The 54596-nt window shown below is 73.8% G+C and carries 52 protein-coding genes, 2 tRNA genes and 1 pseudogene (2 of these 55 only partly in view); 31 read left to right on the forward strand and 24 right to left on the reverse strand.

The annotated features are described in order from the left end of the window. Positions 1-520, forward strand: partial view of an FAD-dependent oxidoreductase gene (locus tag ACWDAS_RS01325; RefSeq protein ID WP_450386287.1) — the 3' portion only. 1091 nt of this gene lie to the left of the window's left edge; only the last 520 of its 1611 coding nucleotides appear in the window; the start codon falls outside the window, past its left edge; the stop codon is at positions 518-520. Positions 521-626: 106 nt separating this feature from the next. On the opposite strand, the gene ACWDAS_RS01330 is transcribed toward ACWDAS_RS01325, so the two are convergent. Both ACWDAS_RS01330 and ACWDAS_RS01335 read right to left on the reverse strand, forming a co-directional pair. Further along, positions 627-1448: an isocitrate lyase/PEP mutase family protein gene (locus ACWDAS_RS01330; RefSeq protein WP_450386289.1), complete on the reverse strand. Its 822-nt coding sequence runs from the start codon at positions 1446-1448 to the stop codon at positions 627-629. Beyond that, positions 1445-2170, reverse strand: a complete 726-nt coding sequence (locus ACWDAS_RS01335; RefSeq protein WP_450386290.1) for an ArsR/SmtB family transcription factor — start codon at positions 2168-2170, stop codon at positions 1445-1447. The genes ACWDAS_RS01330 and ACWDAS_RS01335 overlap by 4 nt, the downstream gene beginning before the upstream one ends. A gap of 137 nt (positions 2171-2307) precedes the next feature. On the opposite strand from ACWDAS_RS01335, the gene ACWDAS_RS01340 reads away from it, so the two are divergent. The 8 genes from ACWDAS_RS01340 to ACWDAS_RS01375 all read left to right on the forward strand — a co-directional run bounded on the left by ACWDAS_RS01340 (position 2308) and on the right by ACWDAS_RS01375 (position 8118). Then, positions 2308-2694 carry a GntR family transcriptional regulator gene (locus ACWDAS_RS01340; protein ID WP_450386292.1) on the forward strand — a complete coding sequence of 129 codons (387 nt, stop codon included), beginning with the start codon at positions 2308-2310 and terminating at the stop codon, positions 2692-2694. Continuing rightward, positions 2691-3599, forward strand: coding sequence for an ATP-binding cassette domain-containing protein (locus ACWDAS_RS01345; RefSeq protein WP_450386293.1), 909 nt, complete (start codon positions 2691-2693; stop codon positions 3597-3599). Before ACWDAS_RS01340 ends, ACWDAS_RS01345 begins: the two co-directional genes overlap by 4 nt. After that, the gene (locus ACWDAS_RS01350; protein WP_450386295.1) at positions 3596-4471 is read left to right on the forward strand and encodes a hypothetical protein; all 876 of its coding nucleotides are present in this window, start codon (positions 3596-3598) and stop codon (positions 4469-4471) included. The genes ACWDAS_RS01345 and ACWDAS_RS01350 overlap by 4 nt, the downstream gene beginning before the upstream one ends. 50 nt (positions 4472-4521) lie before the next feature. After that, entirely contained in the window at positions 4522-5289 is a 768-nt protein-coding gene (locus ACWDAS_RS01355; protein ID WP_450386296.1) for a phosphorylase family protein, read from the forward strand. After that, positions 5286-6605 (forward strand): amidohydrolase, encoded by a 1320-nt coding sequence (locus ACWDAS_RS01360; protein WP_450386298.1) that lies wholly within the window; start codon positions 5286-5288, stop codon positions 6603-6605. The genes ACWDAS_RS01355 and ACWDAS_RS01360 overlap by 4 nt, the downstream gene beginning before the upstream one ends. Then, positions 6602-7225, forward strand: coding sequence for a sulfite oxidase-like oxidoreductase (locus ACWDAS_RS01365; RefSeq protein WP_450386300.1), 624 nt, complete (start codon positions 6602-6604; stop codon positions 7223-7225). Before ACWDAS_RS01360 ends, ACWDAS_RS01365 begins: the two co-directional genes overlap by 4 nt. Next, complete coding sequence (locus ACWDAS_RS01370; protein WP_450386302.1) at positions 7218-7979, forward strand: ferredoxin reductase; 762 nt, start codon at positions 7218-7220, stop codon at positions 7977-7979. The genes ACWDAS_RS01365 and ACWDAS_RS01370 overlap by 8 nt, the downstream gene beginning before the upstream one ends. A gap of 65 nt (positions 7980-8044) precedes the next feature. Continuing rightward, a tRNA-Pro gene (locus ACWDAS_RS01375) sits at positions 8045-8118 on the forward strand. A gap of 74 nt (positions 8119-8192) precedes the next feature. Here the strand turns inward: ACWDAS_RS01375 and ACWDAS_RS01380 are convergent. After that, positions 8193-8495 carry a hypothetical protein gene (locus tag ACWDAS_RS01380; RefSeq protein WP_450386304.1) on the reverse strand — a complete coding sequence of 101 codons (303 nt, stop codon included), beginning with the start codon at positions 8493-8495 and terminating at the stop codon, positions 8193-8195. 188 nt (positions 8496-8683) lie between these two features. On the opposite strand from ACWDAS_RS01380, the gene ACWDAS_RS01385 reads away from it, so the two are divergent. The 3 genes from ACWDAS_RS01385 (at position 8684) to ACWDAS_RS01395 (ending at position 11618) form a co-directional block, all read left to right on the forward strand. Further along, a complete protein-coding gene (locus tag ACWDAS_RS01385) occupies positions 8684-9355 on the forward strand; it encodes a FadR/GntR family transcriptional regulator (RefSeq protein WP_450386306.1) in 672 nt (223 codons plus the stop codon). 133 nt (positions 9356-9488) lie between these two features. Then, positions 9489-10529 carry a hypothetical protein gene (locus ACWDAS_RS01390; protein WP_450386308.1) on the forward strand — a complete coding sequence of 347 codons (1041 nt, stop codon included), beginning with the start codon at positions 9489-9491 and terminating at the stop codon, positions 10527-10529. A gap of 150 nt (positions 10530-10679) precedes the next feature. Continuing rightward, on the forward strand, positions 10680-11618 hold the full coding sequence (locus tag ACWDAS_RS01395; RefSeq protein ID WP_450386310.1) for a PAC2 family protein: 939 nt from the start codon (positions 10680-10682) through the stop codon (positions 11616-11618). Positions 11619-11711: 93 nt separating this feature from the next. Here ACWDAS_RS01395 and mshC read toward each other — a convergent pair whose 3' ends face one another. The 4 genes from mshC to ACWDAS_RS01415 form a co-directional block, all read right to left on the reverse strand. Continuing rightward, the gene (mshC, locus tag ACWDAS_RS01400; protein WP_450386312.1) at positions 11712-12941 is read right to left on the reverse strand and encodes a cysteine--1-D-myo-inosityl 2-amino-2-deoxy-alpha-D-glucopyranoside ligase; all 1230 of its coding nucleotides are present in this window, start codon (positions 12939-12941) and stop codon (positions 11712-11714) included. 71 nt (positions 12942-13012) lie between these two features. Beyond that, entirely contained in the window at positions 13013-13849 is an 837-nt protein-coding gene (locus tag ACWDAS_RS01405; protein ID WP_450386313.1) for an SCO1664 family protein, read from the reverse strand. Next, a complete protein-coding gene (locus tag ACWDAS_RS01410; protein WP_450386315.1) occupies positions 13807-14403 on the reverse strand; it encodes a DUF3090 domain-containing protein in 597 nt (198 codons plus the stop codon). The genes ACWDAS_RS01405 and ACWDAS_RS01410 overlap by 43 nt, the downstream gene beginning before the upstream one ends. 58 nt (positions 14404-14461) lie before the next feature. Beyond that, the gene (locus ACWDAS_RS01415) at positions 14462-15160 is read right to left on the reverse strand and encodes a histidine phosphatase family protein (protein WP_450386316.1); all 699 of its coding nucleotides are present in this window, start codon (positions 15158-15160) and stop codon (positions 14462-14464) included. Positions 15161-15224: 64 nt separating this feature from the next. Between ACWDAS_RS01415 and corA the strand changes: the two genes are divergently transcribed. Further along, entirely contained in the window at positions 15225-16226 is a 1002-nt protein-coding gene (corA, locus tag ACWDAS_RS01420) for a magnesium/cobalt transporter CorA (protein WP_450386317.1), read from the forward strand. A gap of 42 nt (positions 16227-16268) precedes the next feature. Here corA and ACWDAS_RS01425 read toward each other — a convergent pair whose 3' ends face one another. Continuing rightward, on the reverse strand, positions 16269-17066 hold the full coding sequence (locus tag ACWDAS_RS01425; protein ID WP_450386319.1) for a ferritin-like domain-containing protein: 798 nt from the start codon (positions 17064-17066) through the stop codon (positions 16269-16271). A gap of 274 nt (positions 17067-17340) precedes the next feature. On the opposite strand from ACWDAS_RS01425, the gene ACWDAS_RS01430 reads away from it, so the two are divergent. Beyond that, on the forward strand, positions 17341-17946 hold the full coding sequence (locus tag ACWDAS_RS01430) for a hypothetical protein (RefSeq protein WP_450386321.1): 606 nt from the start codon (positions 17341-17343) through the stop codon (positions 17944-17946). A 27-nt stretch (positions 17947-17973) separates the two neighbouring features. Here ACWDAS_RS01430 and ACWDAS_RS01435 read toward each other — a convergent pair whose 3' ends face one another. After that, positions 17974-19026, reverse strand: coding sequence for an LLM class F420-dependent oxidoreductase (locus ACWDAS_RS01435; RefSeq protein ID WP_450386322.1), 1053 nt, complete (start codon positions 19024-19026; stop codon positions 17974-17976). Positions 19027-19152: 126 nt separating this feature from the next. Here ACWDAS_RS01435 and ACWDAS_RS01440 point away from each other — a divergent pair, with 126 nt between their 5' ends. Beyond that, positions 19153-20133, forward strand: coding sequence for an aldo/keto reductase (locus ACWDAS_RS01440; RefSeq protein WP_450386324.1), 981 nt, complete (start codon positions 19153-19155; stop codon positions 20131-20133). 40 nt (positions 20134-20173) lie between these two features. Continuing rightward, a complete protein-coding gene (locus tag ACWDAS_RS01445) occupies positions 20174-22198 on the forward strand; it encodes a helix-hairpin-helix domain-containing protein (RefSeq protein WP_450386326.1) in 2025 nt (674 codons plus the stop codon). Between the two features lie 43 nt (positions 22199-22241). Here ACWDAS_RS01445 and ACWDAS_RS01450 read toward each other — a convergent pair whose 3' ends face one another. Then, entirely contained in the window at positions 22242-22856 is a 615-nt protein-coding gene (locus ACWDAS_RS01450) for a hypothetical protein (RefSeq protein ID WP_450386328.1), read from the reverse strand. 47 nt (positions 22857-22903) lie between these two features. Between ACWDAS_RS01450 and ACWDAS_RS01455 the strand changes: the two genes are divergently transcribed. Next, entirely contained in the window at positions 22904-23092 is a 189-nt protein-coding gene (locus ACWDAS_RS01455; protein WP_319133625.1) for a DUF5703 family protein, read from the forward strand. Positions 23093-23161: 69 nt separating this feature from the next. Here the strand turns inward: ACWDAS_RS01455 and ACWDAS_RS01460 are convergent, their stop codons facing one another. From ACWDAS_RS01460 to ACWDAS_RS01470, 3 genes are all read right to left on the reverse strand, one after another. After that, positions 23162-24091 carry a chaplin gene (locus ACWDAS_RS01460; RefSeq protein WP_450386329.1) on the reverse strand — a complete coding sequence of 310 codons (930 nt, stop codon included), beginning with the start codon at positions 24089-24091 and terminating at the stop codon, positions 23162-23164. 188 nt (positions 24092-24279) lie between these two features. Continuing rightward, the gene (locus ACWDAS_RS01465) at positions 24280-24513 is read right to left on the reverse strand and encodes a chaplin (RefSeq protein WP_450386331.1); all 234 of its coding nucleotides are present in this window, start codon (positions 24511-24513) and stop codon (positions 24280-24282) included. Positions 24514-24654: 141 nt separating this feature from the next. Next, positions 24655-25983 carry a M20/M25/M40 family metallo-hydrolase gene (locus ACWDAS_RS01470; protein WP_450386333.1) on the reverse strand — a complete coding sequence of 443 codons (1329 nt, stop codon included), beginning with the start codon at positions 25981-25983 and terminating at the stop codon, positions 24655-24657. Positions 25984-26155: 172 nt separating this feature from the next. Here ACWDAS_RS01470 and ACWDAS_RS01475 point away from each other — a divergent pair. Beyond that, positions 26156-26243: transfer RNA gene (locus tag ACWDAS_RS01475), tRNA-Leu, on the forward strand. Positions 26244-26326: 83 nt separating this feature from the next. Here ACWDAS_RS01475 and ACWDAS_RS01480 read toward each other — a convergent pair. Further along, positions 26327-26629, reverse strand: coding sequence for an SHOCT domain-containing protein (locus ACWDAS_RS01480; RefSeq protein WP_450386335.1), 303 nt, complete (start codon positions 26627-26629; stop codon positions 26327-26329). Between the two features lie 244 nt (positions 26630-26873). Here ACWDAS_RS01480 and ACWDAS_RS01485 point away from each other — a divergent pair, with 244 nt between their 5' ends. The 4 genes from ACWDAS_RS01485 to ACWDAS_RS01500 are packed head-to-tail and all read left to right on the forward strand — an operon-like array spanning position 26874 to position 30703. Then, positions 26874-27713 (forward strand): SDR family oxidoreductase, encoded by an 840-nt coding sequence (locus ACWDAS_RS01485; protein ID WP_450386336.1) that lies wholly within the window; start codon positions 26874-26876, stop codon positions 27711-27713. Between the two features lie 8 nt (positions 27714-27721). Next, a complete protein-coding gene (locus tag ACWDAS_RS01490; protein ID WP_450386337.1) occupies positions 27722-29143 on the forward strand; it encodes a cytochrome ubiquinol oxidase subunit I in 1422 nt (473 codons plus the stop codon). Continuing rightward, positions 29140-30183: a cytochrome d ubiquinol oxidase subunit II gene (locus tag ACWDAS_RS01495; RefSeq protein WP_450386339.1), complete on the forward strand. Its 1044-nt coding sequence runs from the start codon at positions 29140-29142 to the stop codon at positions 30181-30183. The genes ACWDAS_RS01490 and ACWDAS_RS01495 overlap by 4 nt, the downstream gene beginning before the upstream one ends. A 1-nt stretch (position 30184) precedes the next feature. Further along, on the forward strand, positions 30185-30703 hold the full coding sequence (locus ACWDAS_RS01500) for a gluconokinase (RefSeq protein ID WP_450386341.1): 519 nt from the start codon (positions 30185-30187) through the stop codon (positions 30701-30703). A gap of 195 nt (positions 30704-30898) precedes the next feature. Here ACWDAS_RS01500 and ACWDAS_RS01505 read toward each other — a convergent pair whose 3' ends face one another. Beyond that, positions 30899-32650 carry a cation:proton antiporter gene (locus ACWDAS_RS01505; RefSeq protein WP_450386342.1) on the reverse strand — a complete coding sequence of 584 codons (1752 nt, stop codon included), beginning with the start codon at positions 32648-32650 and terminating at the stop codon, positions 30899-30901. Positions 32651-32817: 167 nt separating this feature from the next. Between ACWDAS_RS01505 and ACWDAS_RS01510 the strand changes: the two genes are divergently transcribed. Continuing rightward, complete coding sequence (locus ACWDAS_RS01510) at positions 32818-33171, forward strand: hypothetical protein (protein WP_450386344.1); 354 nt, start codon at positions 32818-32820, stop codon at positions 33169-33171. A 10-nt stretch (positions 33172-33181) separates the two neighbouring features. Here ACWDAS_RS01510 and ACWDAS_RS01515 read toward each other — a convergent pair whose 3' ends face one another. Together ACWDAS_RS01515 and ACWDAS_RS01520 are read right to left on the reverse strand one after the other, a co-directional pair. Further along, on the reverse strand, positions 33182-33625 hold the full coding sequence (locus ACWDAS_RS01515; RefSeq protein WP_450386346.1) for a DUF6325 family protein: 444 nt from the start codon (positions 33623-33625) through the stop codon (positions 33182-33184). Positions 33626-33680: 55 nt separating this feature from the next. Beyond that, the gene (locus ACWDAS_RS01520; RefSeq protein WP_450386348.1) at positions 33681-34637 is read right to left on the reverse strand and encodes a DUF389 domain-containing protein; all 957 of its coding nucleotides are present in this window, start codon (positions 34635-34637) and stop codon (positions 33681-33683) included. 76 nt (positions 34638-34713) lie between these two features. Between ACWDAS_RS01520 and ACWDAS_RS01525 the strand changes: the two genes are divergently transcribed. Continuing rightward, positions 34714-35646: a cyclase family protein gene (locus ACWDAS_RS01525; RefSeq protein WP_450386350.1), complete on the forward strand. Its 933-nt coding sequence runs from the start codon at positions 34714-34716 to the stop codon at positions 35644-35646. 10 nt (positions 35647-35656) lie between these two features. Here the strand turns inward: ACWDAS_RS01525 and ACWDAS_RS01530 are convergent, their stop codons facing one another. Next, positions 35657-36301, reverse strand: a complete 645-nt coding sequence (locus tag ACWDAS_RS01530; RefSeq protein WP_450386351.1) for a GAP family protein — start codon at positions 36299-36301, stop codon at positions 35657-35659. A 202-nt stretch (positions 36302-36503) separates the two neighbouring features. Here ACWDAS_RS01530 and ACWDAS_RS01535 point away from each other — a divergent pair, with 202 nt between their 5' ends. Genes ACWDAS_RS01535 through ACWDAS_RS01545 form a run of 3 tightly spaced genes read left to right on the forward strand, consistent with a single transcriptional unit; the run spans position 36504 to position 41326 of the window. Then, positions 36504-38084, forward strand: coding sequence for a GMC oxidoreductase (locus tag ACWDAS_RS01535; protein ID WP_450386353.1), 1581 nt, complete (start codon positions 36504-36506; stop codon positions 38082-38084). Further along, positions 38081-39481: a DUF2252 domain-containing protein gene (locus tag ACWDAS_RS01540; RefSeq protein ID WP_450386355.1), complete on the forward strand. Its 1401-nt coding sequence runs from the start codon at positions 38081-38083 to the stop codon at positions 39479-39481. Before ACWDAS_RS01535 ends, ACWDAS_RS01540 begins: the two co-directional genes overlap by 4 nt. Before the next feature lie 15 nt (positions 39482-39496). Further along, the gene (locus ACWDAS_RS01545) at positions 39497-41326 is read left to right on the forward strand and encodes a glycoside hydrolase family 15 protein (RefSeq protein WP_450386357.1); all 1830 of its coding nucleotides are present in this window, start codon (positions 39497-39499) and stop codon (positions 41324-41326) included. Here ACWDAS_RS01545 and ACWDAS_RS01550 read toward each other — a convergent pair. Further along, on the reverse strand, positions 41265-42557 hold the full coding sequence (locus tag ACWDAS_RS01550) for a chloride channel protein (protein ID WP_450386359.1): 1293 nt from the start codon (positions 42555-42557) through the stop codon (positions 41265-41267). The genes ACWDAS_RS01545 and ACWDAS_RS01550 overlap by 62 nt on opposite strands. Positions 42558-42787: 230 nt before the next feature. Here ACWDAS_RS01550 and fahA point away from each other — a divergent pair, with 230 nt between their 5' ends. The 3 genes from fahA (at position 42788) to ACWDAS_RS01565 (ending at position 47062) form a co-directional block, all read left to right on the forward strand. After that, positions 42788-44041 (forward strand): fumarylacetoacetase, encoded by a 1254-nt coding sequence (gene fahA, locus ACWDAS_RS01555; RefSeq protein ID WP_450386361.1) that lies wholly within the window; start codon positions 42788-42790, stop codon positions 44039-44041. 134 nt (positions 44042-44175) lie between these two features. Next, complete coding sequence (locus ACWDAS_RS01560) at positions 44176-45594, forward strand: MFS transporter (RefSeq protein ID WP_450386363.1); 1419 nt, start codon at positions 44176-44178, stop codon at positions 45592-45594. Continuing rightward, positions 45584-47062, forward strand: coding sequence for a pyridoxal phosphate-dependent decarboxylase family protein (locus ACWDAS_RS01565; RefSeq protein WP_450386364.1), 1479 nt, complete (start codon positions 45584-45586; stop codon positions 47060-47062). Before ACWDAS_RS01560 ends, ACWDAS_RS01565 begins: the two co-directional genes overlap by 11 nt. Positions 47063-47520: 458 nt before the next feature. On the opposite strand, the gene ACWDAS_RS01570 is transcribed toward ACWDAS_RS01565, so the two are convergent. The 4 genes from ACWDAS_RS01570 to ACWDAS_RS01585 all read right to left on the reverse strand — a co-directional run bounded on the left by ACWDAS_RS01570 (position 47521) and on the right by ACWDAS_RS01585 (position 53279). Beyond that, positions 47521-48489 carry a pirin family protein gene (locus ACWDAS_RS01570; RefSeq protein ID WP_450386365.1) on the reverse strand — a complete coding sequence of 323 codons (969 nt, stop codon included), beginning with the start codon at positions 48487-48489 and terminating at the stop codon, positions 47521-47523. Positions 48490-48496: 7 nt separating this feature from the next. Then, positions 48497-50257, reverse strand: a complete 1761-nt coding sequence (locus ACWDAS_RS01575; protein WP_450386367.1) for an acyclic terpene utilization AtuA family protein — start codon at positions 50255-50257, stop codon at positions 48497-48499. Between the two features lie 91 nt (positions 50258-50348). Beyond that, positions 50349-51710, reverse strand: a complete 1362-nt coding sequence (locus tag ACWDAS_RS01580) for an NAD(P)/FAD-dependent oxidoreductase (RefSeq protein ID WP_450386369.1) — start codon at positions 51708-51710, stop codon at positions 50349-50351. A 192-nt stretch (positions 51711-51902) separates the two neighbouring features. Next, on the reverse strand, positions 51903-53279 hold the full coding sequence (locus ACWDAS_RS01585) for a cytochrome P450 (RefSeq protein WP_450386371.1): 1377 nt from the start codon (positions 53277-53279) through the stop codon (positions 51903-51905). 126 nt (positions 53280-53405) lie between these two features. Here ACWDAS_RS01585 and ACWDAS_RS01590 point away from each other — a divergent pair, with 126 nt between their 5' ends. Continuing rightward, positions 53406-53942: an NUDIX hydrolase gene (locus tag ACWDAS_RS01590; protein WP_450386372.1), complete on the forward strand. Its 537-nt coding sequence runs from the start codon at positions 53406-53408 to the stop codon at positions 53940-53942. Here ACWDAS_RS01590 and ACWDAS_RS01595 read toward each other — a convergent pair. Continuing rightward, positions 53914-54596, reverse strand: a pseudogene (locus ACWDAS_RS01595) (DUF817 domain-containing protein) (its annotated part continues 67 nt past the right edge of the window); the annotation flags it as partial. The gene ACWDAS_RS01590 and the pseudogene ACWDAS_RS01595 overlap by 29 nt on opposite strands.

The following is a 54596-nucleotide window of genomic DNA, read 5'->3' on the forward strand; positions in this document are numbered from 1 at the left end:
GGCCAGGCGCGAGACGGTCGTGACCGAGGGCAGCGGCGGCATGCTGTCGGTCGCGGGCGGCAAGTGGACCACCTACCGGCACATCGGGCGCACCGTCATGGCCAAGCTCGCGAAGCTCCCCGGCGGCCCGCTGAACGAGGACATGGAGCCGCTGGACCACCTGCCCAGGCGGGTCCCGCTGCCCGGCGTCGCCAACCCCAACGCGGTCGCCCACCGGCTGCTGGTGGACCGCGAGCCGGGGCAGCGCCTCGATCCGCTGACGGCCCGTCATCTCGCCACCCACTACGGCGCGCTGTCCTTCGACATCGCCCGGCTGGTCAACGAGGACCCGGCGCTCGGTGAGCGGATCCACCCGGAGGGCCCGGAGATCTGGGCGCAGGTCGTCTACGCCCGCGACCACGAGTGGGCCGAGACCGCGGACGACGTGCTGCGTCGCCGCACGACCCTGACCGTACGCGGGCTGGACACCGCGGACGTCCGGGAGCGGGTCGAGTCGCTGCTGGCCGACCGGCGCGGCTGACACCCCTGACCCGCGGGCCCGGGCGGCCCGGGCGAGCAGACGGACCTCCCTGCTCGCCCGGCCGCCCGGGCCGTCGGCTTCCCGCCCCGCGTACCCACGTCGCCGCCTACGTCGCCGCGGGGGCGTAGGCGTCCGCGAGGCCCTGGGCCTCGGCGTACGAGGGCGGCCCCGCCGGGACCGGTTCGCCGCGGGCGGCGAGTTCGGCGGTCTCCACGGCGGCGCGGAGGGCGGTCCGGAAGAGCAGCGAGCCGGTGCTGACCCGGCGCACTCCGAGCTCGGCGAGACGGGGCAGGCCGGGGCCGCCCGGCGCGAGCAGGACGTTGAGCGGCGCGTCGAGGTCGGCCGCGAGCGCGGCGATGGCGCTCTCCTCCGCCAGGCCGGGCACGAAGATCCCGTCGGCGCCTGCGGCGAGGTAGGCGGCGGCACGGCGGCGGGTCTCCTGCTCCGGGTCCTCCTCCCGGTCCTTCTCGGCAGTGCCGAGCCAGTAGGTGTCGGTGCGGGCGTTGACGAAGAGTCCGGGCGCGGCCCGCTTGATCCCGGCGATGAGTTCGCACTGCGGGGCGCTGTCGGTGAGGCCGGTTCCGCCGGGGCGGCCGTCCTCGATGTTCACGCCCGCGACGCCGGCCCGTTCGAGTTCGGCGGCGAGGTCGGCGACGTCGTCGGGCGTGGAGCCGAAGCCGCCCTCGATGTCGACGCTGACCGGGACGGGCAGCCGGGCGAGGTCGCGGGCGAGCCACAGCGTCGTCTCGCGGGTGGCGCCGGTCGCGTCCGGGAGCCCGGCCGCGGCCGCGACGCCCAGGCTGGTGGTGCCGATCGCGGGGAAGCCGCGGGCGGCGAGGGCGGCCGCCGAGGCGCGGTCCCACGCGGTGGGCAGGAAGAGCGGGCGCTCGGCGTGGTGGAGGGCGCGGAAGGCGTCGGAGCGGTTCATGCGGCGGGTGCCTCCAGTGCGTCGGGCGCGATGGCGAGGTGCGTGTGGAGGGCCTCGCGGCCCCGCGCGGTGAGCTTCAGGGCCCGGCCGCTGCCGATGCGCACGCACCAGCCGGAGTCGAGGGCGTGCCCGCACAGGGCCGCCCCGGCGACGCCCGCCAGATGCGGGCGGCGCTCGGTCCAGTCCAGGCAGGGGCGGGCGAGCGGACGGCGGCCGGTGCGCGCGGCGGCCAGGTCGACGCCGAGGCCGCCGAACCACGCCATGCCCTGATCGGTGAGGGCGAAGCCCGTGGTCTGCCGGAGCAGTCCCCGTGCGGTCATGGCGTCGGTGACGAGGATGCCCAGGCGTCCAGCGAGGTGGTCGTAGCAGGTGCGGGCGCGGGCCATGGCGCTGCCGGCGCTCGCCTCGCGCAGGGTGCGCGGCGCGCCGCGGGGCGGGCCGGTGTGGGCGGCGAGGTCCTCCACGAGCTGCGCGGTGCGCGCGTCCGCCAGGCGTACGTAGCGGTGCCGGCCCTGGCGTTCCTCGGCGAGCAGCCCGCCCGCGACGAGCCGGCCCAGGTGCTCGCTGGCGGTGGAGGGCGCCACGCCCGCGTACCGGGCCAGCTCCCCCGCGGTCCACGCCCGGCCGTCGAGCAGCGCCAGGCAGATCGCGGCCCGGGTCTCGTCCGCGAGCAGGGCCGCGAGGGCGGCCAGAGCCCTTCCCGCGTGATCGGTTCGCACCATGTCCCCAGCATGCGCCACGGACGTTTCGGCGGCCGCCGAAGTGTCGTGCCCCGCTGCCGGGCGGGCCGCGGGACTTGACAGGGACCGCGCCATCCAACACCCTTTCACTACTTGATTAGTGAAAGGGGGGTTGAGGCATGGTCGAGTTCCGTATCGACCGCCGCAGCGGGGTCGCCACCTACCTCCAGATCGTGCAGCAGACCAAACAGGCCCTGCGGCTGGGGCTGCTCCAGCCCGGGGACCGGCTGCCCACCGCCCGGGAGGTCGTCGAGGCGACCGCGGTCAATCCGAACACCGTGCTGAAGGCCTACCGCGAACTGGAGCGCGAGGGCCTGGTCGAGGCACGGCGCGGCCTCGGGACCTTCGTACAGAAGTCGCTCGGCGCCGCCCCGGCCGATTCGCCGCTCGCCGCGGAACTGGGCGACTGGATGCGCCGGGCGCGCGCGGGGGGCCTGGACCGCGATGACGCCACCGCGCTGTTCCACTCCGTACTGGACCAGGAATTCTCCGAGGGGGAGAGATGAACGAGGAAGCGGCCGCCGTCGAGGCGGCCGGACTCGGCATGCGCTACGCGTGGGGCCGGGACCCCGTCCTGCGGGACTGTTCCTTCCGGCTGCCGGCCGGCCGGATCTGCGCGCTCGTCGGGCCCAACGGCGCGGGCAAGTCGACGCTGCTCGCGCTCACCGCGGGACTGCTGCGGCCCACCGAGGGGGAGCTGCTCGTGTGCGGCACGGCTCCCGGTGTGGCCCGCACCCGTCTCGCCTACGTCGCCCAGAACAAGCCGCTCCACCCGCAGCTGACCGTCGCGGCGGCGCTGCGGCTCGGCGCGGAGCTCAACCCCGGCCACTGGGACCGGGAGGCCGCCGAACGCGTCGCGTACGGCAGCGGTCTGGCGCCGGGGGCGCGGATCCGTACCCTCTCCGGCGGCCAGCGCACGCGGGTCGCGCTCGCCCTGGCTCTGGGCAAACGGGCCGAACTGCTGCTGCTGGACGAGCCGATGGCCGACCTCGACCCGCTCGCCCGCCACGAGCTCACCGGCGCCCTCATGGCCTCGGCGGCGGAGCACGGAACCACCATCGTGATGTCCTCGCACGTCGTCGCCGAGCTGGACGGCGTCTGCGACCACCTGCTGCTGCTCGGCGAGGGCCGGGTCCGGCTGGCGGGAGACGTGGACGACCTGCTGGCCGCGCACCGCCGGCTCACCGGCACCGCCGGGGACTTCGGCCCCCACACCGTCGTCGAGGAACACGCCAACGGGCGCGGGCGCACCGCGCTGGTCCGCCCCGGCGGAGCGCTGGACCGCGGCGACTGGCTCGTGGAGGAGCCCACCCTCGAGGAACTGGTCCTCGCCCATCTGCGCAACCCCGGGGTGCCCGCCCTGCTCACCGCCGACGCCACGCCCGTATCCCGCCAGGAGGCCGCAGCATGACCGCCATCGCCCTCTCCCCGCGCCCGCGGCCGCCCCGGCCGCACGGCCTGACCTGGTCGGTGCTGCGCCTGCACCGCACGGCGCTGTGGCTGTGGCTCGCCTTCGTCGCGGCCGGATCCGGCTGGCTCCTTCGCGCCCTGTGGCTGAGCGCGGGGGACGAACGGTACGACCCCGCCTGCGCTCCGCGCTGCATCGACCCGGAGCCCTTCGACGCCTACATCCCCCTCCACCTGCAGGCCCGCGTGATGGCGCTCCTTCCGCTCGCGGTCGCGGTGTTCGCCGGCGGCGCCCTGATCGGTCGCGAACTGGAACAGGGCACCGCAGCGCTCTCCTGGGTCCAGTCGGTCAGCCCCGTCCGCTGGCTCGCCGCCAAGCTCGCCGTCCCGGCCCTGCTGCTGACCGGCGGCACGACCGGCCTGACGCTGCTCTTCCGGTGGGTGTGGAGCACGGGCCACCCCGAGGACCGCCGCGGCTGGTACGAGAACGACATCTTCCTCTCCACCGGCCCGGCCCTGGTCGCGCACGTGCTCCTCGCCCTGGTTCTGGGCGCGCTGGCCGGGATGCTGATGCGGCGCACACTGAGCGGGCTGGGCCTGGCCTTCTTCGGCACCTCCCTCGTGCTCGTCACGGCGGGGCTGTACCGCTCCGCGCTGTGGCCGAAGGTCCGGACCGCCCTCGACGGCGTCGCCCTCTCGGACTGGGAGGTCACGCATGTGGCCAGACCCGGGGCGGCGTCCGGCGAGCCCGACGCGCTGGTCCATCCCGTCGCGCACTACTGGCCGTTGCAGCTCGTCGAGACCGGCATCGTGCTGACCCTCGCCGCCCTCGCCTGCTGGGCCTGCTTCGCGCTGCTCCGGCGTCGGACCGCCTGAGGACGGGCCCTAGTCTGATCCGCACAGTCCTGCCTTGCCCCGGAGGCCCGATGACCACGGATCAGCTGCCCATCTCCCGTATCCCGCGCACCGGTCTGCCGGCGCACGCCGTCGTCGTCGGCGACCCGGCCCGCGCGGCGGAGGTCGCGGCCCTGCTCACGGACCCGCGTGAGGTGTCCCACCACCGCGAGTACCGCACCTTCACCGGTGCCTGGAAGGGGACCCCCGTCGTGGTGTCCTCGCACGGGGTCGGCGGGCCGGGCGCGATGTGCCTGTTCCAGGAGCTGGCGGAGGCGGGGGTCCGGACGATCCTGCGGCTCGGCACGGCGGGCGCCATCCGCGCCGGGATAGGCGACGGCGACCTGGTGATCGCCGAGGCCGCGGTGCGGGACGACGGGGTGACACAGCAGTTGCTGCCGCCGGAGTACCCGGCGTTCGCGACGCCGGAGGCGGTGCTGGCGCTGCAGCGCGCGGCCCGCGCGGCCGGCGCCCCGCACCACCGGGGCGTGGTGTGGACGCGGGCGGCCTTCCAGCCGGGCTTCCTGCCGCTGCCGGGCGCGGCCTACACGGCGGCCGGGATCGCCGCGATCGAGATGGAGCTGTCGGCGCTGCTGGTGCTGGCCTCGACGCGTGGCCTGGTGGCCGGCGGCGCCCTCGTCGTCGACGGCGCCAACGCCGACGACCTGGTCGACGTGGAGGCCACCGGCGGCTACGACCCGCACCGGGTGGTGGTCGCCGAGGGGGTCGCCCGCGGCAGCCGGGTAACGTTGGACGCTCTGCATCTGCTGGCCACCGAGTACGGAAGCGACGAGAAGTGAGCGCTCAGGACGCCGATCTGCTGGTGCACGGCGGCGATGTGCTGACCGTCGACGCGGCGGGCACCGTCGTGCCCGGCGGCGCGGTCGCCGTCCGGGACGGGGAGATCCTCGCCGTCGGCCCCGCCGCCGCGGTGCGCGCCGCGTACCGGGCCGCCGAGGAGATCGACGCCTCGGGCTGCCTGGTGCTCCCGGGGCTGATCAACGCCCACACCCACCTGGCGATGACCCTGCTGCGGGGCTGTGCCGACGACGTCGACCTGCAGGAGTTCCTGGCCCGGGTGATCCCCCGCGAGGCCGAGCTGCTGTCGCCGCGGGCGGTGGCCGCGGGGGTGCGGGTGGCCGTGGCGGAGAGCGTACGGGCCGGGGTCACCACGGGCCTGGACATGTACTGGTTCCACGAGGCGGCCGAGGAGGCCGCCCGCGCGGCGGGCTGGCGGCTGCTGGCCGGTCCGACCTTCATGGACGTGCCCGGGCCGCCGGACGGCCGGCCGTACGGGGATCGCATGGCCTGGGCGGCGGCCGACCTGGCCGCGCGGGCCCGCCGGGCGCCGGGCACCCGCCCGGTGGTCTTCGCGCACAGCGCCTACACCCTCGGCCCCGAGCAGCTCGTCGCGATCACCGCGCTCGCCCGCGAGCACGGCGCGCTGCTGCACATCCACGCGGCGGAGAACGCGGCCGAGGTCGCGATGGTGGCCGGGGCGCACGGCAAGCGGCCGGTCGAGCTGCTGGAGTCCCTCGGTGTCCTCGGGCCCGACGTGCTGCTCGCGCACGCCGTGGACCTGACCGACGACGAGATCGCCGCCCTGGCCAGGACCGGCACGGCCGTCGCGCACTGCCCGGTCTCCAACCTGAAGCTGGGCTGCGGCATCGCCCGGGTGCCCGAGCTGCTGGCCGCCGGGGTCACCGTGGGCCTCGGCACGGACGGAGTGGTGAGCTCCAACACCCTCGACGTGCTGGGCGCGGTGCGGGCCGCCGCGCTCGTGCACAAGGCCGCCGGCGACCCGACCGCCGTCGGCGCGGAACAGGCGGTGCGGATGGCGACGATCGAGGCCGCCCGCGCGCTGGGCCTCGACGACCACCTCGGCTCCCTGGAGCCGGGCAAGCGCGCCGACCTGGCCGTCCTCGACCTCGGAGGGCCGCACCTCACGCCGCGCCACGACCCCTGGTCGATGCTGGCGTACGCGGCCGCGGCGGCGGACGTACGGGACACCGTCGTCGACGGCCGGGTCCTGATGCGCGACCGCGTGCTGCTCACCCTCGACGAGCCGGCCGCGTTGCGTGAGCTGGAGGCACTCGAGCTGGAGCACCCGGCGTGACCTCGGCCGTCGAACCCACCCGCGGCTTCACCGGCCGCAGCCGCGCCGCCGACCGCGACCCACGCCTGCCGCCCGGCCAGTACGACGCCCGCGACACCTGGCCGGTCCTCTCCGCCGAGGTCACGCCCCGGCTGGCGGCCGAGGACTGGACGTTCCGGGTGGACGGGCTGGTCGAACGCCCGCGCACCTGGGACTGGGACGAGGCGCACACGCTGCCGGGCTCCGAGTACCGGGGCGACATCCACTGCGTCACCGGCTGGTCCAAGTTCGGGGTGCGCTTCGGCGGGGTGCCGGTCGACGCCTTCCTCGATGCCGTACGCCCCTCCCCCGCGGCCACCCACGTCGTCGCCTACGCGCACACCGGCTACGCCGCCAACCTGCCGCTCGGGGACGTCACGGGCGGCCGGGCCTGGATCGCCTGGGAGTACGACGGCGCGCCGCTCGCCCCCGAGCACGGCGGGCCGGCCCGGCTGATCGTGCCGCACCTGTACTTCTGGAAGAGCACCAAGTGGATCGCGGGCCTGCGTCTGCTCGACCACGACGAGGCGGGCTTCTGGGAGCAGAACGGCTACCACCACCGCGGCAATCCCTGGCAGGAGCAGCGCTACGCCCATGACTGATCTCGTCGCTCCCGCGCCGCCCCCGGCCTTCGTCCCGCCGGCCCGGTTCGCCGTCCCCGGCCGGATCGCCGTCCCCGAGGCCGCGTCCTCGGTCTGGCGCCGCGCGGTGATCACGGACATCCGCCGTGAGACGCCGCGCGCGTCCACCTTCCGGCTCGCGGTGCCCGGGTGGGCGGGCCATCTGCCCGGCCAGTACCTGACACTGCGCCTCACCGCCCCGGACGGTTACACGGCGCAGCGCAACTACTCCATCGCCTCCGCCCCGGACGATTCCGGCCACATCGAGCTGACCCTCGACCACGTGGCCGGCGGCGAGGTCTCCGGGCACCTCCACACCGTCGCCCGGCCGGGCGACACCGTGGAGGTGCGCGGCCCGCACAGCGGTTTCTTCGCCTGGACCGGCGGCCGTCCCGCGCTGCTGCTGGGCGCCGGCTCGGGTGTCGTCCCGCTGATGTCGATGGTGCGCCACCGCCGGCTGCGCGGCCTGGACGTCCCGCTCCGGCTGATCGTCTCGGCGCGCACCCGTGAGGACCTGATCTACGCCGCCGAGTACGGGGCGGAGACGACCGTGCTGCTCACCCGCGCCGAGGGCCGCCTCACGGCCGCCCATCTGGCCCCGCACCTCGCCGATCCGCCGCCCGGCGGCTGGGAGGCGTACGTGTGCGGCGGCAACGGCTTCGCCGAGCACGCGTCCCGTCTCCTGGCGGACGGCGGACAGCCGCTCGACCGGATCCGTATCGAGCGATTCGGCTGATCAGCGAGGTTCGGGTATCCTCCTCTTACGTGATCTTCCGGGGCGCCGCTCCGGGAGGCAGTCACCGGGACGTGGCGCAGCTTGGTAGCGCACTTGACTGGGGGTCAAGGGGTCGCAGGTTCAAATCCTGTCGTCCCGACGGTGATTTTGCAGGTCAGAGGCCGTTTCTCCGCGAGGGGAAACGGCCTGTGACGTTTGGGGGGCCGGGGGTCCTCAGCCGGCGGACGCGCGGCGCGGCACCACCATCGCGGAGGTGTCGACCAGGGCGAGCCCGGCGAGGCCCAGCACGGGCAGGACCGTCAGCTGCCACAGGCCCGCGCCGGTCGCCCCACGCCCCCGCGATCTTGTTGCCGACGAGGAACCCGAAGAGACGCCCGCTCCGAAGGCGACTCCGACGACCCCGGCGGCGACCGCCCGGCGGTGGAAGAGGAAGGCGCCGACCACCGCGTACCGGGCGGTGGCCGCCCGGACCAGGAAACGCGCTGCTCCCAGGCGAGACGCCGCTGAGACGGGCACCCTGCGCCCGACACCCCGGACACCATTTTCCGGACCGGCGTCCGCACAGCGGACATCAAGGCGACGGGCGTCGCGGCAGGCGCGCCCCGCTCCCGTCCTCCCCGCGCCGCGGGGACAGGGCTCCTGATCGCCCGGGGTTACGGGCATAATGGCCCGATACATCGGATGTCCGGGGAGGCGAGGGGCTCATGGCTGTCACCGACGAGGCGATCGAGAAGATCAAGGGGATGATCGTCTCGGGCGCCCTGCGCCCCGGCGACCGCCTCCCCAAGGAGAGCGAACTCGCCGCGGAACTGGGCCTGTCGCGCAACTCCCTGCGCGAGGCGGTGCGCGCGCTGTCGCTGATCAGGATCCTCGACGTACGCCAGGGCGACGGCACCTACGTCACCAGCCTGGACCCGCAGTTGCTGCTGGAGGCACTGAGCTTCGTGGTGGACTTCCACCGCGACGACACCGTCCTGGAGTTCCTGGCCGTGCGCCGGATCCTGGAGCCGGCGGCGACGGCGATGGCGGCCACGCGCATCCCCGAGTCCCGGCTGGACGCGCTGACGGAGCAGTTGGAGGCGCTGGGGACGCAGCCGTCGGTGGAGGAACTGGTCGCGTGCGACCTGGAGTTCCACCGCGGCATCGTCCAGGCGTCGGGCAACTCGGTGCTCTGCTCGCTGCTGGACGGCCTTTCCGGGCCGACCACGCGGGCCCGCATCTGGCGCGGGCTGACCCAGGAGGACGCGGTGAGCCGCACCCTGCACGAGCACCGCGCGATCCTGGCCGCGCTGCGGGACCGGGACGCCGAGGCGGCGCGGTCCTGGGCGACGGTGCACATCGCGAGCGTGGAGCAGTGGCTGCGGTCCACGCTGTGAGATCCCCGGTGGCGCCGCGATGAGATCCGGTCGAGATCGCGTCGAGATCCGCTGAGATCCCGCTGACGGGCGAACCGGGCCCGGGGCGCGGTGCGTCCGGTCCTGCGTCAGAGTGATCGAAAAGAGGGATCGGATGAATTCACGCCTTCGGCTGCGCCTGCGCCGCCCCTCGCCCCGTGCGCTACGCCGCGGGGCGCTGCTCGTGGCCCTGGCCGTCCTGCTCCCGGTGCTCGCCGCCGGGGCCGCGCTGCGTGTGGAGTACGCCGGCGACCCGTCCGGCGCCGGCGCCGACCGGGACCGCAACGCCGTCTGGCTCGGCCACGCCTGGGTCGACGGCCGCCGGGACGACGCCGACCTGGCGGCGCTGGCCCGGGAGTTGCGCGGCAGCGGCACCCGGGACCTGTATGTGCACACCGGGCCCCTGGAGTTCGACGGCGGCCTCGACACGGCGCTCTACCCGGGGGCGGCGGAGATGATCCGCCGGATCCACGCGGCCCTCCCGGGGGTGCGCGTCCAGGCGTGGCTGGGCCAGGTGCTCTCGCACAACGGCTCCCGGGGGCTCCACCTGGACGACCCGGCGACGCTCGCCCGGATACGGGACAGCGCCGGTCAGGTCCTCGCGGCCGGGTTCGACGGCGTCCACCTGGACCTGGAGCCGATGTACTCCGGCGACCGGGGTTTCCTCACCCTGCTGGACTCCGTCCACCGGCTGACCTCCGCGCACGGCGTGCCGCTGTCGGTCGCCACCCATCAGATCGACCCGCTGCCCTCCCTGCACTCGGTGAGCGGCGCCCTGTTCAACCACCCCAAGTGGTGGTCGCAGCGGTACTTCGCGGAGGTGGCCCGCCGCGTGGACCAGGTCGCGATGATGACGTACGACACCTCCATGCCGCTGGAGAGCCTCTACGGCGGCTACGTGGCCCAGCAGACCGCGCTCGCCCTGGAGGTGACGCCGCCGGGCACCGATCTGCTCATCGGCCTGCCCGGCTACCACACCGACAACCTGGGCCGGCACGCGTGGGCGGAGACGGTCGCCGCCGCCGCGCGCGGCGCCCGGCTCGGCCTCGCCCGGCACGCGCCCGCCCGTGAGCGCTTCGGCCTCGCCCTGTACGTCGACTTCCACGCGACGCCCGGCGACTGGGCCGCGTACCGCTCCGCGTGGAGCGGTGGCTGACCGGACGCGTACGTCCGATGACTCTGGGGATCATCCCCCTACGAAGGCGGCGGCACCTGCCTCGTGAAGCCGTAGGCTGGTGCAGCACGCGAAGGAACGGCAGCCGGCGGGGGTGGCACCATCCCCCTTCCGGCCGGAAGGAGGCGCTGGGTGATCGAGCTCGAGGGGGTTCCCGAGCTGATCGACCCGGTCATGGTGGCCGCGTTCGAGGGCTGGAACGACGCCGGGGACGCCGCCTCCGCCGCGGTCGGGCATCTGGACCGGGAGTTCAAGGGCGAGGTGTTCGCCGCGCTGGACGCCGAGGACTACTACGACTTCCAGGTCAACCGCCCCACGGTGTGGATGGACGGCGGCGTGCGGCGGATCACCTGGCCCACCACGCGGTTGTCCGTCATCCGCATCGAGACCCCCAAACCGCGCGACCTCGTCCTGGTGCGGGGCATCGAGCCCAGCATGCGCTGGCGCTCGTTCTGCAACGAGATCCTGGGCTTCGCCCATGAGCTGGGCATCGAGATGGTGGTGGTGATGGGCGCCCTGCTGGGCGACACCCCGCACACCCGTCCCGTGCCGGTCACGGCCGTCACCTCCGACCCGGACCTGGCGACCGCGCTCAGTCTGGAGGAGTCCCGCTACGAGGGCCCCACCGGCATCGTCGGCATCCTCCAGGAGGCCTGCACGCACGCCGGCATCCCGGCGGTGAGCCTGTGGGCGGCCGTGCCGCACTACGTGTCGCAGCCGCCGAACCCGAAGGCGACGCTGGCCCTGCTGAACCGCCTGGAGGACCTGCTGGACCTGCGGATCCCGCTGGGCGAGCTGCCGGAGGACGCGCGCGCCTGGCAGGTCGGCGTGGACCAGCTCGCGGCCGAGGACAGCGAGGTCGCGGAGTACGTCCAGACCCTGGAGGAGGCCCGCGACACGGCGGAGCTGCCGGAGGCCTCGGGCGAGGCCATCGCCCGCGAGTTCGAGCGCTATCTGCGGCGCCGCGACCCGCAGGCGGGCGAGTCCGACGCGGGGCCGTATCTGCGGGACATGTCGCAGAAGCCCAAGGAGGACCGGGACGAGAAGGAGGACGGCGCCGACGGGGAGTGACCCGCGCGGCACGTCAAGAGGAAAGGCCCGGCCGCCGCCCCGCTCATGGGGCGGCGGCCGGGCCTTTCCCGGTCCGGGGGACCTCCCGGTAGGTCAGAGCGCGACGCCGAGCAGGGCGTCCACCGCGCGGGACACCAGGCCGGGGGCGCCGGTGTCCGTGCCGCCCTCGGCGGCCTGCCGGGCGGCCCAGCGGTCCACGGCGGCGAGCGCCGCGGGAGCGTCCAGGTCGTCGGCGAGCGCCTCGCGGATCTCCTCCAGCAGCGCCTCGGCCGGCGGGCCGTCGGGCCGTGAGACGGCCGCGCGCCAGCGGGCCAGCCGCTCCACCGCGTCGGCCAGCACGGCGTCGGTCCACTCCCAGTCCTCGCGGTAGTGGTGGGCGAGCAGGCTGAGCCGTATCGCCGCCGGGTCGACCCCGTCGCGGCGCAACTGGGAGACGAAGACGAGGTTGCCCTTGGACTTCGACATCTTCTCGCCGTGGAGCGCGACCATGCCGGCGTGCACATAGGCCTTCGCCATGGGGAACTCCCCGGTGAGCACCTGGGCGTGCGAGGCGCCCATCTCGTGGTGCGGGAAGGCCAGGTCCGAGCCGCCGCCCTGTACGTCGAAGCCCATGCCGAGGTGGTCCAGGGCGATGGCGACGCACTCGATGTGCCAGCCGGGGCGTCCGCGGCCGAGGCTGCCGCCGTCCCAGCTGGGCTCGCCCTCGCGAGCGGCCAGCCACAGGATCGGGTCGACCGGGTTCTTCTTGCCCGGGCGGTCCGGGTCGCCGCCGCGCTCGGCGGACAGGATCCGCATGGCGGCCGCGTCGAGACCGGAGACGCTGCCGAAGTGCGGGTCCGAGTCGACGTGGAAGTAGATGTCGCCGTCCAGTTCGTACGCCGCACCGGCCTCGCGCAGCCGCTCGACCAGCGGGACGATCCCGGGGATGGCCTCGACGGCGCCGATGTAGTGGGCGGGCGGCAGCATCCGCAGGGCGGTCATGTCCTCGCGGAAGAGCGTGGTCTCGCGCTCGGCGAGGGCGGTCCAGTCCTCGCCGGTCTTGTCGGCCCGCTCCAGCAGCGGGTCGTCGACGTCGGTGACGTTCTGGACGTACTGGACCTGGCGCTTCGTGTCGAGCCACACGCGCTGGACGAGGTCGAACGCGTTGTAGGTGGCCGCGTGACCCATGTGGGTGGCGTCGTAGGGGGTGATCCCGCACACGTAGATGCGGGCGACCGGACCGGGGCTCAGGGTTACCGGGCCACCGGTCGCGGTGTCGTGAAGGCGGAGGTCGCGCCCGCTGCCCGGGAGGGCAGGGACGTCGGAAGCGGGCCAGGCATACATGTCATGAGATTAACCGCCCGCGTGATCCACAAACGACCGGTGGGTCCTCCCGGGGCCGCCGGACCGTCCGCTCAGATCGGCGGCCAGGGGATGGCGGGCCACTCTCCCGAGGGCTCCGGATGGCGCCCGGTGCGCAGCAGCGCGGCGACCCGGGCCCGCAGGGCGTCGAGTTCGCCGGCCGTGATCAGCTCGGCCAGCCGCGCGCCGAGGCCCCCGTCGGCCAGTTCCGCGGAGAGCTTGCCGAGGACCTCCACGGCCTCGTCCGTGAGGGGCTCCCCGGCCCAGCCCCACAGCAGCGTCCGCAGCTTGTTCTCCGTGTTGAAGGTCACGCCGTGGTCGATGGCGTACAGGTGCCCGTCCGCGGCCGGAAGCAGGTGGCCGCCCTTGCGGTCGGCGTTGTTGATCACGGCGTCCAGGACGGCCAGCTGCCGCAGCCGCGTGTCGTCGGCGTGCACCAGCAGCGCCGTACGGCCCTCCCCCACCTCGGCGAAGCCCACGGCCTTCCAGCCGTCGCCCGGTTCGTCGCCCTCCACGAGGGCGAGCAGCCCCTCGCCGCCATCCTCCGGGGATTCGATCCACAGCTGGACCATGCCCTCGCCGTAGGGCCCGTCCCGCAGCACGGTGGGCGGCACCAGGCCCCAGCCGGTGGCCTCGGAGACCAGGTACGCGGCGACCTCGCGCTGGGCGAGCGTCCCGTCGGGGAAGTCCCACAGCGGCCGCTCGCCGGCGACCGGCTTGTACACGCAGTGGGCGCGCGCGCCCTCGAACTCGATCGCGCAGTAGAGCACCGCGTTGGAGGCGTCGCGCAACCGCCCGCGCACGGTCAGTTCACCGCGCGCGAGCAACTCGGGGCCTATGTCCCCGCTCAGGCCGTCGCCGACCGCCGGTACCCGTTCTGACGCGGGCATACGTGTCCTTCCGGATCCAGGGGCAGGCTGCACAGCGGGCAGGGCGGCCGGCCGGCCGAGACGACGTCGAGGGCGCGCTTGGCGAAGGAGCGGGCCTGGGCGCCGGTGAGGCGCACCCGCAGCAGGGGCGGGCCGTTCTCCTCGTCCTGCAGGAGCATCTCCTCGGCCGCTTCGAGGTCCTCCTCGTCCTCGGCCTCGATCTCCACCAGCGCCTGGGCCTCCAGGATCATGCGTTCCTCGGCGCCGTCCCAGGCCAGGGCCATGGTGCCGACCCGGAACTCCTCCTCGACGGGGACCTCCAGCGGCCCGTTGTCGAGCAGCTCGCTGGGCGCCACGGCGGGCACGGGCGCGGCGCCGCCGGTGCGGCGCACGACCTCGTCCAGCAGCTCGTCGATGCGCTCGGCGAGCGCCTCGACCTGGGTCTTCTCCAGGGCGACGCTGGTGGTCCGGCCGGCGGCGCTCGCCTGCAGGAAGAAGGTGCGTTGGCCCGGTTGGCCTACGGTGCCGGCGACGAAGCGTTCGGGCTTGTCGTAGAGGAACACCTGACGAGGCACGTCCTGCTCCGTTTGCTCGGTGTCTTCGCGGTTCGGTCCACCCTACTGCGGAAGCTGATCACGGTGCGCCCGCACCACCCCCGACCTCCGCGTCGCCCGGGGCGGCGGTGGGCCGCTCCCGCGGGCGCAGCCCGTCCAGGCTGCCGGTGTCGCCCAGCCTCAGGAGGAAGGGGCGCTCCGGGGTGTAGCGGATCGCGGTGACCGAGCACGGGTCGACGGCGATGCGCTGGAAGAGGTCGAGGTGCATGCCGAGGGCGTCGGCGGCGATGGACTTGATGATGTCGCCGTGGGAGCACATCACGTAGAGCGCGTCGGGTCCGTGGGTCTCCTCGATGCGCGCGTTCCACTCGCGCACCGCGTCGACCGCGCGGGCCTGCATGGCGCGTACCGACTCGCCCGCCTCGCCGGGGAAGACGGCGGCCGAGGGATAGCGCTGCACCACGCCCCACAGGGGCTCGTCGGCGAGCTCGGCGATCTTGCGGCCGCTCCAGTCGCCGTAGGCGCACTCCGAGATCCGCTCCTCGATGTGGAGCGGCACGTCGGGCAGCGCGTCCAGGAGCGGCTGCACGGTCTCCCGGCACCGCTGCAGCGGGCTGGTGACGACGGCCGCCGGCGGGAGTCCGGCCAGCCGGGCGGCGAGCGCAGCGGCCTGGTCGCGTCCGGTCTCGTCGAGGGCGACTCCGGGGAGCCGTCCGGCCAGCACTTTCTCCGCGTTGGCGGTGGACCGGCCGTGCCGGACCAGGATCACGGTGGGCATGACCGCCACCATACGACGGGCGAATGCCCGGTGTGGCGTCGGCGTCTCGCGGAAGAAGAGATGTGTGATCGTCGACTGCGCCATTTACCGCGACGGGGAGCGCACCGCGGCCCCCGAGGACCTCTCCGACGCGCTGGAGCAGGCGCGATCGGCGGAGGGGTCGTTCGTGTGGATCGGCCTGTACGAGCCGACGGAGAAGGAGTTCGATCTCGTCAGCCGGGAATTCGGGCTGCACCCGCTGGCCGTGGAGGACGCGCTCTGCGCGCACCAGCGGCCCAAGCTGGAGGTGTACGAGGGCTCGCTGTTCCTGGTGCTCAAGCCCGTCTCGTACGACGACGAACGGGACGCGGTCTCGGCGGGCGAGCTGATGATCTTCGTCGGGGACAGCTTCGTCGTCACCGTGCGCCATGGCGAGGCCATCGCCCCGGGCGAGATCCGGCACCGCCTGGAGGCGGAGCACGAGGTCCTCAAGCACGGGCCCACCGCGGTGATGTACGCGATCAGCGACGCCGTGGTGGACGACTACATGGTGGTCGCGGCCGATCTCCAGGCCGATCTGGAGGACCTGGAGACGGAGGTCTTCGCTCCGGAGACCCGCAGGTCGGTGGCGCGTCGCGGTGCGGAGAGCACCGCCGGCCGGATCTACGGGTTCAAGCGCCAGCTGCTGGAGTTCCGGCGGGCGGCCGCGCCGCTGATGCAGCCGATGATCCGGCTGTCGGCGGGCACGTTGCCCCACGTGGCGCCCAGCACCCAGCCCTTCTTCCGCGACGTGGCCGACCATCTGACCCGGGCCAACGAGCAGGTGGACAGCCTCGACCGGCTGCTCAGCGACGTCCTGAGCTCCCATCTGACCCAGGTCGGGGTGCGGCAGAACGACGACATGCGCAAGATCTCGGCCTGGGCCGCCATGGCGGCGGTACCCACCATGATCGCGGGCATCTACGGGATGAACTTCCAGTACATGCCGGAACTCCACCAGGTGTGGGGGTATCCCGCGGTCCTGGCGGTCATCGCCGTGTCCGAGTTCCTCCTCTACCGGACGTTCAAGCGGCACGGCTGGCTCTGAGCCGTGCCGGACCCCGCGCGGGGGCGGGGCGGGCGGGACGGCTCAGACCGCCGGTTCGGGCGCGGGCTCGGGCTCGGGGCCGCCCCCGAGGGCGTCGCGGCGCTGCGGCATGGAGAGCCTGACCATCCGCCGCCAGCCGCCCAGGCGCTCGTACGCGTACGCCGCGTGGATCCCGGCCCGCAGCACCGCGGCCTTCGCCTTCGACCAGCCGAGGATCCGGCCCATGTGGTCCATGACGGCGAGACTGACATCGCGGTAGATGCGGATCTCGGCGTGGGCGCAGTCGCGCAGGATCCGCTGAATGGCGCGGCCGTGGCCGGCGTAGGCGAAGCGCAGCAGTTCCTCGTGGCAGTAGGCGAGGTGGTTGTCCTCGTCGCCCGAGATCATGCGGACAGCCCGGCCGATGTCCGGGTGGTCCGCGAAGTACCTGGTGAGCAGGGCCATCTGCTCGGAGGCGCGCTGTTCGGTGACACGGCTGTGGGCGAGGTAGGTGACGATGTCCTGGACGGTCAGGGGCCCATCGCGGCGCAGCTTGTCGTGGGCGAGGCCGATGCCGCCGCGTTCGAGCAGCATGGTGTAGTCGGTCTCGGGCGGCACCGGGACGGGTTCGAGGCCGCGCTTGTGCATCAGGGCGTTGAAGATCCGGCCGTGCTTGTCCTCGTCGGCGCCGTGCCGGGCGATCTTGGGGGCCAGTTCACGCTGTGACTCGGGGACCAGGGCGGCGATCCTGCCGTTCTCCCAGCCGCCCTGCGACTCGCCGCTGGCGGCGATCGAGCAGAACAGCCGGAAGGAGTCGTCGTTGTCGAGGATCTCCTGGAACAGACTCCGGGCGGAGAGCATGCCGTACCTCCTGCGCGAATCGGGCATACGCAAAAGAAAAGTCAAGTCGCCCGCAAAGCGGGAGGCAACAGGCCCGCGCGTCAACTCGGCCGAACGGATGAGGGCCGCCCCGCACCCGGCACGTAACCCTTGGCGCTTCCGGGCGTTGTGTTTGGTGACGGCCGTGGCGGGGAAGACCCCCGAGCCCCCACCACGGCCGCGGAAACCGAGGGGCCCTGCCGCCGGCCGAAGTGCCCGTGATTTCATAGCCCCTCGGAGGGGTCACGACCGAGACATGTTCAGCAAGGCGACGCGCAGCCGTACGACGGCACGCCCCGGGGGCCCGGCGGGCTCGGACTGGGCCCCTTACGCGCGCCTTGACGACGCGGCACGCGCCTACTTCCTCCACGCCGACGTTGCTCTCGAGGCGATCGACGGCGTCCTGGGCCGGCGGCGGGTCCGCGGCTTCACCCTGGAGCGCGTCGTCGACCTGACCGAGGCCGGCACCTCGGTGTGGCAGGAGGCCGCGGTCTGCGACGGCCGGCGGCTCATCCTGTGGCACAGCGAGGAGGTCGCCGACGAGGACGCGCCGGGCGGCCGGGTGCTGGACTCCTCCGTGCAGGTGCTGCCCCTGGAGTCGATCGGCCACGTCGGCATGCGCACCCTTGTGGGCCGCGACGAGCAGGGCCGTCGGATCGACCGCGGGGTGTACGTGGTGCTGGCGACCGCGATGCCGCACGAACTGAGCGCGGTGCGCGGCGACGCGGACGGCGCGGTCGCCGCGGCCCGCTTCCGGCCGGAGGCCTTCCGGTTCAGCAAGTCCCTCGACGACGGCGGGGCCGGCCAGATAGCGCGGCTGATCGCCTTCGGGCGGCTGATGGGGCGGCTGGTCCCGGGCTGAGCCGGGACCAGCCGCCCGGCGGCCCCGCTACTCGGCGAGTCCGGCGCGCTCCAGCGCCTCGACGCCCGCGCGCAGCGCCGCGACGCGCTCGTCCAGGGTGAACCCGGCCGGGGCCAGGGTCAGCGTGGTCACACCCGCCGCGGCGTAGGCCTGCATCCGGTCGGCGATCCGCGCCACGGAACCCAGCAGGGTGGTGGAGTCGATGAGTTCGCGCGGGATCGCTGCGGCGGCGCCGTCCTTGTCGCCGGACAGGTACTTGTCCTGGATCTCGGCGGCCTCCTTCTCGTACCCCATGCGCTGCGCGAGCTGGTTGTAGAAGTTCTGCTTGCGGCTGCCCATGCCGCCGACGTACAGCGCGGTGTAGGGGCGGAAGATGTCGGCCAGCGCGTCCACGTCCTCGCCGAGGGCGAGCGGCACGGTCGGGCAGACGTCGAAGCCCTCCATGGTCTTGCCTGCCTTCTCGCGGCCCGCCCGGATGTGGCGGATCGCGGTGTCCTCCAGGTGGCCGGCGGAGGGGAAGATCAGCAGTGCGCCGTCGGCCAGCTCGCCGGTCTGCTCCAGGTTCTTCGGGCCGATGGCGGCGATGTACAGCGGGATGCGCTCGCGCACCGGGTGCACGGTCAGCTTCAGCGCCTTGCCGGGGCCGCCGGGCAGCGGCAGCGTCCAGTGCTCGCCCTCGTGGGTCAGCCGCTCCCGGGACATCGCCTTGCGGACGATCTCGACGTACTCGCGCGTACGGGCCAGCGGCTTGTCGAACTTGACGCCGTACCAGCCCTCGGAGACCTGCGGGCCGGAGACGCCCAGGCCCAGCCGGAAGCGGCCGCCCGACAGGGAGTCGAGGGTGGCCGCCGTCATCGCGGTCATCGCGGGCGTACGGGCCGGGATCTGGAAGATGGCCGAGCCGACGTCGATGCGCTCGGTCTGCGCGGCGACCCAGGACAGCACTGTGGGCGCGTCCGAGCCGTAGGCCTCGGCCGCCCAGCACACGGAGTAGCCGAGGCGGTCCGCCTCCTGGGCGACGGCGAGGTTGTCCGCGTCCATCCCGGCGCCCCAGTAGCCGAGGTTGATCCCGAGCCGCATGGCGATCCCCTTACCGATGAGTAACGTCGTTGTTCCCCGGACCATATCGTCCCGGCGGCGCCCGGGCGCCTGTCGGGTACGTCACTCCTGCCCAAAGCCCCATGTCGACCAGTAATCTCACCCCTCATGGAGCAAAGGCACCTCGGCCGCACAGGACTGCGTGTGTCCCGGCTCGGACTCGGCACACTGACGTGGGGGCGCGACACCGGCGAGCTCGACGCCGCCGACCAGCTCAAGGCCTTCTGGGAGGCCGGGGGCACCCTGGTGGACACCGCCGACGTCTACGGGGACGGCGGCGCCGAATACCTGCTCGGCCGGCTGGTGGAGGACCTGGTGCCGCGCTCGGACCTGGTGATCGCCACGAAGGCCGGCAGCGTGCCCGATCCCTACCGCCGCTTCGACACCTCCCGCGGCCACCTGCTGGCCGCCCTCGACGCCTCCCTGCAGCGCCTCGGCACGGACTACGTGGACCTGTGGCAGGTGCACGCGTACGACGCGGCCACCCCGCTGGACGAGACGCTGCAGGCCCTCGACCTCGCCGTGAGCTCCGGCCGCGCCCGCTACGTCGGCGTCTCCAACTTCTGCGGCTGGCAGCTCGCCAAGGCGGCCACCTGGCAGCGGGCCGTCCCGACGCGCACGCCGCTGGCCAGCACGCAGATGGAGTACTCGCTGCTGCAGCGCGGCATCGAGCGCGAGGTGCTGCCCGCCGCGCTGGACCTGGGGGTCGGACTGCTGCCCTCCTCGCCGCTGGGACGCGGGGTGCTGACGGGCAAGTACCGGCACGGGACCCCGCAGGACTCCCGCGGCGGCTCCGAGGACATGGCGCCCTTCGTCGCCCCCTACCTCGACGAGACGGCCCGGCTGATCGTGGACGCGCTGGCCATAGCGGCCGACGGGCTGGCCGCCAGCCCGCTCCAGGTGGCGCTGGCCTGGGTGCGGGACCGCCCGGGCGTCACCGCGCCGATCGTCGGCGCGCGCAACGCCCAGCAGCTCGCGGCGGCGTTGTCAGTGGAGACCCTTAGTCTTCCGGATGAGATCTGCCAGGCGCTGGACGACGTGTCGGCGCCGGTGCACCGCTATCCGGACCACGACTGGAGCACGCTGTGATCGGGCCCCGAACGTAGTCCGCCGTACAACGGAGGTCACCGTGACCGAGGACCGCGACGACCGCGACCGCGAGGACCGCGCCGAGCCGGAGGGGGCGGCCGGCGAGGAGAGCGCGGCTTCCCGGCGGCCGCGGCCGTCGACCGAGGGCGTCGGTTCACAGCTGCCCGCCGAACTCACGGATCTGGCCGCGGCGGTACGGGCGATCGAGCGCGGCGAGCGCCCGGCCGCGCCCGCCAGGACGGCCGGCGGCCCGGCACGACCGCCGGCGGCACGGCCCACCGCCCCCGCTTCCCCCGCGCCCGCCGCCGCCCCGATGGCCCGGCCCGTTCTGCCCGCGCAGCTCAGCGGGGACGCCCTGGCCGCCGCGCGGACGGTGCTCGCGGCGGGCGGAGCGCCGGAGAGCCTGGCCGAGGCCGCCGTGGCGGCGCTGGGCGAGCGGGCCGGCGAGGCGCTGCGCGAGGACCCGTGGCAGGTGCTGGCGCTCGCCGGGGTGCGGGTGGACCAGGCCGACGGCTTCGCCAAGACGCTGCTCGGCGGCGAGGGCGGCCCCGACGACGAGCGGCGGGTGCGCGCGCTGGTCGTCTGGCTGCTGGAGCGGGCGGCCGAGCTGGGCCACACCGCGCTCGAATGGACCGCCCTGGGCACGGCGCTCGGCCGGCACGGCGTCACCGGCGCCGAGGAGGCCCTGAAGGCCGCCGTCGCGGACGGCCTGGTGCTGGTCTTCCACGTCCCGGACGAGAGCGCCGGTGCCCGCCCGGCGGCGGACGAGGAGGACGAGGAGGCGCCGGTGCGGCTGCTGCTCGGCCTCGACCGGTACGCGCTCGCCGAGGAGAGCCTCGCGGACGGCCTGAGCAGGCTCCTCAACACTTTCGACGCGGACGAGTCGCAGGACTGGGAGGGCTCGGCCGGCGCCGCCCCCTCCCCGTCCGCCGCGGCGCTGATCCGGGCGGTCGCCGGGAGCGGGCTGGTCGCCCACACCGGTGCGGAGGCCGCCCGGGCGGAGCCGGCCGCGCTGGTGGCGGCCGCCCGCTCGCTGGGGCTGCGGGCCTGGGCCGTCGCGGCCACCGAGGACGGCCGGCGGCGGCTGGCCGGGGCCGTGGACGAGGAGGCGACGGCCACGCTCGCCGGACTGCTCGCGGGTCACGAGGGCCCCGGCCGGGACGAGGACGGGGCGCTGGCGCTGGATCTGCTGGCGGTGCTGGACGCGCCGCAGCTCGACGTGGAGACGGCCGCGACCCTGGTCGAGTCCGTGCCCGACGGGGCGCGGCTCGTGCTCTCCGGCGACCCGGCGGTGCTGTGGTCCCCCGGCCCGGGCCGGGTCTTCGCCGACCTTCTGGCTGCGAAGGTGTGTCCGCAGGTCGCCTCGCGCACCCCCGACGACGGGCCGATCGGCGAGCTGCTGTCCGGCATCGGCTTCGGCGAGCTGGCCGAGGTCGACGCCCCGGGGAAGGAGGTCGTGATCGTCCCGGTGCGGGACGCCGGTGAGGCCGTCCACCGCACGGTCCAGCTGGTGGCGGACTCCGTGCCCCGGGCGATCGGCGTGCCCCCGGAGCAGACCCAGGTGATCACCCCGGGCCACGGCGGCGCCGCCGGCACCCGGGCGCTCAACGCCGCGCTCAAGGAGCGCCTCAACCCGGGCCCGGGCCGCTTCGGCGGCTTCGACCCGGGTGACCGGGTCGTCCACGCACCGGTCCCCGGGGCCGCGGTGCCGGGCACCGTCGTCTCCGCCGACGCGGAGGGGCTGCGACTCGACTGCGCGGGCACGCCGGTCGTGGTGGCCCCCGACGCGGTCGCCGCCCAGGTCCGGCACGGCTGGGCGGTCACGGCGCACCAGGCCGCCGGCCGCCGCTGGCCGGCCGCAGTGGTCGTGCTGCCGGGCGACGCCGCCCAGGCCCTGACCCGGGCCTGGGTCTACACCGCCTTCAGCCGCGGGGAACGCCATCTGTCCGTGGTGCACGGCGTCGACCAGGCGCTCCCCCGCGCCGTCGCCGAGGTGCCCGCCCGTGAGCGCACCACACGCCTGCGCGACATCCTGCGCGAGCAGGCGGCCGCCGCCGCGGAGTGAGCGGCCGCGCGGGCCCGGGGGTTTCCCCGGGCCCGCGCCCGGCTCAGGCCAGGCGGTCCAGCTCGTCGACGTCGGCCTCGTCGTCGTACACCGCGCTGACGTCGAAGCGGCAGAGCAGGTGGCGCGGGTCGGCCTGGTCGAAGGGCGCGGAGAGCCACTCGCCCGGCTCGGCGGGCGCGGCCGCGGTGACCCAGACCGTGGAGTCGCCCTCCTCCAGGCCGAACTCCTTGTGGCGCTCGGCGATCTCGTCGGGCTCGTACTCCCCGAAAAGGGCGCCGATCACCGCGCCGATGTCGGCGTCGTCGGCCGCGGCGGAGTCGGAGACCCGTTCCGCCTGGTGGCGCAACCGCTGCGGGTCGGCCACGGTGTAGTCCCGCCGGATGAGGACGCTGATCGCGTCCGGCTCCTCGGGTCCGGCGTACTCGGGCAGGGTGTCCCCGAGCGGCACCTCGAAGGGGGTGACCTCGTCGTAGGTGTCGTAGAGCAGCTCGTCGTAGGCCTCGGCGGCCGAGGCGAGGGCTTCGAAGGCCCGGTAGACCGCCGGATCGTCGTCCCCGGTGCGGTTCTCGATCGCGTCCAGGTGACGGTCCAACGCGGCTTTCACCGCCTCGACGGCGGCTCGTACCTCGGCAACGGTGGGCTGCGCGGCATCAGACATGCAGAAGACGCTATCCGTACCGAGGCGCTCCCCGCACAATAGATGCGATGCCTGAATACGAATTCAGAGATGTGTACGTGCCACGGGGAGTCTCCCGCAAGGAGGCTCATCGCCTGCTGACCGACCACGCCGAGTACGGTCACTGGGAGCTCGACCGGCTCCGCCTCTACCCGGACGGCAGCCGCAGGGTGCGGCTGCGCCGCCGGATCATCCGGCAGATACGCGCCACGTGGTGAGATCCGGCACAAGCGGAACGGGGCCCCGCACACCGCGGGGCCCCGCTCGAGAAGGTCCGGCCGGGACGCTCAGTTCCTGACCGCGCGGGCGCGGCGGAACAGCACCGCGCCGCCGAGCAGCAGACCGGCGCTGGTCAGCAGACCCGTGGCGACGTCACCGGCACCGGTGCGGGCCAGGGACGGACCGCCCTGTTGGCCCATGGACTGGGGCTTGTTGCCGCCCCCGCCACCGCCGCCGCCGCCGTGCTCGTTCTCGTTCTCGCCCTTGGACGGCTTGTGGCGGTTGCCGTGGTGCTCGGGCTTGTGGTGGTGGCCCTTGCCCTCGTGGCGGTAACCGTGGCCACCGCCATTGACGCAGGCGTTCCCGAAGGTGCCGTTGCCCAGGCCGCCGAAGTTCACGGAGTTGCCGCAGGCGTTGATCGGCATGTTGATCGGCGCCTGGATGACGTTCCCGGACAGGACGCCCGGGGAACCGATCGCGGCCCCGTGCGCCGAGGCGCCGCCGTGACCGTAACCGTAGTCGTCGTCACCGTAGCCGTGGCCCTTGCCACCGCCGTAGCCGTGACCCTTGTCGCCACCGCGGTAGCCGTTGCCACCGCCGTAGCCGTTGCCACCGCCCTTGCCGTAACCGCCGTCCTTGTCGCGGTAGCCGCCGCTTTCCTCCTTGCCGTAGCCCTTGCCGTAGCCCTCGCCCTTGTCGTGGCCGTAGCCGTGGCCCTTGGCGTGGCCGTAGCCGTGGCCCTTGGCGTACCCGACGGAGCCGTTGACGCAGGTGTTGCCGAGAGCCGGGTTGAGGATCCCGACGATGTTGACGGTGTTGCCGCAGGCGTTGATCGGAATGTTCACCGGCGCCTGGATGACGTTGCCGGACAGAACGCCCGGAGAACCGGCGGCGACCCCTGACGCGTGGGAGTCCGCGTAGGCCATACCGCCGGTGACGGCGAGCACGCCGCCTGTCGCGACTGCCGTGAGCAGCCCCTTTTTCGCGACTTGTCGCATTGAATGTCCCTGCCTCTTGCTTTTCCGATACGGAAACCGGCGGACAATCGCCCGCCGGGGGAATGAATGACCCCCCGGGCCGGAAATCCGGTGTCCCACCCCTAGCCGTTGCGGCCCCGGAACGCGGAGATGGCGCATCCGGGGCCGCCGGGATCAGGCCTGCAGCAGCAGCGCGGCCCGCCGCGACGTCACTTGTTGAAGCAGGCGTTGCCGAGAGCCGGGTTGAGCAGCGCCACGAAGTTGACCGTGTTGCCGCACAGGTTGACCGGGATGTTGACGGGCACCTGGATCACATTGCCGGAGAGGACCCCCGGGGAACCGACGGCGGCAGCCTGAGCGCCGGAGTCGGCGACGGCCACGCCGGCACCCGCAGCCACGAGTCCACCGGTGACAACGGCAGCAGCGACGACCTTCTTGATCATTTTTCCTCCTTGTTGGCAAAACGGCCCCAACCTCTGACCGCACACGAACCAACGACTCGGAAGAAGGCGCGCTACTGCCGCCGGGATTCATTCACTCTTTTCGGCTAAGCGGCAAGAAATGTCGATAATGTGAGCGTCGTTTCAGCAGTTCGCGAGGAACCGGTCGAGAACACGGACGCCGAACTTCAGTCCGTCGACCGGCACCCGCTCGTCCACGCCGTGGAACATTCCGGCGAAGTCGAGCTCCGGCGGCAGCTGCAGCGGGGCGAATCCGAAGCAGCGGATTCCCAGGTCGTCGAAGGACTTGGCGTCGGTCCCGCCCGAGAGGCAGTAGGGCACCGCGCGGGCGATCGGGTCCTCGGCCTTGAGCGCCGCCTGCATGGCGTCGACGAGGGCACCGTCGAAGCTGGTCTCCAGCGCCTTGTCGGAGTGCACGTCCTCGCGCCTGACCCGGGGCCCGAGGATGCGGTCGACATCGGCCAGGAACTCCTCCTCGAAACCGGGCAGGAAGCGGCCGTCGACGTGCGCGGTGGCCTGACCGGGGATGACGTTCACCTTGTAGCCGGCGCCCAGCATCGTGGGGGCCGCGGTGTTGCGCAGCGTGGCCCCGATGATCTTGGCGATGCCGCCCAGCTTGGCGAGCGTCGTCTCCATGTCCTCCGGGTCGAGCTCGGTACCGAGGACGTCGCCCAGTTCGTCCAGGAACCCGCGCACGGACTTGGTCACCCGCACCGGGAACTGGTGGCGGCCGAGCCGGCCGACCGCCTCGCACAGCTCCGTGATGGCGTTGTCGGTATTGGTCATGGAGCCGTGCCCGGCGGTGCCGTCCACCGTGAGCCGCATCCAGTGCATGCCCTTCTGGGCGGTCTCGATCAGGTACAGGCGGACGTCCTCGCTGACGGTGAACGAGAAGCCGCCGACCTCGCCGATGGCCTCGGTCACGCCCTCGAAGAGCCCGGGGTGGTTGTCGACCAGGTGCCGTGCCCCGTAGACGCCGCCCGCCTCCTCGTCGGCGAGGAAGGCGAGCACGATGTCGCGGGGCGGCCGGCGGCCGCTGCGCAGCATGTCGCGAACGACCGCCAGGGTCATCGCGTCCATGTCCTTCATGTCGACGGCGCCGCGCCCCCACACGCACCCGTCGGCGATCTCGCCGGAGAAGGGATGGTGGGTCCAGTCGTCGGCGTTCGCGGGCACGACGTCGGTGTGGCCGTGGATCAGCAGGGCCGGGCGGGAGGGGTCCTCGCCGGCGATACGGGCCACGGTGGAGGCCCGCCCCTTGTGCGACTCGAAGATCTGCGGCTCCAGGCCGACCTCCGCGAGCTTCTCCGCCACGTACTCGGCGGCGGCCCGCTCACCCGGTCCGGAGTGGTCGCCGTAGTTGCTGGTGTCGATCCGGATCAGGTCCCGGCAGAGGTCGGCGACCTCGTCCTCTCCGGTGATCGTACGGGCGGCCGAGCTCGACTCACTCACGCTGTCTCCTTCGTTCGTCGGTCCCGGCCATCCTCCCGCGCACCCTCCGGGGCCCGCGAGGGGCCCTGCGGCCCGTCACACTCCCGTCACGGAAGCCGTGTGATCGGGGACCTCCGGATGTTTGCTATTGTTTTCCACGTCGCCGGGCCGAGAGCCGGGCGGCGGACACCTTGTCCGGGTGGCGGAATGGCAGACGCGCTAGCTTGAGGTGCTAGTGCCCTTTATCGGGCGTGGGGGTTCAAGTCCCCCCTCGGACACCATGAAGACGCCTGTGCGCGGCACCGCCGGGAGACCGGCGGTGCCGCGCACAGGCGTCTGCGGCGTGCTCCGGCCGCCCGGGCCGTCAGCCTCCGAGAATGGCTCGTTTCTGCGTCTGGAACTCCTCCTCGGTGAGGATTCCCTGTTCCTTCAGCTCGCCGAGCTGCTTGAGCTGGTCCAGCTTGTCCGCCATATCGCCGGCCGGGGCCGCCTGGGGCGGGGCGGCGGCGGGCGGCGGAGCCGCGTAGACCTGCTGCTGGGCCTGCGCCTGCTGGTAGTCCTGCTGGGCCCAGCGGCCCTGCTGCCGTCGTGAGACCCGGTTCGAAACGGCGGTGGCCGTGCCCGCGACGACGGCGGTACGAGCGGCTCCGCGCAGGAGACCCACCATGGTTCGCTCCCCTTCTCCTCGCCCCTCGTCCTCCATTCGACCACCGGCCGCACTCCCCCGCACGCCGGGTCCCGCACCGTCCCTCGTTGCTCCGTTCGGCCCGGCACGTCCGCCCAACGGGCCAACGGGGCGGCCGCCGCCGAGCGGCGCGGCCCGGAGGGCGATTTCGTGGTGGCTGCGGACCGCCCGCGGGCAGCCACGGGCCGTCCGGCTCTGCAGCCGTCAGCGAGACATCGGAGACACCGTGGCAACCAGCGGCAGCAACGGACAACAGCCCCTCGCCTACCCGATCCTCAAGGGGCAGAAGGCCCTGGTGACGGGCGCGAACTCGGGCATCGGCAGGGCCACCGCGGTCGCCCTCGGCCGAGTGGGCGCGGACGTCGTCGTCAACTACGTGGCGGGCAAGGAGGCCGCCGACGAGGTCGTGCGCGAGATCCAGGGCTTCGGCGTGCGGGCCTACGCGCACGAGGCCGACGTCTCCCAGGAGGAGCAGGTCGTCGACATGGTCGGCCGCATGGTCGAGGAGTTCGGGACGATCGACGTCATGGTGGCCAACGCCGGTCTGCAGCGGGACGCGGCGCTCACCGACATGACGGTGGCGCAGTGGCACAAGGTGCTGGACGTGAACCTCACCGGCCAGTTCCTGTGTGCCCGCGAGGCGACCAAGGAGTTCATGCGGCGCGGGGTGGTCCCCGAGGTCTCCCGGGCCGCCGGAAAGATCATCTGCATGAGCTCGGTGCACCAGATCATCCCCTGGTCCGGCCACGCGAACTACGCCTCCTCCAAAGGCGGCGTCCTGATGCTGATGGCGACCCTGGCCCAGGAGCTGGCCCCGCACCGGATCAGGGTGAACGCCGTGGCGCCGGGCGCGATCCGCACCCCCATCAACCGCAGCGCGTGGGACACCCCCGAGGCGGAGGCCGACCTGCTGCGGCTCATCCCGTACCACCGGGTCGGTGATCCCGAGGACATCGCCGGCGCCGTCGCCCTGCTGGCCTCCGACTACATGGACTACGTGGTCGGGTCGACGATCTACGTCGACGGCGGCATGACGCTCTTCCCCGGCTTCGCCACGGGCGGCTGAGGCCGTCCATGACCTTCGCGACCGGCCTCCTCGCGGACGTCCCGGCGCAGTTGCTGCCGGCTCGTGAACTGATGGCCTTCACCCTGGGCACGCACATCCTGCTCGTACCGTTCGGCGTCGCCCTGCCGGCGCTGACCCTGCTGATGCACTACCGCGGGCTGCGCAAGGGCGACGCCGACGCGCTGCGGCTGGCGCGGCGCTGGTCGGCGGTGATGGCCGTGCAGTTCGCGATCGGCATCGTGACGGGGACCGTCCTGTCCTTCGAGTTCGGGCTGCTGTGGCCGGGCATGATGGGCCGCTGGGGTGATGTCTTCGGTCTCGGCTTCGGCATCGAGGCGTGGGCCTTCTTCCTCGAGGCGGTCCTCATCGCGATCTACCTGTACGGCTGGCGCCGGCTCAAGCCGTGGACGCACTTCTGGCTGGCCGTCCCGCTGCCCGCGGCGGCGCTGCTGGGGGCCTTCGGCATCCTCGCCGCGAACTCCTGGATGAACACGCCCCAGGGGTTCACGCTCGACCCGGCCGGTGATCCGGTGGACGTGGACATCCGGCAGGCGATCTTCACGCCGATCTTCGGCCCCGAGTACTGGCACTTCGTGGCGGCCGCCTTCCTGGCCGCCGCGTACGTGGTGGCGGGCGTCTACGCCACGGGGTGGCTGCGCGGGCGCCGCGACCACTACCACCGGCTGGGCTTCGTCCTGCCCTTCACGGTCGCGGCGATCCTGACCCCGGTGCAGTTCGCCCTCGGGGACTCCATCGCCCGCTCGGTCTTCCACAAGCAGCCGGTGAAGTTCGCGGCCACCGAACTGGTGTGGAAGACCGGCACCCACGTGCCGGAGTACATCTTCGGCCGCCTGCACGCCGACGGGTCGGTCTCGGGCGGCATCGCGATCCCGCAGTTGGACTCGATCCTCGCCGGCTTCAGCCCGGACACCCGGGTGACGGGTCTCTCGGCGGTGCCGGCGAGCGACCGACCCAACGCGGTGCAGGCGACGATCGTCCACTGGGCGTTCGACACCATGGTCGGCATCGCGAGTCTGCTGCTCCTGCTCGTGCTCTGGTACGCCTGGTGCTGGTGGCGCCGCCGTGACGTGCCCCGCTCGCCGTGGTTCTTCCGGTGCGCGGCCCTCGCGGGCGCGGCCTGCCTGGTGGCGGTGGAGTGCGGCTGGATCACCACGGAGGTGGGCCGCCAGCCGTGGATCGTCTACATGAACATGCGGGTGTCGGAGGCGGTCACGGACACCGGCGCGGGCGCCCTGTGGACCATGCTCGGCATCGTCGTCGTGGTGTACGTGCTGGTCATGGCCTCGTTCGTGGTGGTGCTGCTGAGGATGCGCGACCGCTGGCGCGAGGCCGACGAGGGCCCCGAGGAGGACCTGCCGTACGGGCCGCGGTCCGCGGCGGCCGCCGCCGCCGGCGGTGAGCGCCGGTGATCGCGGATCTCATCGCCTGGGTGCTGCTGGCAGCGGTGGCCGCGTACGCCTGCGCGGGCGGCACGGACTACGGAGCCGGGTTCTGGGACCTGTTCGCCGGGGGCGCGGCGCGGGGCAGGCGGCCGCGGTGGCTGATCGACCACGCCATGGCGCCGGTGTGGGAGACCAACAACGTCTGGCTGATCTTCGTACTGGTGATCATGTGGACGGGCTTCCCCGTTCTCTTCCAGACCGTCTTCTCGGCCATGTGGCTGCCGTTGGCGCTGGCCGCCGTGGGCCTCGTCCTGCGCGGCGCCGGATTCGGGCTGCGCAAGCCCACCAGACGGCTGGCCGGGCGCCGGGTGTACGGCGCCGCCTTCGCCGTGTCCTCCCTGCTCACCCCCTTCTTCCTGGGAGCCGCGGTGGGCGGGCTGGCCTCGGGCCGGGTGGACCCGGGCATCACCGCGTCCGCGGACGCGTGGGCCAATCCGACGTCCGTCATCGCGGGGCTGCTGACCGTCGCGGCGACGGCCTTCCTGGGCGCGGTCTTCCTCTGCGCCGACGCTCACCGCTACGACGCCCCCGACCTGGTGCGGTACTTCCGGGTCCGGGCGTGGGGCAGCCTGGCGGCGCTGGCCGTGCTGGCGCTGATCGGCCTCTCCGTGACGCGGCACGACGCGCCGTACGTGTACGCCGGGCTGACCGGGGGCGCCGGGCTCGCCCTCGTCCTGCTCGCGGTGGTGGCCGCGCTGGCCACGGCGTGGCTGCTGTGGCACTCCGGCGGCAGATGGGCCAGGTTCACGGCGGTGGGCGCGGTGGCGCTGATCGTCTTCGCGTGGGGGCTGGCGCAGCGCCCGTACATGATCCCCACCTCGCTGACCGTGGCGGAGGCCGCGGGGGCCGACACGTCGCTGCGCTGGCTGGCGCTGGTGACCCTCGTCGCCGTGGTGCTGGTGGGGCCGCCGCTGGTGCTGCTGTACCGGCTGGACACCCGCGGCGCCCTCCAGCCGCTCACCGACGCCGACCTGCGCCAGGCGCCGCCCGGCCGGGACGGCGGGTGACGTGACCGGGCCGCCGCCCCCGCTCGTGGTCGTCCTCGGCGTCTCGGGCGCCGGCAAGAGCACCTTCGGCCGGCTCCTCGCGCGGGAGCTGTCCGTGCCCTTCGTGGACGGCGACGACCTCCACCCGGCCGCCAACATCGCCAAGATGACCGCCGGGCACCCACTGGACGACGCCGACCGCGAGCCCTGGCTGCGGCGCCTCGCCACGGAGATCCGGGCGGCCGGAGCGGGCGGGGAGGGCCTCGTCCTCGCCTGCTCGGCGCTCAAGCGCGCCTACCGCGACGAACTGCGGGCGGCGGACGCCCGCGTCTGGTTTGTGTACCTCGCCCTGGACCGGGACACGGCGCACCGGCGCGTCGCCCACCGGGCGGGGCACTTCATGCCGGCGGCGCTGGTGGCGTCCCAGTTCGCGATCCTCGAACCCCTGGCGGACGACGAGCCGGGCATCGAGGTCGACGCGACGGCGGAGCCGGCCGCCAACGCGGCCCGCGTACGCGCCGCGCTGCGCGCGCAGCCCTGACCCGGGAAGCACGTGCCGCGGCCTGCGGCCGCCTCGCCCGGGACGGCCCCCGCCCGCCCCGACCTGCGGCACGGGTGCCCGGCGCCCGGGCCGACGAGGGAGCGGCGCATCCCAAGCCCGGCCGCGACGCGACCCGCGTACGCGCCCGCACTGCGCGCGGCATCCGGCCCGGGGAGCGCGGCGAGCCGCCCGGGGTCAGGGGGTGAGCAGGACCGCCGTGTCGTCGGGGTGGGGGTGGAGGGGAGCGGCGGTGCGGGTGGCGGGGTGGAGGCGGCCGTCGGCGCGGACGAGGAAGAGGAGCTGTTCGGGGTCGGGGTGGGGGCCGTCGACGCGGCGCGTCACGATGCGGTCGCCGCGGTCGTATCGGCGCTGCACCTCGGGACGGGTCAGCGCGGGCGCGAACAGCACCTCGCCGCCGGTGAAGGGGGCGACGACGCCGTGGCTGTCGGAGGGCGGGGCGAGGCGGTAGACCGGGCCCTCCACACTGCCCTGGAGGTTCGTGGAGGCCAGCGCGTTGAAGTCGTCCTCACCGGTGAGCAGCAGGACCGCGGTGAAGCCCGCCAGTTCCGCGCCGGCCCCCGTCGCGGCCGCGAACAGCTCGCCGGGGGCGACCTCGAGGCCCGCGGCGCGGATGCGTTCGCGTTCCTCCGCGCTGCCGGCCCACATCACCACCTCCAGGCCCGCGGAGCGCAGGGCCCGCCCCAGGTCGATCACCCAGGGGTCGCCGCCGACCAGCAGCGGCCGGGACCGCGCGGGGGCCAGGGCGCCGAACCGTTTCGCCACGGGGGCGGCCGTGAGCCCGTAGAGCGTGACGGTGGCGACGATCACCAGGAAGGTGGCGGGGAGGATCCGCTCGGCGCCCTTCAGGCCGCGTCCCGACAGCTCGGCGGCGAAGGTCGCCGCGGTCGACGCCGCGACGATGCCGCGGGGCGCCATCCAGCCGATGAGGCCCCGCTCCCCCGCGGTGAGCCCGGTTCCCCAGGTCGCCAGCGCCGCGACGAGCGGGCGGACGACGAGGACGAGCGCGGCGACCAGGCCGAGGGCGGGCAGCAGCAGGCCCTGCAGGGAGTGCGGTGTGACGCCGGCGGAGATGGAGACGAAGAGCAGGCCGACGACGAGGACGACCAGGGTCTCGAAGAAGGGCCGCCGGGACGGCGCGGCCGCACCCGGCGCGTTGGCGACGGCCAGGCCCATCAGGACCGCGGCGATGAGCCCGGCGTCGTCCCTGACGATGTCGCAGGCGGCGGCCACGCCGACGACCACGGCGAACTGCACCAGGGAGTCCAGCACCTCCCCCGAACGGAGTTCGCGCAGCGCCGGGACGAGGATCGCGGTCCCCACGGCTCCGCCCACGACCCCGACACTCGTGCTGATCAGGAACTGGGCGAACTGGACGGCGAAGTCACGGTGCGCCTGCGTGGAGACGGCGTGGAAGGTGAGCGCCCCCAGGACCGCGCCGATCGGGTCGATCAGGGTGCCCTCCCACACCAGGATGCGCCGGACCCGTTCGGTGGGCCGTACGAAGGCGAGCAGGGGCGCCACGACGGTCGGCCCGGACACCACGAGGATCGCGCCGAGCATCACGGCCGTTCGGCCCCCCACGTCCAGCAGGGGAACCGCCAGGAAGGCGACCGAGGCCCAGGTGACGAGCACGCCGAGCCAGATGAGGTGGACGACGACGCGCCGGGTGTGGGCCCGGAAGCGTGCGAGGTCGAGCCCGAGCCCCGCGTCGTAAAGAATCACGGCGACGGCGAGCGAGACCAGCGGCGGGAAGGCGCTGCCCAGCAGATCGCCGGGGTGGACGTCGTCGGTGAGCGCGCCGGCCGTGAACCCGGCGGGCAGCAGGACGATGAGGGCCGGGATGCGCAGCCGGCTCGCCAGGACCTGGCACCCGACCGCGAGGACGACGATCAGCCCCACGCCGACCAGTACCTGGTCTTCCGTCACGGTCGGTGAGGCTAGCCCCGGGTGCCTGGACCGGATCCGCACCACGCCCGGGCGGCCGGGGGGGGTGAGCGGGAATTCAGCCGACTGGTCGTGCCCGGCATGACAGCGTCGCCGCCACGCGGAAGCGTTGCCTTCGCACGCTCTCCGCACAGACGAGGACGCTCACCATGGCCGATCTCCGGCGGCACGGCATCCGCGCCGGCGCCCTGTTCCTTCTGCTCGGCGCCGCGGGCTGCTCCGGCCTGACCCCCCAAGCGGTGGGCGCGCTGGTGTACACCACGCCCGACGACAAGCTGGTGCAACTCAACAACCCCTCGGTGGACGGCTGCCACCAACTGGTCCCCACGGGCGCCAAGTCCATCGCGAACAACACGCTCAACGACGTGATCCTGCACACCGGTCCCGGCTGCAAGGACCTGGAGGGCACCGAGAGCTACTACCTGGCGACGAAGACCAGCAACCCCGGCATCCCCGACGCGGAGCCGTGGCTGAGCTTCACCGTGGTCGGCGGCAACGCCTGAGCCGCAGTCATCAGGGTCCGGACTCGGCCTCGTCCAGGGAGGCGAGCACGGCCTGGACGGGGATCCGGCCGCTGGCCACGAGCCTGCCGCCGCCCCGGCGGATCGCGATCGCCAGGGGCGCGGCCCATACGTTCTCGTAGACCAGGACGGCGGCGGCGCTGCCCGGTTCGAGGACGGCGGCGGCGTCCGCCAGGTCGTCCTCGCCGAGCAGACCGGAGGACGCGCCCTGGAACACCTCGAGCTCGCCGAGGCCTTCCGTGGTCAGGTCGGCGATCTCCAGGCCGGAGACGGTGCCGTCCGCGTCCTTGCGGATGAAGGTCAGGTCGAGGATGCGGACGAGCCCGCGGTCCACGAGGTCGAGCAGCAAGGGGAAGGCCTCGCCGGTCATGCGGTTGCCGGGAAACTCGATCACCACGTAGTCGATGGGGCCCATCTCGTCGATTGCGTCGCTCACGGCTCAGCTCCCTTCCCCCGCACGTCCCCCGTGCCATTGGACCACCGGGTGGGGGTCAGCGCACTTCGGCCCGGGCCGAGGCCCGGGCGCTGACACGGCGCCAGAGCGCGCGCTGGCACCTCAGGGTGCCGGTGCCGACGAGGATCAGCACGACGACGTTGAGCAGCAGCTGGAACAGCGAGCCCCGCGCCTCGGCCCAGCTGGCGAAGGCGAGCGACACGCCGAGGTCGGCCGCGGCCGGGATGGTCGTGACGGAGATGAAGACGCCGAGGAGGGCGCTGGTGCGGGCCTCGGTGAGGGACACGATGCCGACGACCCCGGCGAGGACGGCCACGACCAGGGAGAAGAAGTTGGGGGTGTTGATGAGGTGCGAGACCGGACGCACGCCCAGCTGGAAGGCCCGCGGCTGCAGGTCGAATGCGCGTACGACCAGGGCGAAGAGCAGCGTGACGACGATGGCCAGCGTGAAGCCGGCGAGCAGGGCGCGCAGTCCCTCGCGGATCCTGGCGCGGTCGCGGTGGTCGATGCCGAGCGCCACGCTGGTGATGGCCGCGTACTCGGGGCCGACGACCATGGCCCCCACGATGAGGATCTGCGAGTTGCTGAGGATGCCGACCGCGCCGATGACCCCCGCGATGACCAGCAGCAGGTAGAAGCTGGGCGGGTAGCGGCCCTGGGCACGGATGCGGGCCTCGACCTGGTCCCACACCGGGGTGCGCAGCCGTGCGCCGAGCGACGCGGCCCCGGCCTTCTCGGCGGTGTCGGAGAAGACCACGTCGACCGGGTCGAGGACGATGGATCCGCGGCGGTCGAGCCCGAGGCGGCGCAGCCCGCGCAGCACGTCGTTGGCGCCGCCGGTCAGCACGTCGCATTCGATGGCGTCGCCGTCCGGGTGGCGGGCGCCGCCCGGCAGCAGCACGAGGTTGAGCACGCAGGGGTCGTCGCCGAGCACGGTCATCGCCCGCTCCGTGAGATCCGGCGGGCTCACCACCCGCACATGGATCATGTCCACCCCTGCATTAGGCCCGCGGCCGCCGGGGGCGGCAACTCGGCGCGCGGGGCCGCGCCCGGCGGCGGAGGGTGGAGGCATGGACACGTCCGCGGAGCTCACCGAGGAGGACTTCCGCGCCCTGTACGGGAGCCTGCGGGCGCGGGCGGTCGGCACCGGCTCCGGTCGCGGCGCGCTCGCGGCGGTCACCGCCGAACGGATCCTGGCCGCGGCCCGCGAGGTGCGGTCCGGGCGCACGGTGTCGCTCGCGGCACCGGTGAACACGGCCGCCGCACCGGACGACCCGCACCCCGCGCAGCACCGGTTGTTCGCTCCCGAGGGCGGCGCACCGGCGCCGCGCGGAGTGGACTTCGCCCGGGACCGCTTCGCGATGGACGTGCACGGCGATGTGGACAGCCACCTCGACGCGCTGTGCCATGTGATCTGGGACGGCACCCTGTACGGCGGTGTCCCCGCCGCCGGTGCCCTGTCGCCGCGCGGGGCGGACACGCTGTCCGTGGAGGCGGCGCGCGACGGGATCGTGGGCCGTGGAGTCCTGCTCGACATCCCCGCGCTGCGCGGAGTGCCCTGGCTGGAGCCGGGCGAGAGCGTCACGGCGGAGGAACTCGCGGCCGCCGAGGAGCACCAGGGCCTGCGGGTCGGCCGTGGTGACCTGCTGCTGGTGCGGGTCGGGCACCGCCGCCGGCGCGAGGAACTGGGGCCGTGGCCGGCCGACCGGGCGCGGGCCGGACTGCATCCGCGGGCACTGGCCTTCGCCGCCGACCGGCAGGTGGCGCTGCTGGGCGGTGACGGCAACAGCGACACCGCCCCCAGCCCGGTGCGGGGTGTCGGCTTCCCCGTCCACGTGCTGGCCGTGCACGCGCTGGGCCTGCACCTGCTGGACTACCTGGATCTGGACGGGCTGGCGGCGGTCTGCACGCGGGAGCGGCGCTGGTCGTTCCTGTGCGTGGTCGCGCCGCTGCGGCTGCCGGGCGGCACGGGCTCGCCGGTGAACCCGGTCGCCGTGCTGTGAGCCGCCGGGCTCACCCGGTGAGCTGGTAGAGGCTCTTGCTGACCAGCCACAGCCCCACGACGAGGCACAGGCCGATGACCGCCTGGTCCTGGTGGCCGTCGAGCCAGGTCCGCAGCCCCCGCAGCCGGACCCGTGCCGAGTCCGGTGCGAACACCGTGTAGACCTCCATCGCCAGGAGGCTGGAACTGGCGATCAGGCAGTACGCCATCAGCGCCAGGTAGGACTCGATGTGGGACAGGTCGGCCTCGACGACCGTGGCGGCGCCCGCCGCCACCAGTCCCCACGGCTGCAGCAGCACCGCGAGGCCCGCGGCCGACCACGCGGAGACCCGCTCCAGGCGCCTCGCGGTCCCGGACTGCCGGTGGGTGCGTACCGCGCGGCGCCTGCGGTGCTCGGCGTAGCCGACCAGCCCGACGCCGACGGCGAGTTTGCCGGCGAGCGCCGCCGTCGAGGGCGTGGACTTCGGCTCCGGCGGCTTGCCCTGGGTCAGCAGCAGCACCGCCGCGAGGACCGCGACGAGGCAGGCCAGCCAGGCGACGATGAAGGCCAGCCCCTTCCACACCCCGCCGCGGGTGCTCAGCACCAGGACGAACGCCATGAGGGGGAACGGGAACAAGGTGACGGCCAGCCCGATCAGGACGAGGTCAAGGACCATCGCCGCCCCCACGGGGGGTCGGGAGCGCCCGTGGGCGACCGTCCGCGGTCATGGGGTCATGGTCTCCGTGCCCGCCGGACGGCACAAACCCGCGCCCCCGATCCGACTCGCCGGGCCCATGGGCCGGGCTTACTTTTGAGTGAGGTCGGCGCATTCGCTCATTCCCGGCGGGGTCCCTGGGGCCCGGAGGACGGTGACCGCGATGACCGGCGCACAGCACTACGACGTGATCATCATCGGTACCGGCGCGGGCGGCGGAACGCTCGCGCACCGGCTGGCGCCCTCCGGGAAGCGGGTCCTGCTGCTGGAACGGGGCGGTTACCTCCCCCGGGAACGCGACAACTGGGACTCGACCGCCGTCTTCGTCAAGGGCAAGTACCGGGCGCCGGAGCTCTGGTACGACAAGCACGGCAGGACCTTTCCGCCCGAGGTGAACCACTACGTCGGCGGGAACACCAAGTTCTACGGCGCCGCCCTCTTCCGGCTGCGCCCCGAGGACTTCGGCGAGCTGCGGCACCACGACGGCATATCGCCCGCGTGGCCGATCGACTACGCCGACCTGGAGCCGTACTACACCCAGGCCGAGCACCTGTACCTGGTGCACGGCCGGCACGGCGAGGACCCCACCGAGGGCCCGTGGAGCGCGCAGTACGCGTATCCGCCGGTGGCGCACGAGCCGCGGATCCAGCAGCTCAGCGACGACCTGGAGAAGCAGGGGCTGCATCCGTTCCACCTGCCGATCGGGGTCGACCTGACGCAGGACGAGCAGGGCCGGGCGGTGCACGGCAGTGCCTGCATCCGCTGCGACCGCGTGGACGGCTTCCCGTGCCTGCTGGGCGCCAAGTCGGACGCCGAGGTGATCTGCGTCGACCCGGCCCTCACGCACCCCGGCGTCGAGCTGGTCACCCACGCCCACGTGACGCTGCTGCGCACCGACGCGACCGGCCGGACCGTCACGGAGGTCGTCGCCGAGCTGGCCGACGGGTCCACCGCGGTCTTCGCGGCGGACATCGTGGTGGTCGCCTGCGGCGCGGTCAACTCCGCCGCGCTGCTGCTGCGTTCGGCGAACGACCGGCACCCGGACGGGCTCGCCAACAGCTCGGGCGTGGTCGGCCGCCACTACATGCGGCACAACAACGTGGCGCTCATCGCGGTCTCCAAGGAGCCGAACGACACCAAGTTCCAGAAGACGCTCGCGCTGCACGACTGGTACCTGGGGGCGGACGACTGGGAGTACCCGCTCGGCGGCATCCAGATGCTGGGCAAGTCCGACGCGGACCAGATCCACGGGGAGGCGCCGCGCTGGGCGGGCGGTGTCGCGCCCGACATGCCCTTCGAGGTGCTCGCCCACCACGCGGTCGACTTCTGGCTGTGCGGCGAGGACCTCCCCCTCCCCGACAGCCGCGTCACCCTCGGCAAGGACGGCGCAGTCCACCTGTCCCTGGACGAGAGGAACAACCTGTCGGGGGTCACCCGGCTGCGGCACAGACTCCAGGGGATTCTCGGCGCCCTCGGCCTGCACGAGCACCATCTGCTGCCGCGCACGCTGTACCTGCACAAGGGCATGCCCATCGGGGCGACCGCCCACCAGGCCGGCACGGTGCGCTTCGGCCGCGACCCCGCCGCCTCCGCTCTGGACGTCGACTGCAAGGCCCACGACCTGGACAACCTCTACGTCGTCGACACCGGCTTCTTCCCGAGCATCGGGGCGGTGAACCCCTCACTGACCGCCATGGCCAACGCGCTGCGCGTCGGCGACCACCTGCTGGAGCGACTGCGATGACCGTGGACGCCGAGTGGCGTTCCCCCGAGGAGCGGGCCGCGCGCGGCAAGGCGGCCCGGCGGAGCGCCCCGCGCTCCGCCCACGCCGAGTACACGCCCGCACCGCACCGCGCGGACCCGGTGGACATCGTCGAGGAGCAGTCGGCGCGGCGCGTGCCCGAACTCGTGCCGATCCGCTACGGCCGCATGACCGAGTCGCCGTTCCGCTTCTACCGCGGGGCGGCCGCCGTCATGGCCGCGGACCTGGCGGGCACACCCCGTTCGGGCCTGCGGGCCCAGCTGTGCGGGGACGCGCACATGCTCAACTTCCGGCTGCTGGCGTCGCCGGAGCGGAGGCTGATGTTCGACATCAACGACTTCGACGAGACCCTGCCCGGCCCCTGGGAGTGGGACGTCAAGCGCCTGGCCGCCAGCCTGGTCGTCGCGGGCCGCGCGAACGGCTTCTCGGCCGCGGAGCGCGCCGGCGTGGTGCGGGCGGCCGTGGGCACCTACCGGCGGCGGATGCGCGGCTTCGCCGGGATGGGCAACCTCCAGGTCTGGTACACCCGCTTCGAGGCGGACGAGCTGCAGCAGCAGTTCGCCCCGTTGATGAGCGGCGAGGACCTCGCGCGCTGGGAGCGCGCCCGCGCCCGGGCCCGGGCGCACGACACGCTGCAGGTCTTCGACAAGCTCACGCGGGTGATCGACGGCAGGCGCCTGATCGCCCCCGATCCGCCGCTGCTGATGCCGCTGCGCGACCTGCTCGACGGCGACGCCCGCGCCGCCCTGGAGAGGGAGATCTCCCGGCTGGTCGAGCGCTACGGCCACACCCTGCCATCGGACCGCCGCTTCCTGCTGGAGCAGTACCGGCTCGCCGACGTCGCGCGGAAGGTCGTGGGGGTCGGCAGCGTGGGAACCCGCTGCTGGATCCTGCTGCTCCTGGGCAAGGACGACGAGGATCCGCTGTTCCTGCAGGCCAAGGAGGCCGACGAGTCGGTGCTGGCCCCGTACGCGGGCGGCAGCATGCAGCGTACGCAGGGCGAGCGCGTGGTCGCCGGGCAGCGCCTCATGCAGGCGACCAGCGACATCTTCCTCGGTTGGGAACGCCTCCACGGCATCGACGGGCGGCAGCGCGACTTCTACGTGCGGCAGCTGCGCGACTGGAAGGGCATCGTCGTGGCCGAGAACCTGGCGCCCAGGACCATGTCGCTGTTCGGCGAGTTGTGCGGGGCCACGCTGGCCCGGGGGCACGCGCGGTCCGGGGACCGGATCGCGATCGCCGCGTACCTGGGGGGTTCGGACGTCTTCGACCGGGCGGTGACGGAGTTCGCGGAGTCGTACGCCGACCAGAACGAGCGGGACCACCGCGCGCTGGTGGACGCCGTCCGCACCGGACGTGTTCCGGCGGAGGCCGCCTGAAAGGGGACCACCATCATGGATCGCTACCCGCCCATCGCGGATCACGGACTGGTCGGGGACCTGCAGACCGCCGCCCTGGTCTCCTCCAAGGGCGTGGTGGACTGGTTCGCGGCGCCGCGCTTCGACTCGCCGAGCGTCTTCGCCGCGCTGCTCGACCACGACAAGGGCGGCTACTTCCGGTTCGCGCCCGACCATCCCGAGGGCACCTGGCGGCAGCTGTACTACCCGGACACCGCCATCGTGGTCACCCGCTTCATGTCCCCGGACGGCGTGGGCGAGATCATCGACCGCATGCCGGTCATCGACTCCGAGGTGCCGTCGGACCGGCACACGCTGGTGCGCGTCGTCCGGGCGGTGCGCGGCACCGTGCACTTCGCGCTCGCCTGCCGGCCGCGCTTCGGCTACGGGCGCACCCCGCACGAACTCGACATGGACCACGGCACCGCCGCCTTCCGCACGCGGAACCTGACGGCGTACCTGCAGACCACCTTCCCGGTGCGGCGGGACGGCGACGACGTGACGGGCTCCCTCACCCTGCGCGGCGGGGACGAGGCCGCCGCGGTGTTCACGGTCTGCCGCCCGGACGGCGGGCCGCCGGAACCGCCGACGACGGAGAGCCTGACCGAGGACTCCTGGCGGACCGTCGACTTCTGGCAGCGGTGGGTGCGCACCTCCCGCTACCGGGGCCGCTGGCCGGACATGGTGCACCGTTCCGCGATCACGCTCAAGCTGCTGACGTACGCGCCGACCGGGGCGCCGGTTGCGGCCGCGACGATGGGCCTGCCCGAGCAGGTGGGCGGCGAACGCAACTGGGACTACCGGTACACCTGGGTGCGGGACGGCTCCCTGTCGGTCAGGGCGCTGCTCGACCTCGGTTTCGTGGAGGAGGCGGCGCGCTTCACCCGGTGGCTCGGCGACCGCCTGCGCGACGGGCAGGACCGGGAGGGGGAGCCGCTGCAGATCATGTACCGGGTCGACGGGGACCCGCACCTGACCGAGGAGGTCCTGGAGCACTTCGAGGGCTATCGCGGCTCCTACCCGGTCCGGGCCGGCAACGCGGCGGCCGACCAGTTGCAGCTCGACATCTACGGCGAGGTCATGTACGCGCTCACCGAGGGCCGGGAGATCGGCGAGCAGACCGGCTACCACGGATGGAAGGGGCTGGCGCGCACGCTGGACTGGCTCTCCGACTCCTGGGACCGGCCCGACGAGGGCATCTGGGAGACCCGCGGGGGCCGGCAGGACTTCACCTACAGCCGGGTGATGTGCTGGGCGGCGCTGGACCGCGGCATGAGGATGGCGTCCGAGTTCAGCCGGCCCGCGGACATCCTGCGCTGGAGGAACGCCCGGGACACCATCCTGGAGCAGGTCATGGAGCGCGGCTGGAGCGACAAGGAGCAGGCCCTGGTGCAGCACTACGGGGGTGACGTCCTGGACGCCTCGCTGCTGCTCGCGCCGCGCGTCGGCTTCATCGCGCCGCGGAGCCCCGGCTGGCTGTCCACCCTCGACGCCATGGACCACCGGCTGGTCTCCGACAGCCTGGTCTACCGCTACGATCCGGCGGCCTCGCCCGACGGCCTGCGCGGCTGCGAGGGCACGTTCAGCCTCTGCACCTATCTGTACGTGGACGCCCTGGCCAGGGCCGGGCGGCTGTCACAGGCCCGCTACACCTTCGAGAAGATGCACACCTACGCGAACCACGTGGGGCTGTTCGCCGAGGAGATCGGGCCCTCCGGCGAGCAACTGGGGAACTTCCCGCAGGCGTTCACCCATCTGGCGCTCATCATGGCCGCGACGACGCTGGACGAGGCGCTCGACCGGGTGCTGGAGGCCGCCCGCCACTGAGCGGCGGGAGCGGGGGGATGTCCGGCCCCTGCGGCAGGAGTTCGACGACCACGAAGGCGACGACCACCGCGAGCACCACGACCGGCACCGATTCGGCGTTGCCGAGCAGGAGGACCACGAGCACCACGCTGCTGACCGGCAGGCGCATCGCGGCGGCGCTCGCCGCCGCCATGCCCGCGGCCATGGCCGGTACGACGCCGAAGCCGGGCAGCGGGGCGGCCAGGGCGCCCGCGGCCCCACCGAGGAAGAGCGAGGGGAAGATCGGGCCGCCGCGCAGGCTCCCCAGGCACAGCGCGTAGCCCGCGCCCTTGAACAGCAGCACCGCGACCAGGGCACCCACCGGCCAGGAGTGCGGATCGGAGGCCATCTGGGCCAGTGCCGACTGCCCGGACGACGCGACCTCCTCCGGGGTGCGGCCCGTGGCGAGCGCGTACAGGGCGGCGCATCCGCCGGCGGCGAGCGCGCAGAGCACGGTGTGGGGCAGGGGACGCCGGGAGACGAACACCGCCGCGGACTTGCCGCCGGAGACGATCGCGTGCACCGCCAGCCCGACCGCCACCGCCAGCAGGACGCCCCACACCACGTCGCCCGCGTCGAGCGCGGGCGGCCGGGGCAGACCGATGTCGAGGTGCGTGGTCTTCAGTCCCGTCCAGCGGCCGAAGCCGGTGAACACGATGTCCCCCACTCCGCTGGCGAGCAGAACGGGCAGCATCACGGCGAACAGCTGGGGCCCGCCGACCCCGGCGACCTCCATGAGCAGCACCGCGGCGACCACCGGATTTCCGAAGATCGTGGCGATCGCCGCCGCCGAACCGGCCGCGCCCAGCAGCGCGTTGCTCTGCGGGGTCGCGGCCGCGCGGACCAGGCCGTGGAAGAGCAGCGCCAGTCCCCCGCCGAAGGCGATGAGCGGGGCCTCGGGTCCCAGCACGGCGCCCAGCGGCAGACCCGCCAGGGCGGCGATGACCACGCCGGGCAGGGCCGAGGCCGTCAGCCCGCCGGCGTGCAGGCCGGCGGCCGGGATGTGGCCGCCACGGCCGGGCATGCGGGTGACGACCAGGCCCACGATCGCGCCGGCGAGGGTGAGCAGCACCAGCGGCCACCACCAGGGGGCGGCGTGCCACCCCAGGTGCTCCGGCAGGACCTCCCAGAGCAGCCGCTCCAGTTCGTGGAGCGCGACGAGGAACCAGAAGGCCAGGAAGGAGACCGGAATGCCGACCAGCGCGGAGAACACGAGCACCCTGCGGTAGGCCGGCCGGCGCAGCAGGATCCGCAGCTCGTCCGCTTCCTGGGGCTGGTTCCCGGGGTGGCTGATCGCTGCTCTCCTCGGTCGCGAATGGGGCGGAACGGGTGATGTGCGGCGAGACTACCGACGCGGGACCGCACGGCGGCGCAGGCCACGCTGGACGTTAGGGTGAGCCGACCGCGCGAGGAGGCGCGGCCCCGAACGTATCTGGAGGTGCCATGGCCGCCCCCACCTGGGTCGCCGTGCCGGACGACTCCCCCTTCGGCGTCCACAATCTGCCGTACGGGGTGTTCACCACCGCCGACCGCCCGCAGGAGCGGCGGATCGGCGTCGCGATCGGCGACCACGTGCTCGACGCTGGCGCCGCCGCCCGTGCCGCCGGAGCCGGAACGGCGGGGCCGGAGGCCGGGCTGCTGACGGCGCCGTCCCTCAACCCGCTGCTGGCGGCCGGGCGTCCCGCCTGGACGGCGGTGCGGGCGCTGCTCACCGCATGGCTGACCGACGAGGCCCACCGGGCGGCGGTCGAACCGCACCTGCTGCCGCGCGAGTCGGTCACGCTGCACCTCGCGTTCGACGTGGCGGACTACGTCGACTTCTATGCCTCGGAGCACCACGCCACGAACGTCGGCCGCATCTTCCGCCCGGACGGGGAGCCGCTGACCCCCAACTGGAAGCACCTGCCGATCGGTTACCACGGCCGCAGCGGCACGATCGTCGTCTCCGGCACTCCGGTGGTGCGGCCCAACGGGCAGCGCAGGGGCGCCGGGGTGTCCGCGCCGTCCTTCGGGCCCTGCGAGCGGCTGGACTTCGAGGCCGAGATCGGCTTCGTCGTCGGCGGTCCGACGGCGCAGGGCGAGCCGGTGCCGCTGGCGGCGGCGGAGGACCACGTCTTCGGTGTCTGCCTGGTCAACGACTGGTCCGCCCGTGACATCCAGTCCTGGGAGACCGTGCCGCTCGGCCCCTTCCTCGGCAAGTCCTTCGCGACGTCGGTCTCCCCGTGGATCGTGCCCCTCGACGCCCTGGCGGCGGCGCGTGTCGCTCCGCCGCCGCACGATGTGGAGCCCCTGCCGTACCTGGACGACCGGGGCGCGGGGACGCCGCCTCGCGGCCTGGACATCGCCGTGGAGATCCGGCTGCGGGACGAGGTCGTCTCCCGGCCGCCGTTCTCCACCATGTACTGGACGTACGCCCAGATGCTCGCCCACATGACCGTGAACGGCGCCTCGTTGCGGGCCGGTGACCTCTTCGCGTCCGGGACGATCAGCGGTCCGGAGCGCGAGCAGCGCGGCGCGCTCATCGAGCTGACGTGGAACGGCGAGGAGCCGCTGGTGCTGGCGGACGGCACGAAGCGGACCTTCCTGGAGGACGGCGACGAGCTCGTCGTCTCGGCGACCGCCCCGGGGCCGGACGGCACCCGGATCGGCTTCGGCGAGGTCGCGGGACGGGTGGTGGCGGGGCCGGCACTCCCGTGAATTGACCTGCTCAGGGGTCTGTCCGAGTCCCGGGTCGCCGTGATCTCCTACGCCTGACGGCGCGGCGCCCGGCCACGGCACGCCGCGCCGTCGCGTACGCCCGCCCCGAAACGACCCGGCCCAGCAGGGAACCCATGTCCGAGACGCTGCCCTCCGCACCTCCCGAGGACGCCGGCCGTGCGTCCGCCCCGCCGCTGCCCCGGGAGGTGCGGATCGGGTACGGCCTGGGATCGCTGGGCACCGGCACCTTCGGCACGGTGCCGGGACTCATCCTGCTCTACTACCTGACCAATGTGCTGGCCGTCCCGGCGGCCGTGGCCGGGGCTGCGGTCTTCCTACCCAAGGCGTGGGACGTGCTGATCAACCCCCTGGTGGGCGCGGCGGCCGACCGCAGCCGGCTGCAGGGGGGTTCACGGCGGCCCTTCCTGCTGGCCGGGGCGCTCACCCTGCCCCCGCTGTTCGCCCTGGTCTTCGCGGCGCCGCCGCTGCGCGGGGCCGCCGCCGCGGGTTATGTGGCGGTGCTGTTCCTGCTGGCCGCGACGGCCTACGCCGTCTTCCAGGTCCCGTACGTGACGATGCCGGCCGAGATGACGGAGGACACCGGCGAGCGCTCCCGGGTGCTGGGCTGGCGCGTGGGGTTCCTCGGGGTGGCGATCCTGCTGTCGGGGGCGCTGGCCCCCGCGGTCGCCCACGAGAACGGTGACACGCCGGCGAGCTACCGGCTGATGGGCGTGGTCGTGGCGGTGCTGCTCCTGGCCGGGATGCTCGGGGCCTGGCACTTCACCCGGCGGGCCCCGTCGGTCGCCCGCAGTGAGGCGGAGCCGTCGCTGCGGGCGCAGTTGGCGGCGGCCCGGGACAACCGGCCGTTCCTCTTCCTGGTGGGGATGTGGACGCTGCAGGCCCTCGCTGTCGGGATCATGCTGGCCGGGGTGCAGTACTTCGCGACGTACACCCTCGGCTCGGCGGCTGCCGTCACCCCGCTGTTCGTGTGCATGATCGGCCCGCTGGTGCTGGTGATGCCGCTGTGGAACCGGCTGGCCCGGGCGCGCGGGGTGAAGTTCGCGCAGTGGTGCGCCTCGTCGCTGTTCGTCGCCGCTGCCGTCCTGCTGGCCCTGACCCCGTACGCGGGACCGGGGCTCGGCTACCCGGCGGTCGCGGCCGTCGGGGTCGCCTACGCGGGGCTGCAGTTGCTGCCGCTGACGATGCTCGCCGACACCCTGGCCGCGGACGCGGTCCGCACGGGGCGGCGCCGGGCGGCCACCTTCACGGGGCTGTGGACCGCCGCCGAGACGCTGGCGTTCGCCCTGGGCGCCGGAGCCTTCGCGCTGGTACTGGCGGCGAGCGGGTTCCGCTCCTCGGACGCCGCACACCACGCCGACCAGCCCGGCTCGGCCCTGACCGGCATCACCGCCGGCATGAGCCTGCTGCCCGCCGCGGTCGCTCTCGCGAGCCTGTGGCTGCTCCACCGCTACCGGGAGGACCCCACGGCCCCGGCCCCGCGGACCCCCGCCCTCACCGACCCGCCCGAGGACACCGACGACCATGCCCACTGAGCCCGTTCCCTCCCCCGCCCTCCCCCACGGCCGCCCGGCCGGCGAGGTGCTCGACAGCCTGCGCGAGCTGCGCGCGCAGGACGCCCCCACCCGCGGCGGGCGCACCTTCGCGTACGTCTACGACTCCGGCCTCTTGGGCGTGGACGCGTTGGCCGCCGCGGCGTACGCGGAGTTCGCCACCGTCAACGGGCTGGACATGACGGTCTTCCCCAGCGTCGCCCGGCTGGAGAACGACCTGATCGCCGCCGCCGTGGCGCTGCTGGGCGCGCCCGGCGCGCAGGGCACCTTCACCAGCGGCGGCACGGAGTCGATCCTGCTGGCCGTCAAGACCGCCCGGGACCACGCCCGCGCGGTGCGCGGGGTCACCGAGCCCCAGCTGCTGCTGCCCTCGACGGCGCACGCCGCCTTCCACAAGGCGGGCTCGTACCTGGGCCTGGAGACCGTGGTGGTCCCGGTGGACCGGGAGACCCTGCGGGCCGACGCGGCGGCCATGGCGGCCGCGACCACCGGCCGTACGGCGCTGGTGGTGGCCTCCGCGCCCTCGTACGCCCACGGGGTGATCGACCCGGTGGCGGAGATCGCCGCCGCGGCGGCCGGACGCGGCGTGCTGTGCCATGTCGACGCCTGCATCGGCGGCTGGCTCCTGCCCTACCTGCGGCGCGCCGGACGGGAGGTACCGGCCTTCGACCTGTCGGTGCCCGGGGTGACCTCGCTCTCGGTGGACCTGCACAAGTACGGGTACGCCGACAAGGGCGCCTCCGTGGTGCTCTACCGGGACGCCGCGCTGCGCCGCCACCAGTACTTCGCGCACGCGGGCTGGCCGGGCTACCCGGTGGTCAACCCGACGGTGCAGGGCACCAAGTCGGCCGGTCTGCTCGCCCAGGCGTGGGCCGTGCAGCGGCACATCGGGGAGGACGGCTACCGCGCTCTCGCCGAACGCACCGCCGGGGCCGCCGACCGGCTGCTGCCGGGGCTGCGCGCCCTGGAGGGCGTCCGGGTGCTGGGCGAGCCGGAGGCCGGGCTGGTCGCCTTCACCCTGCACGGCGCCGACGGAACGCCGGACCTGAGCCTGCTGCTGCACCTCGCCGACGAGATGCGCGGACGCGGCTGGTACCTCCAGCCGCAGCTCTCCTTCGACGGCCTGCCGCCCAATCTGCACCTGACCCTGACCCCTGCGGCGGCCGGTCTGGTCGACGCGCTTCTGACCGATCTGGACGGGGCGCTCAAGGCGGCGCGCGCCCTGGAGCCGGTGGCCGTGGACCCGGCGATCGTGGACTTCGCGGCGGGGCTCGACCCGGACACGCTGGGGCCGGAGGAGGTGGAGGCGGTTCTGGCCTTCGCAGGTCTCGGCGGCGACGCAGGACTGCCGCGGCGGATGGCCCCGGTGCTGGCGCTGCTCGACGCGCTGCCGGTCCCGCTCAAGGAACGGCTGCTGACGGAGTTCGTCGGGGCGGTCTTCCGCGTCTGACGGGCGGGCCTCGGGGAACCGGGACGCGGCCCGGGAGGCCGGCCCGGTGGGTGAGTTCGAGCGACGCGCACGCCTCGGCGGGGCCCACGGAACCGGCCGGGCCGACCGCGCGGCGCGGCACCACCGCCGCGCGGATCGCGAGGGCGGCGCCAGGGGCCGCAGGTCCCCGTGGCCGGGCAGCAGGACGTACCGCACCCCGCGCCGGTGCAACGGACGACGGGCGACGGCCGGCAGGCCTACGCGGTCGGCACAGCGCTTACGCGTCGCCGGGCCGTCCAAGACGGTCGAGGCGGCCGAGGCGGCCGAGGCGGCCGCAGCCGCGCGGGCCGCGAGGCCGACGCGGGGGCGACGCGGCCCGCGTCGCCCCCGCGAACCGGGCGCACCCAGGAGGTCGACCCGGTGGGCGAGTTCGCGCGTACGCGTCGGCCAGGGCCACGGGACCGGCTCGCCGCGCCGCTTCAGCGCTCCCGCCCGCGTGCCTTCAGCGGCGTGGCGGGCAGCTCCGGCGCCAGGAGGCGGTCGCCGTGGTAGCCGTGGACGGTACCGAAGGCGGTGCCGGTGTTCCACTCCTCGCGGGCCCTGGCGATCTCCTCCCCGGTGCGCGCGACGAAGTTCCACCACATGACGAGCTTCTCCTCGAACGGCTCGCCGCCCAGCAGCATCAGGCTCGCGTCGCTGTCCGCCCGCAGCGGCAGCGCGGTGCGGCCGCAGCCCAGATAGAGCATCGAACCGGCGTCGACGGGCACCCCGTCCACCTCGACCCGCCCGGACATCGACAGCACCGCGTACTCGAAGTCCCGCTCCAGCGGCAGCCGTACGTCGGTGCCCCCGGCGAGCGCGAGGTCGGCGCCGACGAGGGGCGTGTACGTCGTGCCGGGCGAGGCGGCGCCGTCGACCTCCCCGAGGATCACCGTGGCGGTGAGTCCGCCTCCGCCGTCGAGCACGGGCAGGTCGGCGTGGTGCTCGAAGGCGGGTGCGCCGTGCCGTGCGGTGTCCGGGAGCGCCACCCACAGCTGGGCGCCGTGCAGGAGACGGGCGTGCTCGCGCGGGGACTCCTCGGAGTGGGCGATGCCCCGCCCCGACGTCATCAGCCCCAGTTCCCTCGGCCGCACGGTCTGCAGGCTGCCGAGGGTGTCGCGGTGCAGCACCTCGCCCTCGTGGAGCCAGCTGACGGTCTGCAGGCCGATGTGCGGGTGCGGCGGCACCTGCATCCCGGGCTGGTCGGCGATGTCGTCGGGACCGTAGTGGTCGACGAAGCACCAGGCGCCGACCATGCGGCGGCCGAGGTTGGGCAGCAGCCGCCGCACGGCGGTGCTCTCGCCGAGCGGTACGAGGCGTCCGGTGAGCAGGTCGTGGACGGGTTTCGCGGACACGTCCTCGCGCCCGCCGCAGGTGGCGGGCACGGGGTGGACATCGAGGTTGCTCATGGGCCGATCATGCCTCCTCGCGGCGTTGCCCGGGGACGAGCACCGCGGGGATGTCGGCCTCCAGCCCGCGCAGATACTCCCCCAGCCCCTTCGCCTGCGGGTCGGGGCGGGTGGAGGCGGCGACGCCTTCGCCGAGCAGTCCGTGCACGACGAAGTTCAGGGCGCGCAGATTGGGCAGTTCGTAGCGGCTGACGGGGAGTTTGGCGGCCTCCGGGAGCAATGCGCGCAGCCGCTCGACATCCAGCCAGGCGCGCAGCCAGGCGTACCCGGCGTCGTCGCGGGCCCACAGGCCGACGTTGGCGTCGCCGCCCTTGTCGCCGGAGCGGGCGCCGACGAGCAGGCCGAGCGCGGCCCGCACGGTGGGGCCCGCCGCCGGGGGGCCTGCCGGGGCCGGGGGCTGCGCGGGGACGCGTACCGCGGTCGCGGGCGGGCGGGGCACGGTGAGGCGGGTGCCGTCCTGGAGCACGACCTCGGGGTGGACGAGCGCGGCTGGGACGAGGGCCGGCCAGTGGACGCCGTACTCGGTGGGCCTGGGCGAGAAGTGCTCCATGTGCAGCCCGGGCGCGCTGGACAGGCCCGTCCCGACGACGGCGCCGAACAGGGCACGGCCGACCCTGTCCTTGTCCGCGTCCTTGACGGTGAGGGTGAGCCGGGCGCCGGACGCGGTGGGCTCCGTGCGGACGTCGTACGTCCCGAAGCGCTCGGGACCGCCGGTGGCGTCGAGCAGGGACGCCTCGGCGAACCGGGCCTTGGCCTCGATGTCGGGGCCGGTGAGCACGAAGGTGGCCGAGTTGCGGTAGCCGCCGTGGTGGTTGAGGCACACCTTGAGGGTGTCGGGGGCGGGCTCGCCGCGGGCGCCGGTGACCAGGACCCGGTCGGGGCCCTCCTGCTCCAGGGTCACGGTGTCGAAGCGGGTCACGACGTCGGGGTTGAGGTAGGCGGGCCGGTCGATCTCGTACAGCAGCTGGGCGGTGACGGTCTCGACGGTGACCGCTCCCCCGGTGCCCTCGTGCTTGGTGATCACACTGGAGCCGTCGGGACGGAGTTCGGCGATGGGGAAGCCGGGGCGCACGGGCCGTTCGATCTCGGTGAAGAAGGAGTAGTTGCCGCCGGTGGCCTGGGCCCCGCACTCGATGATGTGCCCCGCGGTGACCGCGCCGGCGAGCCGGTCCCAGTCGTCGGTGGCCCAGCCGAAGGCCCACGCGGCGGGGCCGACCACCAGGGAGGCGTCCGTGACACGGCCGCAGATGACGACGTCGGCCCCGGCGCGCAGGGCCTCGGTGATGCCCCAGGCACCGAGGTAGGCGTTGGCGGTGAGCGGGCGCACGCCGGCCTCGGCGAGCGGGAGGCCGGTGGCCAGGTGCGCGAAGGGGTGGCCCTCGCGCTGGAGTCCGGGCAGCCGGTCTAGCAGGTCGTCGCCCTCCAGATGGGCGACGGAGGGGTTCAGCCCCGCGAGGGCGGCCAGCTCGCGGAGCTTGGCGGCCAGCCCGGCGGGGTTGAGCCCGCCCGCGTTGACGACGATCTTGATGCCGCGCTCCAGGCAGGTGGCCAGGACGTCGCCCATCTGGGCGAGGAACGACAGGGCGTAGCCGGCCTCGGGGTCGCGCTGCCGGGCCTTCCAGAGCAGCAGCATCGTCAACTCGGCGAGGTAGTCGCCGGTCAGTACGTCGATCGGGCCGCCCTCGACCATCTCGCGGGCGGCCGACAGGCGGTCGCCGTAGAAGCCGGAGCAGTTGGCGATGCGCAGGGTCTCACGTCGCTGGGTCATGTCCCTCGCCGTCAGCGGTGTCGTTGTTCAGATGTGTGGGATGGGGTGGTGCATGGGGGTGGGGTGCGGGGAGTGCGTGGGGGCGCCGGGGTCACGCCGCCGTCGCGCGCAGCGACTCGACGTGGCGGCGGATCTCCTCCGGCGAGAGGTAGATGTCGGTGACCTCGAAGTCCTTCAGCGCGGCCGGCCTGCGGGCCTGGAATCCGGTGCGGACGAAGTCGTCCCCGGCGACGGCGTTCAGGAACCAGCCGGCGGCCGCCCGGAAGCGCGCCGGGAAGGTGCGCAGCGCGCCGAGGTGGTAGCCGCGCGCGACGACCTGGGCGGGGAACCCGCTCAGCGGGATGCCGAGCGGCTTGGAGACCGCCTCGACGCCGCCGAGGTCCACCACGAGCCCGAGGTCCCTGTGCCGGTACGGCTGCAGGGGCCGGCCGCGCAGCGCGGCGACGACGTTCTCGGCGACGGCCTTGCCCTGGCGCATGGCGTGCTGGGCTGTGGGCGGGCAGACCGCGCCGCCGCCCACCTCGAGGTCGGGGACGGCGGCCGAGTCTCCGAGGGCGAAGACCCCGTCGGCGCCGGGGATGCGCATCTCGGGGTCGGTGACGAGCCGGCCCTTGACCGTCTCGGTGCCCAGCGTGGCCACCAGGGGGCTGGAGACGACACCGGCGGTCCAGATGAGGGTGCGGCAGGGCAGCTTGCGCCCGTCGGTGAAGGTCACGGTGTCGGGGGTGACCTCGGCGACGGAGACACCGAGCGAGACCTCGACCCCGCGCTCGCGGACGATCTGCAGGGCCTTCAGGCCGAGCTTCTCGCCGAGTTCGGGCATCAGCCGCGGCGCGATGTCGATCAGGTGCCACTTGATCAGGGCCGGGTCGAGGCGCGGGTAGCGCTTGGCCGCCGCCGTGGTCAGCCGTTGCAGGACGGCGGCCGTCTCGGTACCCGCGTAGCCGCCGCCGACCACGACGAACTGCAGCCGCGACTCCCGCTCGGCCTGGTCCGTGGTGGCGGACGCCAGGTCCAGCTGGGCGATGACGTGGTCGCGGATGTACGCCGCCTCGGCCAGGGTCTTCATGCCGCGGCCGTACTCGGTGAGGCCGGGGATGTCGAAGGTGCGGGTGACGCTTCCGGGGGCCAGCACGAGGTAGTCGTACTCCTTGACGAGCTCCTCGTCGGTGATTTTCTTGATGACGACCGCCTTGGCGGCCGGGTCGACGCCGATCGCCCGCCCGGGTATGACCTGGCTGCGGTGCACCATGCGGCGCAGCGGGACGGCGACCGCCTGCGGGGTGAGCACGCCGGCGGCCACATGCGGGAGCAGGGGCAGGTAGAGCTGGTGGCTCCAGGGCGTGACCAGGGTGATCTCGGCCTCGCCGGGGGCCAGCCGCCGCTCCAGCCGGTGCGCGCACTCCATGCCCGCGAAGCCACCGCCGACGACCAGGATCCTGGGTCGCTTCATCACTCGCCTCCCGTAGGACCGTTCGGGCCCGTTTCCCTACCCGTGGCGTGTGCGGATACGCCTCCGGCCACGCTCGCACACGCCTCGTGGCGGCGCGAACGGAGCGGCGGCGGCCGTGTGCGGCACGCTACCGGCCCCGGCGTGCGCGGACGGGGGTTTCCGGAAGGCCGCGGGACCCGGGCCGGACGCAGGTCAGCCCGCCGGTCGCGCCGCGGCCCGGGGGGAGACGCGGCAGCGGGCCGGGCCGCGGGCCTGGAGGGTGATGCCGGCCCCGAGCGGGACGTCGTGGTCGAGGGCGGTGAGTTCGTGGCCGCGCAGGAGCACGGCGAGGGCCAGTACGGACTCCAGCAGGGAGAAGTGCTTCCCGATGCAGGCACGGGGCCCGCCGCCGAAGGGGAGCCAGGCGTAGCGGTGGCGGGCGGCCTCCGCCTCCGGGGTGAAGCGGCCGGGGTCGAAGCGCTCGGGCTCGGGCCAGTGCCCGGGGTGGCGGTGGATGGCCCAGGGGACGACGATGACGTCCGCGCCGGCCGGGACGACGCGGCCGCCGATGCCGGTGGCGGCGACCGACTGCCGTCCGATGACGGGAGCGGCCGGGTAGAGCCGCATGGCCTCCTTGAGCACCGCCGTGAGGAAGGGCAGGGCGTCGAGGTCGGCGGCCTGCGGGGTGCGGTCGCCGAGGACCCGGTCGACCTCCTCGCGGGCGCGGGCCTGCGGCTCGGGATGGCGGGCCAGCAGGTGGAGGGCGAAGGCGAGCGACGTGGCGGTCGTCTCGTGACCTGCGAGCAGGAAGATCAGCACCTGGTCGCGGATCTCGGCGGGGGCGAGGGGGCGGCCGTCCTCGTCCCGGGCCGCGGCGAGCAGCGACAGCAGGTCCCGGCCGTCGCCGCCCTCCCCCCGGCGGCGCTCGATGATCGCCTCGCAGACGGCGTACACCTCGGCGGTGGCGGCGGCCGCCCTCCGGTTGCCTGGGGTCGGCCAGTGGCGGGGCGCCGTGACCGGGGAGAAGCCGCGCCGCAGCACGTAGTCGTTGATGACCGGCATGCAGCGGCGGACGGTGTCCACGGTGGACTCGACCGCGCCGCCGAACAGGACACGGGCGATCGTGCGCAGGGTGAAGCGGTGCATCTCCTCGACGACGTCCACGATCCCGGAGGGCGCGTCGTTCCAGGCCGTGACGAGGGCGGCCGCCTCGGTGGTGACGGCGCTCGCGTAGCCGTCGACACGGCGCTGGGTGAACAGCGGCTGGATCAGCCTGCGCTGCCGCTGGTAGTCGTCGTCCTGGCTGGTGAGCAGTCCGTTGCCGAAGGACTGCCGGACCTCCTCGTAGAACTGGTTGTCCTTGCGGAAGTTGGCCGATTCGGTGGCCAGCACCTGCTGGGCGCCCTCGGGGGAGAACACCGCGTACACCTCGGTGCGCAGGCCCGGCGGGCCGGCGGTGAAACGGACGAGGTCCCCGTGGTCGCGCCGCGCGCGCTCGTAGGTGTCCAGCGGCTCGCGCAGCAGATCGAACATCGACCCGAGCAGCGGCACCCCGGCCGGTCCCGGCACCTTCGTGTGAGCGGTCGTCATGTCCCCGATTCTGCGGGCGGTCAGCGGGGCGCCGGGGGTTCCCGCGGGACGTTGGCCGGAACCCGTCGCGGGGCCGATCATGGAGCCGTACGGGGACCGCGGGTACCGCGACGGACGGGAGGCACCATGGAGGACGCGCCGCGCTCGGCGGACGAGTTGCTGGACATCGTGGACGAACAGGACCGGGTGATCGGGCGGATGGCGCGCGGCGAGGCCACCGCGCGCGGGCTGCGGCACCGCTGCGTCTTCATCCTGGCCAGGGACGGCGACGGGCGGGTGTTCGTGCACCGCCGCACGGCGGAGAAGCTGGTCTTCCCCTCCCTGTACGACATGTTCGTCGGCGGTGTGGTGGGCGCCGGCGAGGAGTACGACGACGCGGCGCTGCGCGAGGCGGAGGAGGAGCTGGGCGTGTCCGGGCTGCCGCGCCCCACGCCGCTGTTCAGCTTCCTCTATGAGGGGACGGGGGCGGCTGCGGGTCACACGTGGTGGTCCCGGGTGTACGAGGTGCGCTGCGAGCTGCCCGTCGTGCCGCAGGCCGAGGAGGTCGCCTGGCACGACTTCGTGTCGGAGGAGGAACTGGAACGGCTCCTGCCGGAACGGGAATGGGTGCCCGACGGCCTGGAGGCCTGGCACCGGCTGCGCGACTGGCGACGACGAAGGTGACGCTGATCAGCAGAGCCCAGGCGCCGAACTTGGCCAGGGAGACCGGCACCCAGCCGTGCGCCTGGTCGGGGTAGCGCCAGGCCCCCACGTAGGTCGCGGCGTTCTCCGCGACCCACAGGAAGAAGCCGATCAGGACGAAGGAGAGCGCGAGCGGCATCCGGTGGCGCACCCCGTCGACCGTGAAATGCACCCAGGTGCCCGCGGTGGCCCACAGCAGCAGCACGGCGAGCACCCAGCGCAGGTCGGGCAGCCAGTGGTGGGTGAAGAAGTTGAGGTACACCGCCGCCGCGAGGATCGTCATGGCGCGGCGGCGGTAGCCGGTCAGGCCCAGCTCGAACAGCCGCCACGCGGCGCAGACGTAGCTGCCCACGGCCGCGTACAGGAACCCTCCGTACAGCGGGACGCCGCCGAACTTGGTGAGCGCGGGCTCGGGGTAGCTCCAGGACCCCAGCCGCACCTTGACGAGTTCGAAGAGCAGCCCGACGGCGTGGCAGACCGCGATCACGGCGACGTCGCGGCCGCGTTCCCAGCCGCACGCCCAGAACAGCGCGCTGAGCGCGATGCCGTAGCAGAGCAGCAGGTCGTAGCGGGCGACGGGCAGCGGCGGCAGCAGCCGCGAGCCGGCGACACCCGCCATGAGCGCGACGGCGAACG

It is taken from the genome of Streptomyces sp. NPDC001070 (assembly GCF_053598835.1).

Bases quoted from the DNA above. Each gene is read 5' to 3' on its own strand.
- ACWDAS_RS01540 (WP_450386355.1), top strand. From the start codon at position 38,081: ATGACCGTGGACGCCGAGTGGCGTTCCCCCGAGGAGCGGGCCGCGCGC.
- mshC (WP_450386312.1), bottom strand. From the start codon at position 12,941: ATGTATGCCTGGCCCGCTTCCGACGTCCCTGCCCTCCCGGGCAGCGGG.
- ACWDAS_RS01480 (WP_450386335.1), bottom strand. From the start codon at position 26,629: ATGGTGGGTCTCCTGCGCGGAGCCGCTCGTACCGCCGTCGTCGCGGGC.
- ACWDAS_RS01590 (WP_450386372.1), top strand. From the start codon at position 53,406: ATGGAGGACGCGCCGCGCTCGGCGGACGAGTTGCTGGACATCGTGGAC.
- ACWDAS_RS01575 (WP_450386367.1), bottom strand. From the start codon at position 50,257: ATGACCCAGCGACGTGAGACCCTGCGCATCGCCAACTGCTCCGGCTTC.
- ACWDAS_RS01460 (WP_450386329.1), bottom strand. From the start codon at position 24,091: ATGCGACAAGTCGCGAAAAAGGGGCTGCTCACGGCAGTCGCGACAGGC.
- ACWDAS_RS01335 (WP_450386290.1), bottom strand. From the start codon at position 2,170: ATGGTGCGAACCGATCACGCGGGAAGGGCTCTGGCCGCCCTCGCGGCC.
- ACWDAS_RS01450 (WP_450386328.1), bottom strand. From the start codon at position 22,856: ATGTCTGATGCCGCGCAGCCCACCGTTGCCGAGGTACGAGCCGCCGTC.
- ACWDAS_RS01585 (WP_450386371.1), bottom strand. From the start codon at position 53,279: ATGACGACCGCTCACACGAAGGTGCCGGGACCGGCCGGGGTGCCGCTG.
- ACWDAS_RS01435 (WP_450386322.1), bottom strand. From the start codon at position 19,026: ATGCGGCTCGGGATCAACCTCGGCTACTGGGGCGCCGGGATGGACGCG.
- ACWDAS_RS01425 (WP_450386319.1), bottom strand. From the start codon at position 17,066: ATGCTCTCCGCCCGGAGTCTGTTCCAGGAGATCCTCGACAACGACGAC.
- ACWDAS_RS01415 (WP_450386316.1), bottom strand. From the start codon at position 15,160: ATGCCCACCGTGATCCTGGTCCGGCACGGCCGGTCCACCGCCAACGCG.
- ACWDAS_RS01545 (WP_450386357.1), top strand. From the start codon at position 39,497: ATGGATCGCTACCCGCCCATCGCGGATCACGGACTGGTCGGGGACCTG.
- ACWDAS_RS01440 (WP_450386324.1), top strand. From the start codon at position 19,153: ATGGAGCAAAGGCACCTCGGCCGCACAGGACTGCGTGTGTCCCGGCTC.
- ACWDAS_RS01385 (WP_450386306.1), top strand. From the start codon at position 8,684: ATGGCTGTCACCGACGAGGCGATCGAGAAGATCAAGGGGATGATCGTC.
- ACWDAS_RS01330 (WP_450386289.1), bottom strand. From the start codon at position 1,448: ATGAACCGCTCCGACGCCTTCCGCGCCCTCCACCACGCCGAGCGCCCG.
- ACWDAS_RS01510 (WP_450386344.1), top strand. From the start codon at position 32,818: ATGGCCGATCTCCGGCGGCACGGCATCCGCGCCGGCGCCCTGTTCCTT.
- ACWDAS_RS01345 (WP_450386293.1), top strand. From the start codon at position 2,691: ATGAACGAGGAAGCGGCCGCCGTCGAGGCGGCCGGACTCGGCATGCGC.
- ACWDAS_RS01535 (WP_450386353.1), top strand. From the start codon at position 36,504: ATGACCGGCGCACAGCACTACGACGTGATCATCATCGGTACCGGCGCG.
- ACWDAS_RS01580 (WP_450386369.1), bottom strand. From the start codon at position 51,710: ATGAAGCGACCCAGGATCCTGGTCGTCGGCGGTGGCTTCGCGGGCATG.
- ACWDAS_RS01405 (WP_450386313.1), bottom strand. From the start codon at position 13,849: ATGCCCGCGTCAGAACGGGTACCGGCGGTCGGCGACGGCCTGAGCGGG.
- ACWDAS_RS01465 (WP_450386331.1), bottom strand. From the start codon at position 24,513: ATGATCAAGAAGGTCGTCGCTGCTGCCGTTGTCACCGGTGGACTCGTG.
- ACWDAS_RS01455 (WP_319133625.1), top strand. From the start codon at position 22,904: ATGCCTGAATACGAATTCAGAGATGTGTACGTGCCACGGGGAGTCTCC.
- ACWDAS_RS01370 (WP_450386302.1), top strand. From the start codon at position 7,218: ATGACTGATCTCGTCGCTCCCGCGCCGCCCCCGGCCTTCGTCCCGCCG.
- ACWDAS_RS01390 (WP_450386308.1), top strand. From the start codon at position 9,489: ATGAATTCACGCCTTCGGCTGCGCCTGCGCCGCCCCTCGCCCCGTGCG.
- ACWDAS_RS01430 (WP_450386321.1), top strand. From the start codon at position 17,341: ATGTTCAGCAAGGCGACGCGCAGCCGTACGACGGCACGCCCCGGGGGC.
- ACWDAS_RS01565 (WP_450386364.1), top strand. From the start codon at position 45,584: ATGCCCACTGAGCCCGTTCCCTCCCCCGCCCTCCCCCACGGCCGCCCG.
- ACWDAS_RS01350 (WP_450386295.1), top strand. From the start codon at position 3,596: ATGACCGCCATCGCCCTCTCCCCGCGCCCGCGGCCGCCCCGGCCGCAC.
- ACWDAS_RS01355 (WP_450386296.1), top strand. From the start codon at position 4,522: ATGACCACGGATCAGCTGCCCATCTCCCGTATCCCGCGCACCGGTCTG.
- ACWDAS_RS01560 (WP_450386363.1), top strand. From the start codon at position 44,176: ATGTCCGAGACGCTGCCCTCCGCACCTCCCGAGGACGCCGGCCGTGCG.
- ACWDAS_RS01490 (WP_450386337.1), top strand. From the start codon at position 27,722: ATGACCTTCGCGACCGGCCTCCTCGCGGACGTCCCGGCGCAGTTGCTG.
- ACWDAS_RS01340 (WP_450386292.1), top strand. From the start codon at position 2,308: ATGGTCGAGTTCCGTATCGACCGCCGCAGCGGGGTCGCCACCTACCTC.
- fahA (WP_450386361.1), top strand. From the start codon at position 42,788: ATGGCCGCCCCCACCTGGGTCGCCGTGCCGGACGACTCCCCCTTCGGC.
- ACWDAS_RS01530 (WP_450386351.1), bottom strand. From the start codon at position 36,301: ATGGTCCTTGACCTCGTCCTGATCGGGCTGGCCGTCACCTTGTTCCCG.
- ACWDAS_RS01570 (WP_450386365.1), bottom strand. From the start codon at position 48,489: ATGAGCAACCTCGATGTCCACCCCGTGCCCGCCACCTGCGGCGGGCGC.
- ACWDAS_RS01525 (WP_450386350.1), top strand. From the start codon at position 34,714: ATGGACACGTCCGCGGAGCTCACCGAGGAGGACTTCCGCGCCCTGTAC.